Here is a 45,562-nt window from a genome sequence, read left to right as displayed (position 1 = left end):
TGATCGCACCGTCCATCTGAGCAGCACCCGTAACCATGTTTTTCACGTAATCCGCGTGACCTGGACAATCAACGTGAGCATAGTGACGGTTAGCAGTTGAATACTCAACGTGCGCGGTGTTAATTGTGATACCACGTTCTTTTTCTTCAGGAGCCGAGTCAATTGAATCAAATGAACGGGCTTCTGATAAACCTGCATCAGCTAATACCTTAGTAATAGCTGCGGTAAGGGTTGTTTTACCGTGGTCAACGTGACCGATTGTACCGATGTTTAAGTGCGGTTTACTGCGGTCAAACTTTTCTTTTGCCATGATTTATAATTATTTTGTAGGTTAATTTATACTTAAAAATGTTATTCTTTATTCTCTTTTACGCTATTGAGCCAACAATGGGATTTGAACCCATGACCTCTTCCTTACCAAGGAAGTGCTCTACCACTGAGCTACGTCGGCTTATTTTTGATTTCGGATTTGGGATGTTTGATTTCGGATTTACCTTAATCATCCATTCTTATCTTTAATCTCAAATTTTCAAATCCGAAATCGAAATTTCGAAATCCTTTGAGCGGAAGACGAGGTTCGAACTCGCGACCTATAGCTTGGAAGGCTATCGCTCTACCAACTGAGCTACTTCCGCTTGTTTAGTTTTCCATTTGCAGTTTTCAGTATGCTAACCCGATAATGCAAATCCGTAACCTTATTTAATCGAGTTAGCAGTCCTCAATCATCTGATAACTTTAATTGCTATCCGAAAACTGAAAACTGCCTACTCAATAAGTGGGGAGAGAAGGATTCGAACCTTCGTAGCCGAAGCAGCGGATTTACAGTCCGCCCCATTTGACCGCTCTGGTATCTCCCCATTAGTTGATTTCGGATTTGCAATGTTCAAAGTTGAAGCTAAACATTACACTTCCGAAAAAAACTGAGCCTCCTATCGGGATCGAACCAATGACCTACTGATTACAAGTCAGTCGCTCTACCAGCTGAGCTAAGGAGGCTTATATTTATTTAGCCTTTCAATTATTGAAACCTTTATGGCTCCTTTTATCGAGCGGCAAAACTAATAAGCTTTTTTATATTTTAAAGAACAATCTTCACAAAAATTTGCTGCGGTCAGCACCTCTCTGAAAGGGATTGCAAATCTACAAAAATTTCACCCTTTGCAAAATTTTTTATCAAAAAAAATCGACGGGCTGTAAACCCGTCGATTTTTACCAAAAAATGGCCTTTTTTATATTAAAATCCCTCTTCTACTTCCGTTAATATTACCTTTTTGGCGGCGGCATCGGCAATAGTTTTCTTCTGCTTATGCTTTTCAATCTGCTTGCGCAGGCTTTCAACTGCTAAATCCGTTGCCTCTTCAAAACTTTTGCATTTCTCTTTTGCGAAGATCTGGTTACCCGGCAACAATAGCTTGATCTCGGCAATTTTGTTTGCCTCATCTAACACATTCTCAAGCTTTAAGTAAACTTCGCCGCTAATAATATGGTCATAAAATGTATCCAGCTTATCAGCCTTTTTTTGAATAAAATCTAATAATTTTCTGTCTGCGGTAAAATGAATTGATTGCACTGTAATTTTCATGTTTCCTCCTTAATTACGCCTTTGGATGGGCTTGTTTGTAAATAGACTTTAATCGTTCAACTGAATTATGCGTATAAATTTGGGTCGCGCTAAGGTTAGCGTGGCCCAAAAGCTCTTTAATGGAGTTCAGGTCGGCTCCGTTGTTTAGTAAACTCGTTGCAAATGTGTGCCTTAGCACATGAGGGCTCTTTTTATTCTGGGTTGATATGTTGGCGAGGTATTTCTGCACTATCAAATAAATTAGTTTGGGGTATGCGTCGGCACCCTTAGTTGTAACGATTAACATTACGGAATTGTTATTAAAATTTTGATTTTTCTTTAATTCCAGGTATCGCCCAAGCAAAATCCGCAGCTCGGTATTGATGGGGATAATGCGTTCTTTATTACGCTTGCCAAGCACTTTTAGTGTGCCTTCATAATCATTAATATCGCTGTCTTTCAGGCCCAAAAGCTCGGCCAAGCGCATACCGGTACCAAACAGCATTTCAACCACCAGCTTGTTTCGCAAACCTTCAAAATCATCATCTGTAACAATATCGTTATCGAGCATTTGCGTAAGGCTTCCACTTTCAACCACAACCGGTAGTTGTTTTGGTATTTTTTGCGAGCGGATTTTCGACGCCGGGTTTTGTGCAATCACTCCTTCCTGCAGTAAAAACTTAAAATATTTGCGCAGCGTGGCCATCTTACGGTTTACAGAACGGGCTGTAAGTTTTTGGTTAATAAGCTCTACCATCCAGTTGCGGATGTCGTGGTAACTGATCTGGCCGGGATGGGTAATTATGGGTTCGGGAACAACTTTGGCATTACCTGGGTTGTTAAGGAAGAGCATGAACTGATCCAGATCTGACTGATAAGCAGATACCGTGTGAGGCGAGTACCGCTTTTCGAATTTAATATATTGGATAAAACGCTCTAAAAACATAAAAACTATTTGAACATCCAGAGAATGAATGTACAAATAGTTTTGTTAATATAGTGTCTGAAAATCTGAAAAAATTCTTTTGAGGGAATTAAACAGTTTCGATATTCATATTTTGCTTGTAGATGGCATGTTTAACAACATGACGACGGGTTACAGATTTTTTTTCAAAAGCCTGACGACTGCGTAGTTCTCTTAAAACACCTGTTTTTTCAAATTTCTTTTTGAAGCGTTTCAATGCTTTGTCTAATGATTCGCCGTCTTTTACGTTAATAATGATCATAATTTCCTAAATACCTCCTTTCAAGGGAGGGCAAAGTTAACTATTTGGTTTTGAATATCAAATAGGTAAGGGAAAATAGTTGATTGGGTAGATTAAGTAGGTAGTTTCCTGCATGCCTGGCGATTTGGGATTTTGGCCCGTCACATATAAAAAATGTATACGTTACCGCATCCTCATTAAACTATTTAATCTTTGATACGTGACACTAACTATCTGTTACCATCTTACTTCAACACTTCCCTGCTAATCACAATCTTCTGTATCTCACTTGTCCCCTCACCTATTGTACAAAGCTTGGCATCACGGTAGTATTTCTCAACCGGGAAATCCTTGGTATAGCCATAACCGCCGAAGATCTGTACCGCCTCGGTAGCTACCCGCACCGCGGTTTCTGATGCGAAGTACTTGGCCATGGCCGATTGCTTGGTTACCGGCAGGTGGCGGTTTTTAAGGTCGGCAGCCTGCATAACCAGCAGTTCCGATGCTTCAATCTCTGTGGCCATATCGGCCAGCTTAAAGGCAATGCCCTGAAAGCTGCTGATAGATTGACCAAACTGTTTACGCTCCTTAGAGTAAGCCACCGCAGCATCAAAGGCGCCTTTGGCTATACCTAATGATAACGCTGCTATAGAAATACGACCGCCATCCAGTACCTTCATAGCCTGTTTAAAGCCTTCGCCCTCAACACCCAGCAGGTTTTCTTTGGGCACGCGGCAATTATCAAAGATCAGTTCGGTGGTTTCTGAGGCGCGCATGCCCAACTTGTTTTCTTTTTTGCCATGGGTAAAACCGGGCGTACCCTTTTCAATAACCAGTGCCGATATGCCACGCGAGTCGCCCTTTTTACCGGTGCGCACCATTACCACAGCCACATTGCCCGATTTGCCGTGTGTTATCCAGTTTTTTGAACCGTTAACTATATAGTGGTCGCCATCCAGCACAGCGGTAGTGTTCATCCCCAATGCGTCAGAACCGGTGTTGGCTTCCGTAAGTCCCCATGCGCCCAGCCACTCGCAGGTAGCCAGTTTGGGCAGCCATTTCATTTTTTGCTCTTCGTTGCCAAAGGCCAGGATATGACCGGTGCACAGCGAATTATGAGCCGCCACAGATAAACCAATAGAGCCGCAAACCCTGGCTATTTCCACAATAACGGTTACATATTCAAAATAACCAAAGCCTGAGCCGCCATATTGTTCGGGCACAAATACGCCCATCATACCCAGCTCACCCAACTTCTTAAAAAGGTCAATAGGAAAAACCTGCGCCTCGTCCCATTCCATTACATGAGGTTTAATATTCCGTTCGGCAAAATCCCTGGCCATCTGGCCTACCAGGTGCTGGTTCTCGTTCATAGAAAAGTCGAATCCGCCTATTGTCGGACCGTCTGTAAGTAAAGTTTCCATACTAATTTATATAACTGGTTATACAAATTTAACGATTTAATTATCAGCTTGTTTGTACAAAAACGCACCCGAATAGAAGTACAAAATGGTATCTGGTATGAATTTTAGGTTTAGTTGAAACAGGCTTGTTTTTGAGTTTAAAAAAGAGTTGAAAATATTTTCAATTAATATTAAGGCTAAGTAAAAAACACCATGTAAACTGCCAAAAAAACGACAATCGACAGTAATAGTTACTATACTTTTTTTCAAGATACCGCTGTAAAAGCGAATCCCCTGGTATTTTCTTAATACGTTGCCAGCGCAACCAGCGTATCACTGAGAGGTGCTATCCGCTCCCGGCCCTTTAAAAAACCAAGCTCAACTACAAAAGAAAAACCGGCCACTATCCCTCCCATCTCTTCAATGAGCTCACAGGCGGCTGTTACTGTACCCCCTGTAGCCAGCAGGTCATCATGGATCAGGATATGCTGACCGGGTTCAAAAGCGTCTGTATGGCATTCAATTACGGCGGTACCATACTCGAGCTTATACGCCCGCTGCTTAATAGTAAATGGCAGCTTACCGGCCTTACGGATAGGAACAAACGGGATGCCCAGTTTGGTAGCCAAAGTCAGTCCAAACAAAAATCCCCGGCTTTCTATGCCTGCTATCACATCTATGCGGGTACCCCTCAGTTTTTCCACAAAGGCGTTGATAATATTATCGCACAAGATGGGGTCTTTCAAAATGGGGGTTATATCTTTAAAAATTATCCCCGGCTTAGGGAAGTCTGGAATATCGCGTATGGCTTTCTTTATTTGCTCGGTAATCATTTAAAAACTAAATAAGGTCCAATTTTACGCAAAATTCCGTCATCAAGTATGGCAATATTTTTCAAATCAGCTACCGCCTCATAATCACCGTGTTGATTGTGGTATTCCAATATGGCATTCATCTGCTTAAAACTAAGGTAAGGGAAGCGTCTTAACTGGTCAAAAGTGGCCGTATTAATGTTTAGTTTGATGATATGCCTGCCATCTACAGCAATGCCGTCCTTAATTTCGGCATACTTGGCTTCGTCAATACCAAATACCTCATTCAATTGTTCCTTACTGTAAAAGCCCCCCAAACGCTCCCGGTACCTGGTGATCCGCCTTGCAAACGATGGCCCTATCCCTCGGATCATGGTAAGCCTGGCCGAGTCGGCACTGTTTACTTCTATAACTTCGCCGGGCGCAGCCTTTTTGGTATAATGATAATTTGCAGTTAAACCATTGGCATTAAAACCGGCTGTTGTGGTTTTTAAAGATTTTACAGGCGAATAGTTACCTTTCACTGTATCTTTAGCTTTGCCCAATATCGCTGCAGCTTTATCAAAATCATTAAAGTTTATTGTGTTATCTTTGCGGTTTGCCTGGTAAACATATGGCGCGGCCAAAACCAATGCAATTAAAATAATTAATACTACCATTCCGTTCCATTCTTTTTTAGTTATGGATAAGTAGTTTTTAATATGCGCCTTCATTTATATGAATTATCGGGCGTTAAAGTAAATAAAATTTCAGGATATTTATTTGTTAACCAAATACATTGTTATTTAAAAAATGAAAGTAATAACCACCGAAGAGTTTGCCAAAGCCACTAAACTTGATAAGCTGAAAATGCCTGGCCTGGCCGCTTTGTTGATGGAGATCATGAAAATTAACCAGGTTAACGACCTGTTTGCCCAGGCCCAACCCAAACAAGGTATAGAATTTATTGATGCTATTTTAGAAGGCTGCGGTATTGATATTGAATTTGACGAACGCGACTTAAGGCATATACCAAAAACCGGCAGCTTTATTGCCATAGCCAATCACCCATATGGTGGTATAGAGGGGCTGGTACTACTAAAAATGCTGCTAACAGTACGGTCGGATGCCAAATTAATGGCCAACTTCCTGCTCAAGAAAATACCCAACCTCAGCGACTTTTTTATTGCCGTAAACCCGTTTGAAAATGTTGAACATTCTTCAAGCATCAGCGGCCTGAAAAACACGCTCGAACTGTTAAATAACGGTACGCCAATAGGCATTTTCCCAGCCGGCGAGGTTTCAACCTTTAAGGTTGAGCAGCAACAGGTAACCGACCGTTTGTGGCACCCTGTAGTGGGTAAAATAATAGCAAAGGCCAAGGTTCCCATTGTGCCTATATATTTCCATGGTAATAACGGCTTGCTTTTTAATTTACTAAGCCTCATACACCCTGCCCTGCGTACAGCTAAATTACCCTCAGAATTGTTTAATAAGCATGGGCATATCATTAAGCTGCGTATTGGTAAACCCATCAACGTGCTTGAAGTACCCGACTATAATAACGGTGCCAAGCTGCTCAATTTTTTACGCGCCCGCACCTATGCTTTAGGTACAGGCCTTGAGGAGGAAAAAAAGATCTTCAACCCGCGCAATCTGTTTAAGATAAAACGGCTGCCCACCGATATTGTACCCGAAATAGACTCGGCAATACTTGAAAAGGAAATTGCGCCGCTACGCGATAATTATAAGGTATGGACAGAAAAGAATTATGAAGTTTTTATTGTACCACCTTCAGTTATCCCAAACGTGATACGTGAGGTAGGCCGCCTGCGCGAAGTAACTTTCAGAGAAATTGGCGAAGGCACCAATAAAAGTATCGACCTTGACGAGTACGATATTTATTATAACCACCTTTTCATCTGGGATTTTGAGGCCAAAATGATAGTAGGCGCTTACCGCATAGGTTTGGGCGATGAGATATTTTATAGCGTGGGCAAAAAGGGGTTTTATATCACCGAACTTTTTAAACTTAAAACTCAGTTTACCCCAGTATTGCGCAAAAGTTTGGAACTTGGCCGGTCATGGATCCGGAAGGAATATCAAACCAAACCGTTACCCCTGTTCCTGTTGTGGAAGGGCATTTTGAAATTCCTGATAGATAACCCAAGATACAGGTACCTGATAGGCCCTGTGAGTATCAGTAACTCGTTCTCAAAGTTCTCCAAATCATTAATTGTTGATTACATTAACCGTAACCACTTTGATCACGAACTGGCGCAATATGTAAAACCGCGTAAAAAATTTAAGGTCGATTTTGCCAAGATAGATACCGACCTGCTAATGGCTGGCGAGGATACTTTTAAAGGATTGGATAACCTGATATCGGAAGTAGAAACACGCAATATGAAAGTACCTGTGCTGTTACGCCAATATATCGCCCTTAACGCCAAGATCATCAGCTTTAATATTGACCCTAAATTTGCCGACTGTCTTGATGGCTTCCTGGTGCTCGACCTGGAACAAGTGCCACAGGATATATTAGATAAGCTGGGTAAAAATTTGTAGGATAGTATCCTAAATATCGCATCTCCAAAACAAAAACACCCCATCGACCTGCCCGGTGGGGTGTTTTTGTTGATCATACAAACCAAAAAGTCCCTGCCGGATATAAACCTGCAGGGACTTTTTATATGAAGTGTTTGGTAGTATTAGAAAGCGTAACGTATACCAAACTGCATTTGCCAGCGTGACGAGAACAAGTCAACAGAATATGGCAATCCAGGATCTGTAAAAGTATATTTTGGATAGCTTGTTGACATTGCACCAAATGCAGGGGTAGTTTTTGGCGTTAAACCAATGCTTGATGTTGAATTGAAAGTATTGGCTGAGAAATAATACTGACCCCATTTTTTGTTCAGCAAATTAGTAAGGTTAACAATATCATAAGTGAAAGTGATCACTTGTTTATGTTTGCCGCTACCAAATTTAAAGTCTTGCGAAAAACGGAAATCTAAATCATTATTCCATGGCGTAAAGGCAGCATTACGTTGGGTAAAGTTACCACGACGTGACGATAAATAGCTGTTTTTATCAATAAATGCATCAAAAGCTGCTGCTTGCTGAACAGCAGTTTGTCCACCAATTACATCAGTAAAGAAATTAACTGTTTCACCATGTTTAGGGATGTATGCTAAGCTAACTTGTTGGCCGGTTCCGTCGATTGCACTTGGATAGAAACCATAAGTGTATGGATTACCAGATTGAGCGCTAAAAAAGAAGCTGAAATTGGCTGTAAAGTTTTTAGCTGCATCCCAATCATGCCTTAAATTGATGTTTGAAACAATGCGATGACGGATATCAAAGTTTGAGTTGGCCAAACCTGGGTTATTAGGATTTAAAGCCTGGTTTAACTGCCAGTTTGATTCCATTGAGTTACGGATACCATTGGTTACATCTTTTGAATGCCCGTAAGTATATGCAACATTACCGCTTAAGCCAAAAGGAAAGGTTTTACCAATTTGTGCGGTTAAACTGTAACGGTAGCCAAGGCTGGTGTTTGATAACTCATAAGCATTGGTATATGATGAGTTAACTTTTTGATTTACAAATATTGGCTGTTGGTGCTGGGTATCGTAAGCATAATAAGTTGCACTATCCTTAGTGTTTACCTGCTGGAACTTTAAATCGTGGATGGTTTTGGTATAAATACCTTCTAAAGTAAATTTCCATTGGTCATCAGTAGTATAATCAAAAGCTAAGCTGCTTCTCCAAACCTGTGGCATTTTAAATTTATTATCAATTAAATCTACCTGGGTTGGGCCCGTAGCGGCAGTGTTGAAGCCTTGTGCGTTAACGTAATCTAAACGGCCATTTGGAGAGGTTGAAACAGGATTTGTAAGTGGCTTTTGAGCTGATTTATTATCATAAGCACCATAAGTAGCGCCATTGTTGTAAAACGCATAACCAAACCATGCAAAAGGAACACGACCCGTAAAGAAGCCGCTACCACCACGTACAATTAAGCTTTGATCGCCATTTACATCATAATTGAACGATACACGAGGGTTAATCTCTACGTTGCTCAAATAATTTTGCTTGATATCGCGGGGTTTAGTGTAGGTAAAACTATTACCATAATTTAAATCAACCGGAGCATTTGTTGTTTTAGCGCTTAATGGCTGTTTATTAGGTATACCGGCATAGTCCAGGCGTAAAGCTGCAGTCAATTTAAAATTGTCGGTAATTTGTATCTCATCCTGACCGTATAAACTCATCAGGTTAACTTTAAATTTAGCTGATGGATTATCAAAAATATAATCGCGGTTATTATTAGTATAGTTAAAATTAGCACGAACACGTGATGGTGAATTTGCGATAAAGTTTTCTATATTACTATAAGCAACACGGCCATTCCATGAGTTTACAAAATTGTAAGTAATTTTATAAAACTCGTTGTGTGTACCAAAAGTAAATGTGTGCTTACCTTTTGTTAAAGTAAAGTTATCGGTAAACTCTGTGGTTTTTTGGTGCATATCAAATATAGCAGCCTCACGGTCGGTACCCATAAATATGGTAGTACCAGGTGTACGGCCGGTTATTTCAATTTGCGGTAACGAAGGATCTGAAGTAGGGTCACGGTAATCGTGAACATTTGAGTAACCTATTACTAAACTGTTACTCGCGCTGTTTGAAAACCTTGATTTTAACTCAGCAACAGTTGATGTTGAGTTATTATGAGATACATAATCAATACCCCCAAAACGGAAGTTTTGCTGATCACGCTCTAAGTTTGTAGCTGTTGAGGTGATGGTATTGTTACGGATAGTTAACTGGTTATTATCATTAATATTCCAGTCTAAACGGTTAAAGAATTTATTTGAGCGCGAGTAGATAGAACTATTTGAATATGTACCCGGACTTAAACCACCAGTAAATTGCTGGAAAGCAGTTGTAAGGTTTTTAGCGTCCTGTAGGCTAAGGATCTGGCTTGAACCACTTGCATCAGCACCACGGATAACTGGATCTTGCCGGCGGGCAATCTCTTCGTTAGTGAAGAAGAATAACTTGTTTTTAATAATAGGAAAACCTAAACGGATACCGGTTTGGTAATCATGGAATGTAGTAGGCAATTTTGAGCCATCGCCACCGGCAGCAGCAGAAGCATTATTTGGACCTACCAAAAAAGCACCACGGCCGTAACCATAAATCGCTCCCGAAAAATCATTTGTACCGCTGCGGGTTACAGCATTTATACTACCACCCAATACGTTACCAATTTTAATGTCATAAGGGGCAACCAATACCTGTATATCCTGTATAGCATCTAACGATACCGGGCTTGTACGTGTACTGCTACCAACCTGGCCCGATGCATTGCTCTGACCACCTAATGATGGGCTGAAACCAATCGCATCATTGTTGATGGCACCATCCAATGTTACGTTATTGTAACGGTAGTTGGTACCCTGAAATGAGTTGTTGTTGCTTTGAGGTGTTAACCTTGTTAAATCTTGTAAACTGCGATTAATTGAAGGCAGGTTTTTAATTTGATTTTGGTTGATTCGGGTACTTGCACCTGTTTTTGTGCCACCGGCTGTTCCTTTAATCTTAACTTCCGATAAGGTTGTGGTTTCATCGGCAAGCGCGAAGTTGTACGTGGTTGTACCTAAACTTAAGGTAATATCTGCTCTTTCATCTTTTTTAAATCCTACAAAAGAAGCAGTGATGGTATAAGGACCACCTGGGTTAACGTTGGCAATTGTGTAACGACCATCACCATTGGTTTGTGCGCCGTAACGGGTACCGGTACTTGTATTAAGTACAGTAATAGTTACACCAGGCAATGTAGCGCCTTTTTGGTCAGTAACTTTTCCACTAATTAAAGAGGTAGTAATCTGCGCATTTGCAACATTTGCAACCCCGATGATCAGCAGTGATAAAAGAATAAAGTAAAGCTTTTTCATTTGTGTTTATTTATTCCACAAAGGTTGGGCTACAATATTAAAGTAATGTTAACACAAGATTATATTTGATACCAATTGTTAACATTAAGTACAAAAGGTAATCAGTACTTAACAGAAAGTTTTTTAAGTATCAGATGGAGCAGATATATTGGGCCGATGAGTAAAAATTTAATATCATCAAAAAACGAAGGCTTTTTTCCTTCAATTTTATGCCCTATAAATTGCCCAATCCATGATATTAGGAAAATGATCAAACTAACCTGCCACAATGCCGGGCCACCAGTTTTATGCCATTGCTCTATCCCGATAATAGCATAACTAAAGCCAAACAGCACAAATAACATCAGGTACGATAATATAGGCGAAAGCTTAAGATAGTAGTAAATACTAAAGGCAATTAAAAACGATGCCCAGTTAAATACGCCATTATAGGCACCTAAAAATTTGAGGTATGGGAACGGAATAGACCAGATTAAGCCGAGCAGGCTAAATACAATAAGCGGAATACAAATAAAATGTATCCACTCATTCGTTGAATTTTGGTGACTCTCGGCATATTTTGCAAAATAAACATCAACCGGACGGTTGACATCAGCTTTTGTTTGCATGCCGCTTTTCCCGTTGCCTGATATTTTCTTTGGAGCCATTTCAATGTAAATATAAAAACCCTTTCGGTTATTAGCCGAAAGGGTTGTATTAATTTTTAATTAAGAAATTACTTGGCAAATGCTACCGACCTGGTTTCCCTGATCACGGTAACTTTTATCTGACCCGGATAGGTCATCTCGGTTTGGATACGGTTTGATATATCTGCAGCCAATACTTCTGACTGGGCATCACTTATCTTTTCGCTTTCAACCACAACGCGCAATTCGCGGCCGGCCTGTATAGCAAATGTTTTTTCGACACCCGGATATGACATAGCCAGTTCTTCCAATTCCTTCAAACGTTTGATGTAGCTTTCAACAACCTCGCGGCGGGCACCTGGGCGGGCGCCAGATATAGCATCACAAGCCTGGATAATTGGCGATAACATCGACGTCATTTCTATCTCATCATGGTGAGCACCGATGGCGTTACAAACTTCAGGATGTTCCTTATATTTCTCGGCCAATTGCATACCCAAAATAGCATGCGGCAGCTCGGGGTTATCATCAGGCACTTTACCAATATCATGCAGCAAGCCGGCACGTTTGGCCATTTTTACGTTAAGGCCCAATTCGGCAGCCATAGTGGCGCAAAAGTTGGCAACCTCGCGCGAGTGTTGTAACAGGTTTTGCCCGTAAGATGAGCGGTAACGCATACGGCCAACCATACGGATCAGCTCGGGATGCAACCCATGAATACCCAGGTCAATCACCGTACGTTCGCCTATCTCTACAATTTCTTCTTCAATTTGCTTTTTGGTTTTGGCAACAACCTCCTCAATCCGGGCAGGGTGAATACGGCCGTCTGTTACCAAACGGTGCATAGCAAGCCTTGCAATCTCGCGTCTTACAGGGTCGAAACCTGATAAGATGATTGCTTCCGGAGTATCATCCACAATAATTTCGATACCGGTTGCAGCTTCCAAAGCACGGATGTTACGACCTTCGCGGCCGATTATACGGCCTTTGATCTCATCGTTTTCAATATTGAAAATTGATACCGTGTTTTCGATAGCACTTTCGGTAGCGGTACGTTGGATAGTTTGGATAACTATCTTTTTAGCCTCTTTGGTAGCAGTAAGCTTAGCCTCATCAACAATATCCTTTATCTGGATCATGGCTTTGGAACGGGCTTCTTCGCGCAAAGTATCTATCAATTGATTTTTTGCATCATCGGCAGATAAACCCGCGATAGTTTCCAATTGCTGAACATGCGAGTTTTTTAAAATCTCAACTTCCTCTTGTTTTTTTACAACAATTTCGGTTTGTTTCTCCAGGTTTTTACGGGTATTATCCAGCTCATTCTCCTTACGGTTCATGTTCTCCAGGCGCTGGTTTAATGATTGCTCTTTTTGTTTAACACCGTTTTCGCGCTGGTTAATGTTGTTGTTTTTGTTGGTTACTTCCTGCTCATGTTCGGCTTTCATTTGTAAAAACTTCTCTTTTGCTTCAAGTAATTTGTTTTTCTTCAGGATCTCGGCATTGTTTTCAGCATCCTTTAATATTTTCTTCACTTTATTTTGTGCCGATGTTTCCTGGTCTTTAAAAAGCTTCATTAGCAGGAAGCGACCGATGACTATGCCCAGGCCTATGCCAAGCAACAGCCCGATGATTATGTATAATATGTCCATTTTAGGTTATTGGTATGTATGTATATAAAAAAACCGCAACTAACTTTTAAGTATCATGTATTGAAAAACTTCATTTCGGATATTGGAATCATGGGTTACGTTAGTACCTGTAGTAACGCATGCCTCTTTGATCCGCTCATATTGAAGCGTTAAGTTTTTAATAGTGAAACCCAAAATTTAACTGCGGTTAAATCTTAAATGTGCTCTGTATATGTAAAGAACGTTTATTACTTCGAAAAAAATTCGTTCAGCAAATGGTCTAACTGGTAAACCTTTTCAGCAACGTCGGTATCCTCAACGTTAACCTTTTTCTCGGCCTTTAATGATGAGGTTGCATAATGCAACACACACATCGAAAGCAGATCCTGCTTATCCCTCACTGCATAATTTTCCTGATATTCCTTTATCCGGTCGTTAATTAGCTTGGCCGCCCTGCGTATTATCTCTTCTTCTTCCATGTTTACCTTTAAGGGGTAAACTCTGTCAGCAATATTTATTTTTATTGAGATTTCTCCCATTGAGCCTTTCACTTTTTGTACTATTTTTTCAATAATACAATACACTTATCTATTTCCTGCACAAAGTCGTTAATTTTTTGCTTAATGTCAACACTTTTTTCATTTGTTTCCGAAAATGATTTTGCAAGTTTCAATACACGAAGCTTTTCTTCCAGGTCTTTCGTCTTATTTTTACTTGCATCAAGTGCAACAGTAAGCGCTTCACTTTCCAGTTTCAACAAGTCATTTTCCTCCTGCAAAGCAGCACAAAGCTCAATCAACCTTTCKGTTTTCTCAACTATCTTATTTAATTGTTCTGCTACTGAAGGCATTTTTAATTATTGAATTGTCGAATTAGTGAATTATTGAATTTATTTACTGATTTAATAAAAAAGCGAAAACTTATTCACCAATTCGATAATTCAGTAATTCAATAATTACTTGCGAATCTCCGCTCCTGCTTCTTTTCCTAAATTATAAATTAATTTCTGCATTATGGAATCAATGGCTTTATCGGTTAAGGTTTTTTCAATGTCCTGTATGATAAAACTCAACGCATATGATTTTTTTCCGGCAGGCAATTTATCGCCCTGGTAAACATCAAATACACTTACTTCTTTTAAAAGCTTGCGCTCGGTACGCTGTGCGATTTGCTTTAGCTGGCCAAATGATACAGTTTTATCAATAAGCATAGAAAGATCGCGCCTTACCGCCGGAAACCTGGAAACGTCCTGGTGAACTATCACATTTTTACGAACCGCTGCCAGTACCATGTCGAAATTAAAATCAGCATAAAATACTTCTTTGTCTACATCAGTTTTTTTCAAAGCAGTTGCAGCAACAGCGCCAAACTTAACCAGCTGCCTGCCATTTAGCATATACTGAAGCCCAAAAGCTAACTTGCTGCAGGTAGCATCTTCAACAACAAAGTCGGTAATGTTTAAACGTTGTAAAACACCATCAACAATAGCTTTCATGTTGTAAAACGAAACAGGCTTAAGCTTTTGATTCCATTGTTCGGCTGCAGCCGCACCGGTAATAAAAACAGAGAAACGCTGAACCTCGCTGTATTTATCATCCTTAACGCTGTATACCTTACCAAATTCATAAAACTTCAAATCGGCTGCACGACGGTTTTGATTGTAGGCAACAGCCTCCAGGCCCGAAAAGAGCAGGCTTTGGCGCATTACATCAAGGTCGCTGCTTAATGGGTTCAGGATCTTTACCGCAATATCCAGGTTATCTGAATAGGCCGACTTAGTTAATGAGTTTGATAAGATCTCATTAAAGCCATTAGCTGTCAGCAGATCCGAGATCTGGTTTTGCACGGTATCCTTCTCTGCCTTTTGTGAGTTGTTCAATGAAGCCCTGATCTGTGTAGGAATATGAATATTGTTGTAGCCATAAATCCGCAGGATCTCTTCAACAATATCCACCTCGCGGGTTACATCAACACGGTATGGGGGCACTTGTAATGACAGCGAATCCGCAGTTTCATTCACTATCTTAATGTCAAGCGCCTCAATAATCGCCTTAATCTCGCCATGCGTAATTTCCTGGCCAATCAGCCTGTCGATGTTTTTATAAGTAACCTCAAAAGCAAACGGTGCAACCGGCGCCGGGTAATGATCAGAAATTTCTGAAGATACTTTACCACCCGCAACCTGCTGTATTAGCAAAGCCGCACGTTTCAAAGCAAAAACCGTCATATCCGGGTCGGTACCGCGCTCAAACCTGAACGATGCATCGGTTTTTAACGCATGGCGTTTAGCAGTTTTACGTACAGATACAGAATTAAAGTAAGCGCTCTCCAGGAAAATATTTTTAGTAGATGATTTAACCCCTGATTGAGCGCCGCCAAAAACACCGGCAATGCACATTGGCTCTTCGGTATTGCCAATCATCAGGTCGTTCTCTGATAATTTACGGTCAACATCATCCAGCGTTTTAAAAATTGTTCCTTCAGTGTAGTTTTTAACCAGCACTTTGTTGCCTTTTATCTCATCGGCATCAAAAGCATGTAGCGGCTGACCAAGCTCATGCAGCACATAGTTGGTAGCATCCACAATATTATTGATAGAACGGATACCAATAACAGCCAGTCTTTCCTTTAACCATTTTGGTGAATCTTTAACTTCAACACCACTTATAGTTACCCCAGAATAACGCGGACTTGCCTGTCCGTTCTCAACCACAACCTCAATAGTTCTGCTGGTGTTATCAACTCTAAAGCTACTAACGTCGGGTTTTTTTATGCCGATCTTTAAAAACGCGGCAATATCTCGGGCGGTACCCAAATGCGAGGTGGCATCGGCACGGTTAGGGGTTAAGCCTATCTCGTACATATAATCATCATGCAGTTTGAAATAGTTTTTTGCTAATGTGCCAACTACAGCATCAGCGTCAAGTACCATGATCCCCGCATGATCTGTTCCCAGGCCTATCTCATCTTCGGCGCAGATCATCCCTTCAGACACCTCACCACGGATTTTTGATTTTTTTATAGCGAATGGCTCGCCTACAGTCGGGTATATAGTAGTGCCAACAGTGGCTACAACCACTTTTTGTCCAGCAGCCACATTAGCAGCGCCACAAACAATTTGCAGGTCTTCAGGGCCTCCTACGTCAACCTTGGTAACATGAAGGTGATCTGAATTGGCATGTGCAACACTCTCCTTTACAAAACCAATCACCAGGCCTTCCAGGCCACCTGGAATGGGTTGAACTTTTTCCAGGCTCTCAACTTCCAAACCGGTACCGGTAAGTATAATCGAAATCTCCTGCGGAGTTTTATCGGTATCAATAAATTCTTTAAGCCAGTTATACGATATCTTCATTATTCAGAAATGATAATCGGCAAAGATATAAAGATTTCGGATGTGGGATTTCGGATTTGGGATTTATTTGGCTGTTATAATTTGAGAATTCGGCAATTTGAAGATTTGAAAATTATTATCCCAACTCCTGATACAAATAATTAACTATTTAATCATTTTCAAATCTTCAAATTGCCGAATTCTCAAATTACATCAAATCCCCATCTCCAAAACTAAAATACCCATTATCGGTAATAATAAGGTGATCAAACACACCAATATCCAGCATTCTACCGGCTGTGGCTATCTTTTTGGTTAGCATCACATCCTCCTGGCTTGGCTTCAGGTTACCCGATGGGTGATTATGTACCAGGATAAGCCCGCTGGCCTGGTATTGCAGGGCTGCATGAAAAATAATTTTAGGATCGCATACGGTAGATGCCAAGCCACCTTTGCTAATGAGCTCTTTCCCTAATACTTTTTGTGAACGCCCCAGTAATATGATCCAAAATTCTTCGTGGTTCAAATCCATTAAATGGCGGCGCATAATGTTATAACCATCGCGGCTGGAGTTAATATAATCCGGGGCCTGGCTCTCACTGTCGTTACGGCGCCGGCCAATCTCCAATGCGGCTATAATAGAAATAGCCTTGGCCTCTCCTATTCCTTTAAATTTAGATAACTCGCTGATGGAGGCCTTGCCCAGCTTATTCAGATCGTTCTCGTAATGATGCAGAATGCGCTTGCTGAGCTCAACGGCGGTTTCATTACGGCTACCCGAGCCAATGAGGATGGCGATCAACTCGGCATCAGTTAATGCCCGCCTGCCTTGTCCGCTTAGTTTTTCGCGCGGACGGTCGGCCTCGGCCCATGATTTTATACCTATCTTATTTTCGTAGTTTTCCACGGCATTAAAGTATGAAAAAGCATGGAAACAAAAAAAGGATCGTACCAATGGCACAATCCCCTTTTTTATATCTTGAAAAGCTGAATTTAGCTTAAAGTATTTACAAATTTAGTAAGCTTCGATTTATTGTTTGAAGCTTTGTTTTTGTGAATAACATTCTTTTTAGCCAAACGATCAAGCATAGAAATCACTTTACCTAACAATGCGGCAGCATCAGCTTTAGTTGTAGTGTTTCTTAATTTTTTAATAGCGTTCCTGGTTGTTTTAGCCTGGTACCTGTTGCGCAGACGCTTCGCAGCGTTTGACCTGATTCTTTTTAAAGATGATTTATGATTTGCCATCGTATAGCTTTGTTATTCTTTTTCTACTTATTTTAAGGACTGCAAATATAGGGTGATAAATTTTAATATGCAAATGGTTTTTTATTTTTAAGTTATTTAAGTTTAATGGCCCGGATTCAATTAAAAATAAGGGGATTTATTTCAAAAATATCAAGGAACGTGTAAACAATATCAACAAAAATCCACTTTTATACCAATAAAGTTAACCCAGTTCAATTTGCCATGACCAACAACAGCACAACCAGGTTTAGCAACCGGGTAAACGACTATGTAAAGTACCGCCCACACTATCCCAAAACAATTGTAGAATTTTTGGAAGATAATTATGAACTGTCCACCGGCAAACTCATCGCCGATATTGGGGCTGGTACCGGCATCTCCACCTCCTTGTTCCTGGATGCCGGATACAAAGTTATCGCCGTTGAACCCAACCAGGAAATGCGCGAAAAGGCGATTGAACTATTGGACAACTATCCCGGCTTCAAGGCGATGAACGGCACCGCCGAAAACACCGGACTGGAGACCGGCAGCATCGACTTTATTATAGCCGGCCAGGCCTTCCACTGGTTTGATGCTGAAAAAACGAAAACTGAATTTAAAAGGATCATAAAACCCGGTGGCATTGTTGCCCTGATATGGAACGAAAGAAAAACGCAATCGGCCTTTGAAATAGAATATGACCGGTTGATAGTTAATCATGGCAGAGACTACGTTAAGGTGGATCATCGTAATATTGATGACGGACATATCGGCGCTTTCTTTAATCCCGAACCATTTCGGCTGGAGGTATTTCAAAACAAACAGGTGTTTGATTTTAACGGGTTAGCAGGCCGGTTACTTTCTTCTTCCTATATGCCGGCTAAAGATGAAGCGGGCTATGAACCTATGATGGCCGACCTTAAAGATCTTTTTGACAAGTACCAGCAGGATGATTTTATTACGATCAATTATGATACGAAGGTTTATGTAGGGAAATTGTAGTTCACTGTGTTTCAAAACTCAAAACTTAAACCCATATTTACCCTCATGAAGCGGGCTATCGTTTTAAGCTTATCGGGTATCGGTTTAATTATACTCTGCTCCTCCTGGGGCTTCTTCGCGCATTATCGCATTAACCGCATGGCCGTTTACACCCTACCTAAGGGCATGGTGGGCTTTTACAAGGCCAATATCAATTACATTGTTGAACACGCTGTAAGCGCCGATAAACGCCGCTATGTAGACTCCTCGGAGATACCCAGGCACTTTTTTGATGCCGACCATTATGGTAAAAAACCATGGACAGCCATGCCGCAGAAATGGAAGGATGCCGCAGCAAAATATACTGCTGATACATTGGATAAATATGGCACAGTTCCCTGGACCATACAATACCAATATTATAAGCTGGTGAGGGCATTTAAAGCGCATGATACAACGGCTATCCTTAACACATCGGCAAACCTGGGCCATTACATTGCCGATGCACATGTGCCGCTGCATCTTACACAAAATTACAACGGGCAGCTAACCGGCCAAACCGGGATACACGCCCTGTGGGAAAGCCGCATACCCGAGCTTTTTAGTGATAAGTATAATTTAAAAGCACGCAAAGCCCGCTATATCGAAAATCCATTGGCCGAGGCTTTCAGGATTTGCCGGGTATCATTTAAAAGTGTTGATTCGGTTTTGCGGTTTGAACGCGTATTAAGCAAAAGCTTCCCTGCCGGTAAAAAATACAGCATGGTACTGCATGGCAAAAGAGAAATAAAAGATTACTCGGAAACTTATAGCCTGGCCTATCAAAAAATGTTGAAGGGCATGATTGAACGGCAAATGAGGGCGTCCATACTTTCGGTTGGCAGCTTCTGGTACTCGGCATGGGTTGATGCGGGGCAGCCAGATCTGCCTTCTGTTACAGTCAACATCAAAAAGTTAAAATACGTAGATCCCGTAAATTAAAACCGTGTTATTACGATTGTAAAAAGGATTATATCAGCTGCACATTTTGTAACTTTAATTAGTCTTAAATAACCGTATCCACATGAAAAAGCTAATTCTGATTATACCATTGCTGGCAGGTTGCCTTCAATTGGTATCGGCCCAAACCTGCAGCCAGTTCATTAATACCCTTAATGGCAAAAAGCTCACCTACTCCAACCAAAATGCCGATGGCAAACCACTGGGGAAATTTATTTACAGCACCACTAAAAAAGATGAATCAACGGCAACAGTTCATACCGAAATGTTTGATAAGGCAAACAAGGCTATCGGCACGGGCGATTCAGAATTAATATGCACAGGGCAATCCATTAAAATGGATATGAAGGCATTTATACCGGCCTCATCCATGAAGCAGTTCAGCAATATGCAAATGACCGGCGATGCTAAATACCTTACCTACCCTGTTGATCTTAAAGCAGGTCAAAAACTGGATGATGGTACCGTAACTATTAACATTGGCAACAACGGGCAGCAAATGGGGAACATGCAACTCAATATTGTTAACCGTAATGTTGAGCAAACCGAAAATGTAAGCACTCCGGCCGGCAGTTTTGATTGCTTTAAAATAACCTACGATGTTAATTTTAAAATGACCATGATGGGCATCGGGATCCCTTTTAATATAAAAACGACAGAATGGTACTCGCCCAAACTTGGTCGTTTTGTAAAATCAGAAAGCTATAAGGGTGATAAAATGATAGGCCGGATGACACTTGAAGCTATCAATTAGCATCCGTACCCAATTATTGAACAACGCGTTCCTTAACACTCCTGTTAGCTATAGCCGCATAAATTGGTGGAATAATAGATATAAGGATGATGGCGACACCAACCAGTGAGAAATTTTTTTCAAAAAACGGAACCTTACCCAACCATAATCCGGCAAAAAGGAAAACAATGATCCAGGAAGCGCCACCTATAATATTGTATAAGCTATACTTTAAAAACGGCATCCTGCCCACGCCCGCCACAAACGGTGCAATGGTGCGGATAATAGGCATAAACCTGCTGAAGATAACCGCCTTTGCGCCGTGCTTGTCAAAAAACGCTTTGGTTTTTAAATAATACTCCAGTTTTAATATCTTATTGTGCTCTTTAAATACCCTGGCGCCTAAATAGTTGCCCAACAGATAGTTTACGGTATTGCCTGCAAAGGCTGCAATAATCAGTATAATAGTCAGCAAATAAATATCAAGGCCCGATTTTTCGCCTGCTATAAGAGCGCCTGCAGCAAACAGTAAAGAGTCGCCGGGTAAAAACGGTGTAACTACAAAACCTGTTTCAGCAAAAATGATAGCAAATAATATCAGGTATGTCCAACCCTGGTATGCGCTGGTTATTTGTACCAGGTGTTTATCAATATGCAGTATAAAATCGATGATGCTTTTTATTATTTCCACTTTTTTAAATTTTGCCCAAAAATAGGGATATAAAAAGAATTGCCACTATTGCGCAGCTTTTATCAATAAATTATTGGTTAAAACCGCCGCGCCAAAAGCAACAGAATCTGTACGTCCCACAATTCCCTGGGTATAAATAGTATAAGCGCGCCCGTCAAGAACAGTTACATTTTTTAAGGTATACTCAATTTTTGAAGGAGTGGTATGTACGTTTATGGTAAAATTATAATTGCCCGTAGGTATATCAATATATGGCGATAGAGTATTAAACGTGCGGTTGCTAAATGCCAGTGTATCGTTTGCCCGCAGATCAAGATTGGCTGATCCGGGCGAAGTATGTGCAAACCTTATCTTTCCCCTTCCTATAGGCGGCAAGGTGGCAGTATCCAGCGATAAAATTGAGCTCTTAATCGAGCTATCGGCCAGGTAACCGGTGATGAACAAGGTGTATTTTGAGTTGCCCCTTAAAGCAGTATCAATTTGAAAAGGAATATTTACCGGAGCTGCCGTAGCAGTACGCAGTTGTAATGGTGGTGTAAGTGTGCTCAGGAAAAAATAACCCGAATTACTGGGGTAAGTATAGGTAGTATTGTTTTCCCTTACTGTATTTTGGTATAAATATAAAGCGCCCACATCCGAAGATAAATTAATGATCTGCAGCTGCGTATTTAATCCGGAGCTGGTTTTTGATTTACCGCATGATGATATAAAAGGTATCAGCATTACCAGCATTGTAAACATAAACAATGAAACCAATAAACCGCTTTTATTCTGATTAGTCATTAACGTACTTTTATTTGTTAGTTATAAGGCCGGTACCCAGGCTTGTGGCGCTCTTTATACTGCCATAGCCAAAATAGGTATAAATACTCCCGCCGGTTAATATTACGGTATCGCGGCGAACGGCTATTGTTGGCGCCGATGACTGATAAACAGCCAGATAAACCGTGTCTGCATCAACCAATACGTAGTTTGTTGTTGTTTTATAACCAATGCCTGTAAATTTTGTCGCGTTTAGTGTTCCCTCAAACTTTAAATCAAGTGTACCTGCATCGGGCGAAGCATTTACAAACCGGAGCTTTGCTTTACCGCCGGTATCGGCGACCAATACATCGGTAGTTTTAAAAATGTCATTTTCGGTTGCTCCGGCCACGTATAAGGAGTATACCGAATCTGTGCTGAAATTGAGCGATTTACTAAACGACTGCACCGAATTATTATTGATCTTGACCGAGTAATTTTGTGTTCCGGCTAAAATATCAACATAGCCCAATGTTCCGCCCGGATAATAGGTAGTGGTGTTAATAATGCGTGTTCCGTTTAAATAAAAATTAATATTGTTGGTTGATGCGTTAATTAAATTAACACTGGTTGTTGATGTGGTTGCGGCTGCATCGTCACTTTTTTTACAGGATGCCCAACATGCCACAGCTGCAATAAAAAACAAAACCTTTATCCTGGTATCCATATTAATTATAAGCTATATAACTGCTTACCGTAATTTTTGTTATCCACGGCGAACAAAAAAGTCCGGTTTTTAAAGCCGGACTCGATTTTGGATTTATAATTTAAGTTTACACTTAAGCATAACTATTGAGCATAACCGGCATAACCAGCATCAGCACATCTTCATTTTCATCACCACCCTGTGGCAGCAGTAAGCCGGCACGGTTTGGAGTTGACATCTCCAAAGATACTTCTTCGCAACTTAAATTCTTCAACATTTCTATTAAAAAACGTGCATTGAAGCCAATTTCCATGTCATCGCCCTCATACTGGCAGCTTAAACGCTCATGGGCTTCGTTAGCAAAGTCAATATCTTCTGACGAGATGTTTAGTTCGCTACCGTTTATTTTAAGCCTTACCTGGTGGGTTGTTTTGTTGGCATAAATAGCCACACGATTTAACGATCCAAGAAAGGTAAGCCTGTCGATAGTTAATTTATTAGGATTATTTTGCGGAATAACGGCTTCATAATCAGGATAACGCTCGTCAATTAAGCGGCAAACCAGGTTAATATTGCTAAACTTAAAGAAAGCACTGGTTGAGTTATACTCAACAGATACATTCACATCATCATTTGGCAGCGATGACTTAAGCAGCGTTAACGCTTTTTTTGGCAAAATAAATGATGTTGTGCTTGCAGCTTTTGCATCTTTACGGCGGTAACGTACCAGTTTATGCGCATCGGTAGCTACAAATGTAAGGTATTGCGTACTCAACTGGCAGTAAACGCCGGTCATGGCCGGGCGCAGCTCATCATTACTTACCGCAAAAATGGTTTTGTTGATAGCCTCGGCTAAAACAGATGCAGGTAAATTTACCGATGATGCATTTTCAACAACAGGGATTTTCGGAAAATCTTCACCATTCTCACCGCTTAGCTTGTATTTACCGTCGCCGGCATTTATTTCGATGGCGAAGGTATTATCATCAACCGAGAAAGCTACAGGCTGCTCAGGCAACGATTTTAAGGTCTCTAACAAAATACGCGATGGTATAGCTATCCGGCCGTTCTCTTTTGCTTCAACAGTTAAGGAAGTGGTCATGCTGGTTTGCAGGTCGGTAGCAGAAATGGTTAAGTTTCCTTCCTTTATCTCGAACAAAAAGTTTTCCAATATTGGCAATACAGTACTGTTGCTTAACGCGCCGCTTACTGCCTGCAGTTGTTTGAGTAAAGTTGTGGTAGAAACAATAAATCTCATATGGGTCTAATTAATCTATCAAAAATATAAAATTTAACGGGCATACTTCCGCTTGCGGATATAATGTTGAAAAATAGCACATATTAACACTAAAGCAATCGGGCCAACAGTGTTTACCAGTTGCCAGTACAATTTTTCGTTACGAATACGTGCACGGTTCAACAACCGGATCTTGATCTCCTTGGTACGCAATGCAATCAGGCCCGAATCATCGGTCATATAATCGGCTATATTGAGCAGCAGGTTTTTGTTACCATAGGTTTGCTGCGTATAACGGTCATATCCCAACGGAAATGGCGAGCCATCACTCCCTACCTGGTTCTTTAAAATATCGCCATCACTTATTACTATCATTTTGGTGGGCACACTTTCTGGCTGTATACTCACCGGTTCTTTTAAGCTATCGGGCAAGGGGCGGTTGCGCCAGTCGGATATAAATTTACCCTCTAACAATACGGCAACCGTTTTTGGTGTACCCTGAAAATCCTTAGGATTTGGCTCCTGCTCCAAAGCTTGTAACGACAGGATATGTGGCGCGCTTATTTTTTTATTATAGGGAGATGAGGTTAGCAGGATAGTTTTTTTAAGGTTTTTGGTTTCAAGCAAATCGATAGTACTTACAAATTCGCTGTGGATGGCATCCAGGTTTTTCACTACCGGGTGTTTGGATACCGGCATAAATAATGGATTAAACAGCCATGGTAATAGCTGAATCTGGGCCTGCCCCCCAACATTACCGGTGCTTACGGGGATTGGTGAGCAGCTCATATCGGCAATAAGGTCATAATTAATGCGTATACCATAACGAAAAAGCTGATCATCAAGGTTCAATTGTTTTGCAAAGGCCAGTTGCTCGCCGCCATGCCCGCGCAGGCTGTCCAATTCGGCACTTACCTGGTCAATAGTCCACAATACCCGGCCTCCGCGCATAATGTATTGATCCAGCTTAAATTTTTCCAGTTCGGTAAATCTCTTATCGGGTTTAGGTATCACCAGCAGTTTTAATTTTAACAGAACCGAAAACGGAATTGTTGTAAGGTCAATTCTGCCCACTTTGTATCCATCCTCCAGGTCGGCCATGGCATAATGCAATTGCAAATCTGAAAGCTCATGATGCCCTTCGGTAAAACCAATAAGAGGTTTTCCACTGGCTACAGCTTTTTTTATGGCTGATGAAAAGGCATATTCCAAATTTTGAATTGAATTATTAATTGACTCGTCATCTGATAAACCAATACGACGTTGTAATAAATTTACAGCAACCTCATTTCCGTTGGAAGAAACCAAAGCCGATGAAACCAACACTTTCTGAATCACCCCATCGTCGGTTTTAAAACTCCAGCTTTGAGGGGTTAAACCTTTATCCGTTAAAGTTTGCAGCGCATTGTTTTGCTGTTCTTCACTCAAACCTTTCAGCGGATCAACAAATTCAAACTGCAGCTTGCCATGGCTATAGGCCTGCAGATCACTTAACATATCTTTAGTAGCGCCCTGCAGGCGTTTAAACCCGGCCGGGAAGCCGCTGCCCTGTAAATAAACAGTAACCTTAACCGGCTTTGGAAGGCTATCCATTATTTGCCTGCTTATTGGCGATATGGTAAAACGCTCCTCGGTAGTAAAATCAAAACGGGTAAAGGCATATTGAGATAATACACCCAATGAAACAAATATGGCTAACAGGCTTAGCATGATAGTTCCGCGTAATTTTTTTTGCCGCTGTTTTATCAGGATAAATAATGTTAACCAGGTAAATAAACCTGCCAATAGTATAAAGTAAACCAGGTCGCGGGTATCCAATACGCCACGGCTTACCGATTGATAGTGTTGCGTGATGCCCAGGCTTTGCAAGCCCAGTTCCTGCAAGGATAACAACTGGCTCAGCGAATCAAAGCCACTATAAAAAAAGAAACACAGGAAAACCGCTACAGTAAAAGCAATGATCTGATTTTTGGTGATGGACGAGGCAAACAAGCCGATAGCCGCAAATGCCGCCCCTAACAAAAACAAACCGATGTATGAACCTATAACCGCGCCCGTATCAACATTACCCTGGGGTGTGCCCAGCGTACTTACCGAAAAATAGTAAACTAATGTGGGCAGTAACGCAAAAAGCACAATGAGCAAGCAAGCCAGATATTTGCCGGTTACAATCTCCCAATCCTTCAACGGGCGGGTAAATAACAGCTCAAAGGTGCCTTCTTTACGTTCTTCGGCCAATGACCTCATGGTTATGGCCGGGATGAGGAACATGAAAAGGTAAGGCGCGGTACTGAAAAGGCTCTCGAGCCCGGCGTAACCATAATCTAATATGCTTGAATCGGGAAATACCCAAAGGAATAAGCCTAACACCAGTAAAAACACACCAATGGTAACGTAGGCTACCAGCGAGCTGAGGTATGATGTTATTTCTTTTTGTAGGATGCTAAGCACTGTTATATATTTATGCTGAAACGCCGAAATTACAACAATAATATACTAAAGCAAAGCTGTATGTTTTGAATTACAAAACTTAAATTGAGGTAATAAATAATGTCCCGGCAGACAATACCGGGGCCTTATGTAATAATATTTACTTTAGCGTTTTTTAATAAAACTCAATATCCCCAATTACTAAAGTCATCTAAAGCTATCAAACTAACAACAAAAAGAGTTGCCGCCGCTACAGAGCCCACTACCAATGCAATTGTAGCGCCGGGTTTCTTTTTTCGCTCGGCAAAATTTATACCATTTGAATCCCAGTTTAAAACCTTCCCCTGCTCATCGAAGGTAAATTTTACATATTTTTTATAGGGGGTAAACTGAGTAACATTCACCGTATTATGATCTAAGCTTCCATAAACGGTGTTATAAGTACCGTTGATTGCCACTTTTGTTTTTGACCTATAAATGGCCGAGGATGTATCACAATTGTAAAGCCATTCGGTTACGTGATTTACTTCTCTTTTTTCGTCGGGCTGCCCAAACTGTTTCATAACGGCATCTTTTGTATGGTAACTTACCATAACCTGTTCATGGGAATGGATCAGCTTACTACAGCTGCACAAGCATAGCAAACCACCTAAGCCTGCTATTGCAATTAATAATGGTTTCATGATATTTCCTTTTACGAGATTTAAAATATTAACAATGATTTGTTTAATATCCCTAATGATATCTTTAGTAAATCTACATACTTCAAACGCCCTATTAAAATGGAAAAACCGACAAGCTATATATCTTATAGCAATAATTAATTAGCTGTAACACAGAGTTTTGAAAACAGCTGCAATTATTACTACATTTATTGCTAATTATAACCTGCTACTCCATTTTTTACTAATAATTATGCGGTGGTGTATCAATAATTTCTAAAAAGAAATCCTGTAATAACCTGCATTATGGATAGTAACCATATACAACTGATTTTTTTTAATCACATTAAATCAAAACTCCCCTCCCATCTTTCGTTTGTGGATGAGATAGCAGAACTGCTGAACATTAGCAACGATAGTGCATACCGCCGTATAAGAGGCGAAAAACCGATAAGCTTAGATGAAATACAGGTGCTTTGCAATAAGTACAAGGTTTCTATCGACCAGCTATTCCAGGTACAAAACAATACGGTTATTTTCTCGGGCAATAAGGTTGATCCAATTTCATTTGGGTTTAATAATTACCTTAAGGACTTAGCAAATACGCTCACATTATTTAAAACAATCCAAAACCCCCACGTTTATTTTTTTAACAAAGACGTATCTATCTTTTATTTCATGCAATTTCCTGAGCTAAGCGCATTTAAGTTCTTTTTCTGGAAACGCACGCTTATGGGTTACCCCGAACTGGCTAAGCAGCAATTTATTGGCGAAGAGGGCGACGGGGAGGCACAAGAAACGGCAAAAGATATCATTAAACTATATACACAAATACCATCCACCGAAATATGGACCGAAGAAAGCATACATGTTACGATAAGGCAAATTGAATTTTACAGGCATACAAACATTTTTGCCAATAAGGATATCCTGCTGAAAGTATATGCCCAACTGGATGAATTACTGAACCACGTAGAGATGCAGGCCGAAAAAGGCCGAAAATTTATATACAAACAACCTGATATGCCTAACAGCGCACCATTTCATATTTACATCAATGAATGCCTTATTGGTGATAATTCCCTTTTTGTGCGGGGCGACGATAGGCAAATCGCCTTTCTGAATCATAACGGGTTAAATTTTATGGGTACACAGGATAAAAGTTTTTGTGATTATACATTTAAAAACCTCCAAAATATTATCAGTAAATCAACCCACATCAGTTTGGTAGGCGAAAAAGAAAGGAGTATGTTTTTTAATGTGCTTAGAAATAAAATTCATGAACGAACAAGGGATATTGTATAAAAGCAGAATGCGCAGGGCTTAAAAACCAACATATTGCAACGGCAATATGTTAAAACTTAATGTTATTATAATCCCAAACTAAACGCCACGCTTAGGGCAAACCTGCCATAACTCCCCTGGTAATAATCTAAGCTCGCGCGCTCGAAACGATTCTCGTAGCCTATACTTAAATCTAAGCCCGTTTTACCCGATGAGCCAAAGCGAAAAGAATAACCCAGGTTGGGCGAAACCAGTAATGCAACGGTTTTATTGGTATAGTACTTATGGGGTGAGTTTACATTTAATGACGCTCCAATATTACCCTCAAAATATAGCTTGTTGGCAACATAAACCCTTGCACCTATTTCTAAAGGGATAAAAGCTGCAGCCGAATAATTAACATGTGTACCACTGCCATTGCCGGGATTAATATAAGAAAAGTACCTTGTTTGGGGAATAAAAAAACTATAACCCGTTGTAAGTGTAAGGCTTACCGGCGAAGACTTAATGGGTGACTCATACTTTAATAAAAACCCGCTGGCATAAGTATAATTATCAGATGCCGGGCCCACTGTTGCACCATAAATTAAACCTGCGCTTAAGCGCGGATGAGTGCTGTAGTTTGTTTGTGCACGAACGCTAAGTATAGCGCCAATTAAAACTACAAAGGCTAAGGTAGTCTTCATATTGGGATAAGGCTTTTTAAATCATTACGTTAGCAAGTTTACAAATGCTACAACTTAATTAAAACAATATGCAGCTTGTAAGTCAGGGAAACCGCCTTTAAAATTAAAAGCCAGTAGGAGGCACCTACGGAGCCATGCTTTTGGGTTTTCTTGCGCTATAAACACGCGACTCCCATGGAGTCAATGACACACCCCAACCATTTCCAACTCCAGCGGAGTTATGTGTTTATAGTGAAAAGTGTCTTAACCTTGGCTCCGTAGGTGCCTCCTTTTTAAAAGCGATTTCCCTGCCTTGTAGGTATTTCATAAAAAAAAACGGTATGTAAATACCAGGGCTTATCAATACCTTTTTATATTGCTTACAAACCAAGACTAAATGCCACGTGACAGGCAACCTGGTTGTAATTACCATAAGCACCGTCAACGTAGGAATTACCCATACCATCATTATAAATGATACTTTTGCTGCTTTCCAAACGGGTTTCATAAGCCAGGCTAACATCCAGGCCAAATTTCCTGGAAGAGCCAAACCTGAAGCCGTACCCAATACCTGGCGAAAGCGCCAATGCCACTGTTTGGCCGGTATAATTACTGTGGATGGAGTTAAGGTTAAAGGAGGCACCGGCAGCACCTTCAAAAAACAGTTTACCGGCATATACACGGGCACCTAACATAACGGGAGCAAATGATGCCAATGACCTATAGCTACTGCCATAGCTGCTGCTATAGCTGCTGTACCCAAAAAAGGAACTATATTTTGATACATAAAACTGATAAGCCGCCGAAACGGTAATACTTACCGGGCTTGACGCTAAAGGATATTCAAGCTTTACATCTACACTGCCCGCTGTGGGGTAATCGCCGTAGTGTGACCCTATTGTGGCTCCGTTTCCAAAACCAGCGCTAAACCTGGGTGTACGTTCTGCACCGCCTCTAAAGGATTGGGCGTTGGCGCTAATAACAGCGCATGTTAAAACAAATAATGCAAGTAAAGTTTTTTTCATGATTATGATAATGAGTTTAAGTTTTAGGCGAAAGTAAAAAAATTAAATTTTACTTTAATCAATTGGTGAGGCTGATAAAAATACTTTCGAGTGTGCCATTATCGTTTTTACTCCGCAGGCCCTGCAGGGTATCATCGGCTACTATTTTTCCTTTATTAATGATGATCACCTTATCGCAAACCGCTTCAACTTCCTGCATAATATGGGTGGACAGGATGATGGTTTTTGTTTTACCCAAATCGGTAATTAACTGGCGGATGCCGATAAGTTGGTTAGGGTCAAGTCCCGAGGTTGGCTCATCCAGTATCAGCACATCCGGGTTATGAATAATAGCTTGTGCCAGCCCCACCCGCTGGCGGTAGCCTTTAGATAACTGACCAATTTTTTTATGCTGCTCGGGCCCAAGGCCGGTTTGTTCAATAACTTCGGCTATGCGCTTTTCGGGCTCCTGTATTTTGTGGATACCTGCAATAAACGCCAGCGACTCTTTTACATACATATCCAGGTAAAGCGGGTTACTTTCGGGCAGGTAACCAATATGTTTGCGTACATCAAGCGATTGGCTTACCACATCAAATCCACAAACGGATGCAGTACCCGATGTTTGGGGAATAAAGCCGGTAAGGATTTTCATGGTGGTTGATTTACCCGCTCCATTAGGCCCCAAAAAACCCAGTACACCTGGTCCGGCAGAAAAACTGATGCCATCAACCGCCTTTTGCTCGCCGTAAACTTTTGTTAATGTTTCTACCCGGATACTCATGGCGTAAAAATAGATTTTAGATGTGAGATATGAGATATGAGACGGAAGAATTTCGGATATCGGAATTTCGATTTGGGAATTACTTGTAATGTGAATGCTTTGCCTGAACCGGAATTGCTCGCACAATTTCCTCATTTTTCAATCACCTTTCAGCCGCCGTTCACTCACGTTTTCACTACTCACCTCTCACTTCTCACCGCTCACTACTCACCATTCACCATCCTCTATTTCTCAAAAACAACGGCATCAATATCGGCTCCTAATTTGGTTAATGTTTCGGTTAGCTCTTCAACCATTGGGTCGGGGCCACAAACGTAGAAGTGTTTTTTAAAATTCTTTACTTCCGCTTTTAAAAAATCAGCATCAATCCGGCGGTGATCATGCTCGCCGCCCTCTTGCTGCGTGGTTGTAAAATGGGCATTATCGCCAAGCATCAGTTTAAGTTCATCGGCAAGAATGATATCCTCATCCGTTTTGTTGGAGAAGAACAGCACGTTCCCTTCCAGTTTATCATCCTTATTTAACTGCCTTAAAATGGCTATAAAGGGGGTTATCCCCGCACCCCCGGCAATAAAGTACCCCTGTCCTTTGTATTCTATAGCGCCCCAGGCATCACGTAGTATTAATTCGTCGCCTATATTTAATTTGCTCAACTGGTTGGTAACGCCGTCGTCGCTATCAGGGTATATTTTGATGGTGAACTCCAGGTAAGGGTCATCAACAAGACAGGTAAAGGTGAAGGGATTTTTTTTGTCCTTCCAGCCATCCTGGTTAATAGACAGCTCCGTTGCCTGCCCGGGTGTAAAAGTAAACCCGGCAGGCTTTTGCAGCCGGAATTGTTTAACATTATGGGTTACGTATCGGGTTGAGATGATCTTTATAATGTGGTCCATTGGTTTTTTATCTGTTAGTATGGTTACTATTAGAATAAACCAGTTGCCAATAAGTTTTATCAATCACAAAATTTTGGATGTACTTTCCACGGTGGGATCAAAGTTTTAAATTAAAGCAGGTATTATTCAAACCGCTCTTTTTGGGCTGCTATTGCGTTTTTGATTTTATGACAATTCACAATTTATTGATTGTTAGACAGATACCATTTTTCACTGTTTCACCTGTTGCGAACGCAACACTTTTGGGTATATAAAAATGAATACACACAGTATCCCCCGTAAAAAATCTTTCATACACCCAAGGTTTCAAATCCATCGCTATGGGGAAAGTTTTAATTTAGTTTTGAAAGCGATTTTCCTGCTTTTTACCTTTCGTTTTCTGCTTTCTGCCTAAATTGTATCTTTGCAGCTATTATGAGCAAATCAACCGACGAACTTTTTAAAAATGTTATATCGCACGCCAAAGAATATGGCTTTGTTTTCCCTTCCAGCGAGATCTATGATGGTTTAAGCGCAGTTTACGATTACGGCCAGAATGGTGCCGAATTAAAAAACAACATTAAAACCTACTGGTGGAAAGCCATGGTGCAAATGCACGATAACATTGTTGGTATCGATAGTGCCATATTTATGCACCCCAAGATCTGGAAAGCCAGCGGCCACGTTGATGGTTTCAGCGACCCGATGATCGACAATAAAGATTCAAAAAAACGTTACCGTGCCGATCAGCTTTTGGAGGATAAGATAGACCGTTACGATAAAGATGGCAAGACTGATAAAGCGGAAGCTTTACAACACGATATGGATGAGGCCCTTAAAAATGAAGATCTGCCTCGTTTAAAAGACCTCATTATTGAGCATGAAATTGCCTGCCCGGTAAGCGGTACCCGCAACTGGACCGATGTACGCCAGTTTAACCTGATGTTCAGCACCCAGATGGGCGCCGTTGCTGATGATGCCGACCTGATCTACCTTCGCCCGGAGACCGCGCAGGGTATTTTTGTGAATTATTTGAACGTGCAAAAATCGGGCAGGATGAAAATCCCTTTCGGTATAGCGCAGATAGGTAAGGCTTTCCGTAACGAGGTTATCGCCCGCCAGTTCATCATCCGTATGCGCGAGTTTGAGCAAATGGAGATGCAATACTTTGTACGCCCCGGCACGCAAAAAGAGTGGTTTAACCAATGGAAAGAAGCCCGCTTAAAATGGCACCTTGCCCTTGGTACCGATGCTGCCAAATACCGCTACCACGAGCATGTAAAGCTGGCCCATTACGCCGATGCCGCTTATGATATTGAGTTTGAATTCCCATTCGGCTTTAAAGAGGTAGAGGGGATTCACAGCCGTACCGATTTTGATTTGAGCCAGCACCAGAAATTCTCTGGCAAAAAACTCCAGTACTTTGACCCCGAGGTTGACCCGGAAACAGGCAAGCCTTATGGTAACTATATCCCCTACGTAATTGAAACCTCGATAGGGTTAGACAGGATGTTCCTGCTAACCATGATCAACGCTTTTGAGGAAGAAGACCTGAGCACCGAAGAAAAACAGGATAGCCGTACCGTACTGCACCTGCACCCTTGCCTTGCCCCGGTTAAAGCCGCTATTTTCCCGCTCACCAAAAAAGATGGTTTACCGGAGAAAGCCCGCGAAATTATGGACAGGCTGAAGATAGATTTCAATATCCAATACGAAGAAAAAGATGCTATTGGTAAACGCTACCGCCGCCAGGATGCTATTGGCACGCCTTTCTGTATCACCGTAGATCACCAGACATTGGAAGACGACACCGTAACCATCCGCTACCGCGATACCATGGCCCAGGAACGCGTAGCATCTGCCGATCTTGACAAGATCATTGGCGACCAGGTTAGCTGGAGAAATTTGCTGAAGTAAAAAAACTATTACAATTTAACGGCCCGCCTATCAGCGGGCCGTTTTTGCTTGTTATGTTTTTGTTAACAAGCACATCATTGGTAAATGATTATGTAATTTTGACTACAATCATTATTACCATGAAACAAAAGCTACTCATCTGCTTAGCTATAATAGCATCTTCATTAACTACCTATGCTCAAACACCGGGTAAAATAGCCAAAACAGGCCAGGTATTGCTGCCTAATGGTTGGAAGCTTAGTCCGGCAGGTACATCACTACCACTTGGCGATCTGCCGTTGAACATCCAGCTTTCGGCATCGGGCAGGCTGCTGGCGGTTACCAATAACGGGCAAAGCACCCAATCGGTTCAACTCATCGATCCAAAGAATGAGAAATTACTCGACGAAAAGGTGGTAGCCAAATCATGGTACGGTCTTGCTTTTAGTCACGATGAAAAAAAGCTTTACGCATCAGGCGGTAATGATAACTGGATCTACGTTTTCAATATAAATGATAATAAGCTTGGCAAGCCGGATACCATTAAACTTGCTGCCGACAAATGGCCAAAAAGCAAAGTTTGCCCAACCGGTATAACCCTTAACAAAAGCAATACCCGTTTATACACAGTTACCAAAGAAGATAGTACCCTGTATATTATTGACCCAGCCGAAAGAAAAATAGTAAAGCAGGTTAAACTGCCATCCGAAGCCTATAGCTGCATCCTGTCGCCCGATGAAAAAACGCTGTACATTTCTTTATGGGGCGGCGATGAGCTGGGCTTTTACAATATTGCAACACAAACCCTGGGCACCATAAAAACCGAAAGCCACCCTAATGAGCTGCTTTTGAATAAAAAAGGCAATTACCTTTTTGTGGCCAATGCCAATGATAATTCGGTTTCGGTAGTGAACACGGCCAATCATAAAATAATTGAGACCATTGCAACAGCCTTATACCCAACCCATTTAACAGGCTCTACAACCAACGGACTGGCTTTATCTACCGATCAAAAAACGCTGTACATAGCCAATGCCGATAATAATTGCCTGGCCGTATTTGATGTATCAAAACCTGGCAGCAGCCGCAGCATGGGTTTTATCCCCGTGGGCTGGTACCCTACCAATGTAAAAATGCTGGGTAAAAAAATACTGGTGGCCAATGGCAAAGGTTTTACATCAATGCCCAACCCCAAAGGCCCCCAGCCCTTGCTTAAAACCGATAACAGCGGTTACAAGCAGGGGGCCATTAACAGCCGTGAGCAGTACATTGGCGGCTTGTTTAAAGGCACACTGTCGTTCATAAATACGCCCGGTATAACCCAGCTTAAAGCCTATACCAAACAGGTTTATGCCAATACGCCTTTCAGTAATAAAATTGCCAAAACAGCTCCCGGCGAGCAGGGCAACCCTATTCCGAGGCGTATGGGCGAAAAATCGCCTATTAAATATGTGTTCTATATCATCAAAGAAAACCGCACTTACGACCAGGTTTTAGGCGATATGCCGCAGGGTAACGGTGATACTTCGTTGTGTATCTTCGGTAAAAAAACAACCCCAAACCACCATGCCATAGCCAGCGAGTTTGTTTTGCTTGATAATTTTTATGTAGATGCCGAAGTAAGCGCCGATGGCCACAACTGGAGCACAGCAGCCTATGCCACCGACTTTGTGGAGAAAACCTGGCCAACCAGTTATGGCGGCCGTGGTGGTAATTATGATTTTGAGGGCACCCGCAAAGCAGCCTACCCGCGCGATGGCTTTATATGGGATTACTGCAAACGTGCCGGCATAAGTTACCGCACCTACGGTGAGTTTGTGAGCGATGGCAACCCCGGCAGGGCCAACCTAAAATCATTGGAAGGGCATTACTGCAAACAAGCACCGGGATTCGACCTGAGCGTAAAGGATGTTAAACGGGTAGCTATCTGGGCACATGATTTCGATTCCCTGCTAACTATAAATGCTGTACCAAGGTTTAACAGTGTACGCATCTCCAACGATCATACCAGCGGGCAAAAAAAGGGAGCCATATCGCCAACTGCCGCTGTGGGTGATAACGACCTGGCAATAGGCCAGTTTATTGAACATCTTGCAAAAAGCCCGATCTGGAAGGAATCGGTAGTGTTTATATTGGAAGATGACGCCCAAAACGGGCCCGACCATATTGATGCGCACCGCTCGCCGGTATTTGTTGCCGGGCCTTATGTAAAGCGCAACGCTGTTATCCATGGCATGTACTCTACATCGGGGGTATTGCGTACTATCGAGCTGATATTGGGTCTGCCGCCAATGAGCCAGTATGATGCCGCCGCTATGCCATTATATGATTGCTTTACCAACAAACCCGATTTTACGCCTTATATAGCTAAACAGGCACAGGTTGACCTGGAGCAGCGTAACATTGCGGTAAACGAAAGCAGCAAACGATCTGAATTATTCAACTTTGCCAAAGAGGATGCCACGCCGGATATCGACCTGAATGAGGTGGTCTGGAAGTTTGTTAAAGGCGAAAATTCCGTTATGCCGGCACCAAAACGCAGCGCTTTTGTAATTTTAGAGCAGAAAAAAGAACAGGACGACGATTGATTTGTTAAAGTTTTCTGAACCGGATTTCATCGGATTAAAGAATTTACCTGCTTCTTTGATTTAGGAAATATATGCTTTTGAGATTAAAATTCGTGAAATTCACATAAATCCATAAATTCGGGTTCAGACAAATTATTATTACCAATGACCACCATTGAAAACGAATACCTGATAGCAACAATTGACCCTAAGGGCGCCCAGCTAAGCTCATTAATTGACAAGGCAACCGGAACTGAACATATGTGGCAGGATACTGCTGCTGTTTGGCCATGGCACGCACCAAATTTATTCCCGGTGGTAGGCGGCTTAATTGATAACGAACTTGTGGTTGATGGACAAAAATATGCCATGGGCCGGCATGGTTTTGCACGGCAGTCGGAATTTGTTTTACTGAATGCTGATGATGTTTCGGCCAGCTTTTCGCTGCCTTACTGCGACAAAACACTGCATGTTTATCCTTACAAGTTTGATTACCAGGTATTATATACCCTCATTGATAACTCACTTAGGATAACCTACAAGGTGATCAACCTGGATAAAAAAACCATATACTTTTCGGTAGGCGCACATCCGGCCTTTAATATCCCCTTTAACAAGGGCGAAAAATATGAGGATTACTACATAGAGTTTGAAACCGACGAACACCTGGAAACAGAGCTTTTATCGGGCGATGGTTTTTTCACCGGCGAAAGTCAGCCGGTAGCTACGCCCGGCAATAAATTGTTTTTAACCCGTAGCCTTTTTGATGCCGATGCATTGGTTTTTAAAAAGTTATCATCAAGAATGGTGACTATTAAAAGTGATAAACACGCTCAAACTTTATCAGTGGAGTTCCCTCATTATAATTACCTGGGCATCTGGGCCAAACCCGGCGCCGACTTTGTATGTATTGAACCCTGGTTAGGTTGTGCCGATACAGCAGGTGCTCAAAAAGACATCAGCAAAAAAGAAGCGATACAAAAACTACACGCCGGACATGTATTTGAGGCGCCGTATTTTATAAGCTTGTAACAGCACCAGGTAACGGACACCTGCGGACGGACGGACACTCAATGACGACCATGTCATTTGCACGAAGCAATCGCACGCTTGAAAGGCGGATATGCAAAGTTCGCGATTGTTTCGTGCCTTATAATGACGTGTTTATAGGTCACTGACTGTCAGCGTATATTTTTAATACAATCTATGTCATTGCGAGGAACGAAGCAATCGCATGCTATACAGGGTGAACCTGCACAGTTCGCGATTGCCGCGCTGCGCTCGCAATGACATGGGTGTGAGCCCCTAAACCCAACACGTCATCCTCAAGCCGTTTTTTGTACCGATAGCTTCTTTACTTCATCCTTTGCTTTAGCAAACCAAGCGCGGTTGGCTTTACGTTCCATTGCGCTTAGTTGTGGTACTTCGTTCAGGATATCGGTAAATACCTGGTAAGCATCCTGATCTCTGTCTTGTCTTACCAAAAACAAACCGTATTGATAACGGGGTTCAAAGTAAGCGTAGCGGCCTTTCATAGCCTTAAATTCGTTTTCGGCTAATTCAGCCTGACCTGTATTTTCTAACGCCATGGCATACCGTATGTGGGCTTTTGAGCGGGCAAACTGGGGCAGCTTGTACAGTTTTTTGGCTATGGGGATAATCTCTCCATACAGTTCCTGCTCAAAATAGGCAATAATAAGCTGGGCCATTACATGCTCGTTCTCAGCAAAGGCGCCGGTGAGGCTGGCCTGGTATAGTTCAACAGCTTTATCGGTATAACCGGCATCAAGGTAGGCATCGGCCAGTTTTACTTTGTTGGCAAAGGTATCGGTAAAGCGAAGTTCGTCTTCCAGTTTTTTGAGTTTAGCGCCGGGATTAAGCACAGCGCCTACATCAATTTTAGGCACCCGCATGGCCGAGCGGTTAGTTAATATTTCCGAATAGATATAAACCAGGCAGCCTATACCAGGTAGTATAATAAGCATCCAAAGCCACTTTTGCTGCGTACCCCTGCGCAGGCAATGAATAATGCAAAAAGCCTCTAAAATAAGGATGATGTAATAATAGCTGCCACCGCCGCCAAAAAGCATGTTCATATTGTAAAAAGAGATTAGGATATTATATTCAAAAATAAAAAAAGTACCGTTTAGCACGGTACTTTTTTTTGTAAATATTAGAGCTGTTTAAATTTAATCCAATAATGTTTTTATGCGTCCGTGAAAACACATATCCAAAGATTTGTCATCCTGAACGGAGTGAAGGATCTATTCGCAGACTGCACAAGGCGAAGAAGCATGGCGAATAATAGATCCTTCACTCCGTTCAGGATGACAAAAAGGTTTTTTTGTATCTATTTATCTATTTTTAAACAGCCCCTTAATCTTTTACAAATTCATTTAATATAGGATGATCAAGCGCGGCAATTTTGGTGTGGCTGCTTTTCAACTCATCAAAAACAACTACCTCGTTCAATCCTTTTTTAAGCCAGCCGGCAGGGATATATAACGTTTGCTGCGGACCAATGTTCCAGTATTTACCCAAATTACGGCCGTTTAAAAACACAAAGCCTTTACCATAACCGTGCATATCAAGATAGGTATCGCCGGTTTTGGTAAGAGTAAATGTTCCTTTATATAAGGCTGGTTTAGGTGCATTAGTATCTTTGTTGGCAGCGTATTTAAAACCGCCGGTATTTGTAAAAGGAAACTTATACATTTTCCAACCTAAAAGTTCCTTATCATTCAAAGTAACTTTTTCCGTTATACCCTGGCGGTTATCGGTTAAATACGCCCCGTAATTGATGCGTCCATTATTTTCAACCAGGATATCTAAAACATCCCCTTTTTTGGCATTATCTAACTGTAACGAATCCTGGCGAAGGTGCCTGTCTAAAATGCTGATGCGTTTGCCATTTAAATAAACCGTTGCATAATCCCGCATCTCCCTAATTTTTAACAAACCACTGGCTGCATTTTGCAGTGTGGTTCTGTAAAGAACAAAGCCATATCCCTGGTCAAGATCTTCAAAACAAAGTGGTTTGCCAGATACAACCGGTTTACCCAAATTAGCAAACAAAGGAGCAGCAACCGCCAGACTGATATTAGGAATAGCAATAGTTTTATTAGTTGCAGGTACCGGCGGCAAGGTTGTACCGGCGGGCAAATGCTTTTGTATCACCTCACGAAACTTGTAAAACTTTGCTGTAGGATTGCCCGATTCATCCAGCGGCGCATCATAATCATAGCTGGATGTTTGCGGCGAGTACGGATCGCTTTTACTCATATTGGCCCCGTTCATGAAATCCCTGGTTGTACCGCCATGAAACATATACATGTTAATAGAGATCCCTGCCGACAAAACCACATCAAGCTTTTTGGCATCTTCATCTGCCTTTGTAGTAGCGTGCCTGCCACCCCAGCTATCAAACCAGCCGGGGTACCACTCGGCAATATAATAGGGGCCTTTACCATCATGGTATTTATTGATAAGGGCTTTTACTTCTTTAGGATTATCCGAACCATTTACCGCGGGCAAATAGCCCGGCAAATACCCGGCAGGCATTTGCGAAGCACCATCGCATGTAAATAACTCGCCGTCAAAACCTGCCTCACGGAAAATCTTGCGGTTAATATCAAGGTACTCCTTATCGTTACTGTATGAGCCGTATTCGTTCTCTATCTGTACCATCAAAATATTACCGCCATGGGTAACCAGGTACGGGCTAAGCTGCTTACCCACCTGCATCACATAGTTTTTGTAGGCCTGTAAAAATTTAGGATCCTTACCGCGCACCTTCAAATCTTTATCCTTTAACAACCACCAGGGGTAGCCGCCAAATTCCCACTCGGCGCAAGCATACGGACTTGGGCGCATTACTACCCAAAGACCTTCTTCTTTAGCAATTTTAACAAACTCGGCAATATCATTATTACCCGTAAAGTCATAGGTACCCTGTACCGGCTCATGCGCATTCCAGAAAACATAGGTACCAATGGTGTTAAGGCCCATGGCTTTTGCCATTTTCATGCGGGAGCGCCAGTATTCGCGGGGTACGCGGTAGCAATGCATCTCGCCCGAGATTAATTGCAGGGGTTTACCATCAAGCATAAAGGCAGAATCGCCTAATGCAAAGGTATGTTTAGCGGTTTGGGCGTTTAATGATGTAAAAGTCGCCAAAAGTAAAAGGCAGGTAATGATTTTTTTCATTTGTAGTAAATTGTTGTATGAGTAAAAAGCCACCCGGAACTGCAGTTGCGGATGGCTTTGAATATTAAAATAACCCTAACTGACCTTTATCGTCAATGTCGATATCATCAGGATTGGTGATCTCGAAGTCTATCCTTTTGGGTGGCTTTGGAGTTTCTGTCGGTTCCGCTGATTCAGATTCCGGTGATTTCACTGATTCTGTCTTTGGCGGTTCTTCTTTTGGAGATTCTACCGATTTGGGGGATGATCCCACTGATGGGGCTTCTGATTTCACTGATACAGTTTCCGCTTCAGGTTCAGATTCATCAGCCTCCGCTGTAATTTCATCTGATTCTTCTACTTCGCTTTCCTGTTCTTCCTCAACGGGTTCTTCAACAGTTTCGTCTGTAGCTATCAGCTCAACATATTTTATTGGCAATTGCGACAGGCGGTTACCCATGGCCTTCATACCTTTCACATCTATCAGGTCGGCAAGGTTTACTTCAATAGTTTCCGGGGTTTGTTCTTTGCCTTTCAGCTGCACTATTTTAACCGTTTGGTTTGCTTTAGCTATATGAACAAGCTTTGATCCCGGTTCATCGCTGATGATGCTTACCTGTTTACCAACGGCAATGCTCTCGAAAGTAAAACGCTTAACCATATAGTTCTTCGATTTACCATCGAGGTGGATAACCGAAAAAACTTTTTTAGGATCGTACTTCTCAATCAGGATCATTTTATCATCAAAATGATTATTCAGATCGAAATTGGTAAGCTCATATATTCCGTTGCTCAACACGTTCAAAATGCGGTCGTCCCCATCAAATTCGCCCAGGTATTTGCCCCTGCCGTCGGCATTCAAACGTTTTAAAGTTTCGTCGTACCATATTTTTCTTCCGGCCAGGGTAGATACACCTTTGCTCTTAAGCAGAATCTTTTTAACAGGGTATTTGGTAATGATATTCCCCATCGAGCCACGGCCTTTGATGGCTATCATGGCAAAGTCCTCATCAAACTGTAGTTTTTTAAGTTTGGAATGCGGTTTAAGCTGCACATTAACCACTTCGGCCTCGCCATTAGGGTTAGCGGTAAAGTATAATACTCTGGTACCTTTTGTGCCTTTGGTCAGGTCGTACTCCTTATCGCGGGTTACGCCTACTACCGAGAAGCGCTTGATATAACTGATGCCGCTTTCGCCATCCTTGTAGATCATGTTGTATACGGTACGTTCGTCGTTCTTTTTAAACACGGCTACATGGATGATCTCCTTACCCACAAAAACCTTATCCTGTACCTTGGTTATCAGGCAGCGCCCATCGGCACGAAAAACGATGATCTCGTCGATATCCGAGCAATCGCCCACAAACTCATCCTTCTTAAGTCCGCTGCCAATAAAGCCGTCTATTTTATTTACGTAGAGTTTCACGTTGGCTAATGCCACCTGTGCCGCCTCTACCTTATCAAAGGTGCGCAGTTCGGTTTTACGGTGCCTGTCCTTGCCATACTTTTCCCTCAGTTTTTCAAACCAGGCTATGGTATAATCGGTAAGGTGTTTAAGGTGATGCTTTACCTGTTTTATTTCGTTTTCAAGCGCCTTCATCTGCTCATCCGCTTTTTTAACATCAAAGCGGGTGATGCTGCTCATAGGCTTATCTATCAGTTTTTTATAATCCTCGGGCACTATAGTCCTGTAAAACTGCGGAAAGAAAGGCTCAAACAAGCGGTTCAGCACTTCCAGCACCGTTTCAAAATTACCGGAGCTTTCATAGTCGGGGTGTTTGTACATCCCTTCCTGGATAAATATTTTAAGCAGTGAACTGAAGAAGATCTTCTCCATCAGTTCCTTCAGCCTGATCTCCAGCTCCTGTTTAAGCAGCTCTTTGGTGAAAAACGTACTTTCGGTAAGCATGTCATTCACGCTCATAAAGCGCGGCTTGTCAGACTGGATTACGCAAGTATTCGGTGATATAGAAACTTCGCAATCGGTAAAGGCATAAAGCGCATCGATGGTTACATCTGGTGAGATACCCGGCGCCAGGTGAATAATGATCTCCACATTTTGCGCGGTATTATCTTCAATCTTTTTAATCTTGATCTTACCCTTATCGTTGGCCGATATTACACTATCAATTAAACTTCCTGTTGTGGTGCTGAAAGGGATTTCGGTAATGGCCAGCGTTTTTTTATCACGTTCCACAATTTTGGCCCGTACCCTTATCTTACCCCCACGCTGTCCCTCGTTATAAGCCGAAGCATCGGCCATACCTCCCGTAGGGAAATCGGGTAATAAGTTGGGCCGTTCGCCTTTTAATACAGCTATCGATGCATCTATCAGCTCAATAAAATTATGCGGTAATATTTTGGTGGCCAAACCTACCGCAATACCTTCGGCTCCCTGGGCCAGCAGTAAAGGGAATTTTACAGGCAGCGTAATAGGCTCTTTGTTACGACCATCATAGCTGGCCTGCCAAACGGTGGTGTCGGCATTAAAAACAACATCAAGCGCAAATTTGGATAAACGCGCTTCGATATAACGCGGAGCGGCTGCCGAGTCGCCGGTTACGGGGTCGCCCCAGTTTCCCTGGCAATCAATCAGCAGGTTCTTCTGTCCTATCTGCACCATGGCGTCACCAATAGACGCGTCACCATGCGGGTGATATTTCATGGTGTTACCAATTACGTTGGCTGCCTTATTAAAACGCCCGTCGTCCATCTCCTTTAGGGAATGCAGGATACGGCGCTGTACCGGCTTTAAACCATCATTAATGTGTGGTACGGCACGATCAAGAATTACGTAAGAGGCATAATCAAGAAACCAGTTTTCGTATAAACCGTCGAGTGAGGTAACGTTATGTAATACTTCGTTGTCATCGGCTGGCATCTCATTTTGATTCAGATCTTCACTCATTATGTGCTAAAAACTTTTGGATGGGTAAAGATAAAAATTAATGTGCAGATTGTTTTCTGAACCGGAATTTTTCGAATTCATCGAATTGACAGAATTTCAAAATTCTAAGAATTCTACAAATTCGAAAAATTCCGGTTCTGACAAAATCATCTGCACATCTAATCCCTACCCCAATCTCACAAAATGATTTAAACGCAGCTGCAGATATTGCGCCTTAATAAGCAGGTTTTTGGTAGGCACAAAGCGTTCAATATCATTGGCGCTACTCATCAGGCCGTCTTTGTATACCTGGCTAAAATCAAAATAACTTAAATTAAGCTTCCAGTTATCCCTTAAAAAATTTATCACCTGCTTGTCTTTCTTTAACAGCAATTCATAATTAATAACCAGGTAATCATCTGCCGATAGCCTCTTGAGGGTTCTCAGGATCTCCTCGTTATAATTTAACCAAACCTTTAAAAAAGTTTCGGCATGTTCGGCATAAAACTTTTCTTCCCGGCGCTTACGCCTCAAACGGGTCCATGCCAACCTCGAAAAATAATTACGGGCCAGGTATCTTTTATCAATATAGGCAAATTCCCTTTTTAACAGCGAATTTATTACCGACTGGTAATCGCGTATAATTACAAGATATTTAGCCTCGGGCAATAATGCAGAGTAGGTATCCAGGAACAAACAGGTGCGCGGGTCCTTCCATCCCCATTGTTCATATAAATGTTGTTTTATGTTGATAATACTTTGTAATTTACCCAACTGGTATGGCGACATCTCTATTTTTTTTGCATCCACCAGGCCCGATATCTCCAAACTGTTATTATTCAGGATCTCTTCGTGAAGTTTTAAAAATTCAACATCTTCAAAATGCCCCTCAGTATTTCCGGCATTGCCGGCGGCAAGGCGCTCACCTATTTCCAATCCGCAGCGACTAAGCCAGTTTGTTATTAGTGATGTTCCTGAGCGGTGCATACCCGCAATAATTAACGTTTGATGTTGCATGAGTGTTAGTTTAATTGTGATTTAACCGGGTGGCATTTAACAAGCAACGGATTTTTGGCCTGATAAAAAGTGCTGATATTCTATAAAGGCGAAGAGCCTGTCTGTGCATTTGGCAATATCATAAGTATAAGTATTGATATACAGGTCGGGGGCTGGCGGCACCTCGAAGGGATCATTTACCCCTGTTAGGTTACACAACCGCTGGGGATGGCCCTGGGGCAGTTGCGCTCTGTGGTATAACCCTTTGGTATCGCGAAGCATTAAAACGCTCATCGGGCAATCTACATGCACTACTTTAACATCATTATAAGTATTAACCAAACCCTGGCGCATAGCTTCATAAGGCGTTATAGCGCTAATGATGGTAACAATACCCAGCGCGCTGAATTTATTTGCTATAAAACCCAGCCGCCTGATGTTTTCAAAACGATCTTCTTTTGAATATTTAAGATCAGGAAAAAATTCCCCTCTATACTCGTCGGCATCAATTACCGCTGTTAAAATTTCGGCACGGCCAAGCCATTCTTTAACTTTTATAGCAAGGGTTGTTTTACCGGCACCGGATAATCCACAAAGCAGTATAATCATAAAAACTAACTTTAGAGCTGGCAAATGTTAAGCCAGCTGGCATATTAAACTTTTAATTAATTACCAGCTTAACGGCGAGTTTTCGGCTTAAATTGTAGTTAACAAACCGTGTATCGACAGAGAATAGTTTTGTATCGACGAACGTGTTAAAACCGTAGACGACGATTTTGAGCAGGCACTCATTTGTGTGAAGAAAAATAAATTTAATTTTATACTACTAAATACATAGACATAATAGAATTAATTATATATTTGCAGCAGATAGTTTATAAATGGGGTTCATTAATAGCTATAACGCAGGGCGCTGACCTGGCAGCAAGCGGATGGTTCGATTCCATCCCCTGCATCTATTCTCTTCTCATATTTATGTTTTATAATTGGTTAAATTAGAGTTCCTGCCCATCAGGAGCTCTTTTTTTATTTAAACTTAACCTGTTGGAAACATCAAATTAACTTATTAAAATAATTTAAAAAGTTCTTTTATTTAAAAATTAGTTTTATTATGTTTGTAGAGTAATGCACAACATGTTATTAAATGGAATTTTTTTTAGCCTTATGTCGGTGAGGTTAAAACAGTTTTGTTAATTGGTTTGATAGAATCCTCGCTTCGGCGGGGGTTTTTTGTATTGTAGCTTTTTAATTCAACATATATATAACAAAGGTTCTTTAAAAAATTATGGCCCGATTAAATTTATTGGAAGAGACCCGGTACGAGAAACTGCCGGTAAGTGTTTATAGCAACCAGCAGGAAGCTTCAATTGCAGTAGCTGGCCGGATAGCAAAGCTGATCCGCGACAAACAAAGCAAAGGCGAAAAAGCCGTGCTTGGTTTGGCTACCGGTGTTACCCCCATCGGGGTTTATGCCGAACTGGTGCGCCTGCACAAGGAA

Annotated in this window: 38 protein-coding genes, 4 tRNA genes and 1 pseudogene; 9 read left to right on the top strand and 34 right to left on the bottom strand. The window is 41.7% G+C overall.

Going from position 1 to position 45,562, the window contains the following annotated elements; all coding sequences use genetic code 11:
• The 11 genes from AC1DQW_RS23045 to AC1DQW_RS22995 form a co-directional block, all read right to left on the bottom strand.
• A partial coding sequence (locus tag AC1DQW_RS23045; protein ID WP_477456200.1) for a GTP-binding protein occupies positions 1 to 310 on the bottom strand: 310 nt, incomplete at its 3' end.
• A gap of 69 nt (positions 311 to 379) precedes the next feature.
• Positions 380 to 451, bottom strand: a tRNA-Thr gene (locus AC1DQW_RS23040).
• Positions 452 to 562: 111 nt separating this feature from the next.
• A tRNA-Gly gene (locus AC1DQW_RS23035) sits at positions 563 to 635 on the bottom strand.
• A gap of 141 nt (positions 636 to 776) precedes the next feature.
• A tRNA-Tyr gene (locus tag AC1DQW_RS23030) sits at positions 777 to 857 on the bottom strand.
• A 66-nt stretch (positions 858 to 923) separates the two neighbouring features.
• Positions 924 to 996 (bottom strand) — tRNA-Thr (locus AC1DQW_RS23025).
• A 238-nt stretch (positions 997 to 1,234) separates the two neighbouring features.
• A complete protein-coding gene (hpf, locus tag AC1DQW_RS23020) occupies positions 1,235 to 1,582 on the bottom strand; it encodes a ribosome hibernation-promoting factor, HPF/YfiA family (RefSeq protein ID WP_477408645.1) in 348 nt (115 codons plus the stop codon).
• 13 nt (positions 1,583 to 1,595) lie between these two features.
• Complete coding sequence (locus AC1DQW_RS23015; RefSeq protein ID WP_477456201.1) at positions 1,596 to 2,507, bottom strand: tyrosine-type recombinase/integrase; 912 nt, start codon at positions 2,505 to 2,507, stop codon at positions 1,596 to 1,598.
• 88 nt (positions 2,508 to 2,595) lie between these two features.
• Complete coding sequence (rpsU, locus tag AC1DQW_RS23010; protein ID WP_259088615.1) at positions 2,596 to 2,787, bottom strand: 30S ribosomal protein S21; 192 nt, start codon at positions 2,785 to 2,787, stop codon at positions 2,596 to 2,598.
• A gap of 224 nt (positions 2,788 to 3,011) precedes the next feature.
• Entirely contained in the window at positions 3,012 to 4,190 is a 1,179-nt protein-coding gene (locus AC1DQW_RS23005) for an acyl-CoA dehydrogenase (RefSeq protein WP_477456199.1), read from the bottom strand.
• Between the two features lie 284 nt (positions 4,191 to 4,474).
• On the bottom strand, positions 4,475 to 5,002 hold the full coding sequence (locus AC1DQW_RS23000; protein WP_477456198.1) for an adenine phosphoribosyltransferase: 528 nt from the start codon (positions 5,000 to 5,002) through the stop codon (positions 4,475 to 4,477).
• On the bottom strand, positions 4,999 to 5,694 hold the full coding sequence (locus tag AC1DQW_RS22995; RefSeq protein WP_477456197.1) for a ComEA family DNA-binding protein: 696 nt from the start codon (positions 5,692 to 5,694) through the stop codon (positions 4,999 to 5,001). The genes AC1DQW_RS23000 and AC1DQW_RS22995 overlap by 4 nt, the downstream gene beginning before the upstream one ends.
• A gap of 79 nt (positions 5,695 to 5,773) precedes the next feature.
• On the opposite strand from AC1DQW_RS22995, the gene AC1DQW_RS22990 reads away from it, so the two are divergent.
• Entirely contained in the window at positions 5,774 to 7,528 is a 1,755-nt protein-coding gene (locus AC1DQW_RS22990) for a lysophospholipid acyltransferase family protein (RefSeq protein WP_477456196.1), read from the top strand.
• Positions 7,529 to 7,671: 143 nt separating this feature from the next.
• Here AC1DQW_RS22990 and AC1DQW_RS22985 read toward each other — a convergent pair whose 3' ends face one another.
• The 8 genes from AC1DQW_RS22985 to rpsT all read right to left on the bottom strand — a co-directional run bounded on the left by AC1DQW_RS22985 (position 7,672) and on the right by rpsT (position 17,765).
• Positions 7,672 to 10,926, bottom strand: a complete 3,255-nt coding sequence (locus AC1DQW_RS22985; protein ID WP_477456195.1) for a TonB-dependent receptor — start codon at positions 10,924 to 10,926, stop codon at positions 7,672 to 7,674.
• A gap of 101 nt (positions 10,927 to 11,027) precedes the next feature.
• Complete coding sequence (locus AC1DQW_RS22980; protein ID WP_477456194.1) at positions 11,028 to 11,573, bottom strand: Mpo1 family 2-hydroxy fatty acid dioxygenase; 546 nt, start codon at positions 11,571 to 11,573, stop codon at positions 11,028 to 11,030.
• Positions 11,574 to 11,641: 68 nt separating this feature from the next.
• The gene (gene rny, locus AC1DQW_RS22975) at positions 11,642 to 13,204 is read right to left on the bottom strand and encodes a ribonuclease Y (protein WP_477404473.1); all 1,563 of its coding nucleotides are present in this window, start codon (positions 13,202 to 13,204) and stop codon (positions 11,642 to 11,644) included.
• 227 nt (positions 13,205 to 13,431) lie between these two features.
• A complete protein-coding gene (locus AC1DQW_RS22970) occupies positions 13,432 to 13,722 on the bottom strand; it encodes a cell division protein ZapA (protein ID WP_184550619.1) in 291 nt (96 codons plus the stop codon).
• Positions 13,723 to 13,742: 20 nt separating this feature from the next.
• Positions 13,743 to 14,033, bottom strand: a complete 291-nt coding sequence (locus AC1DQW_RS22965; RefSeq protein ID WP_295717229.1) for a hypothetical protein — start codon at positions 14,031 to 14,033, stop codon at positions 13,743 to 13,745.
• Between the two features lie 105 nt (positions 14,034 to 14,138).
• Positions 14,139 to 16,538: a phenylalanine--tRNA ligase subunit beta gene (gene pheT / locus AC1DQW_RS22960; RefSeq protein ID WP_477456193.1), complete on the bottom strand. Its 2,400-nt coding sequence runs from the start codon at positions 16,536 to 16,538 to the stop codon at positions 14,139 to 14,141.
• A gap of 187 nt (positions 16,539 to 16,725) precedes the next feature.
• On the bottom strand, positions 16,726 to 17,424 hold the full coding sequence (gene radC, locus AC1DQW_RS22955; RefSeq protein ID WP_477404477.1) for a RadC family protein: 699 nt from the start codon (positions 17,422 to 17,424) through the stop codon (positions 16,726 to 16,728).
• An 86-nt stretch (positions 17,425 to 17,510) separates the two neighbouring features.
• Positions 17,511 to 17,765: a 30S ribosomal protein S20 gene (rpsT, locus tag AC1DQW_RS22950; RefSeq protein WP_477404479.1), complete on the bottom strand. Its 255-nt coding sequence runs from the start codon at positions 17,763 to 17,765 to the stop codon at positions 17,511 to 17,513.
• Between the two features lie 222 nt (positions 17,766 to 17,987).
• Here rpsT and AC1DQW_RS22945 point away from each other — a divergent pair, with 222 nt between their 5' ends.
• The 3 genes from AC1DQW_RS22945 to AC1DQW_RS22935 all read left to right on the top strand — a co-directional run bounded on the left by AC1DQW_RS22945 (position 17,988) and on the right by AC1DQW_RS22935 (position 20,478).
• Positions 17,988 to 18,746: a class I SAM-dependent methyltransferase gene (locus AC1DQW_RS22945; protein WP_477456192.1), complete on the top strand. Its 759-nt coding sequence runs from the start codon at positions 17,988 to 17,990 to the stop codon at positions 18,744 to 18,746.
• A gap of 45 nt (positions 18,747 to 18,791) precedes the next feature.
• Positions 18,792 to 19,706, top strand: a complete 915-nt coding sequence (locus AC1DQW_RS22940; protein ID WP_477456191.1) for a zinc dependent phospholipase C family protein — start codon at positions 18,792 to 18,794, stop codon at positions 19,704 to 19,706.
• An 82-nt stretch (positions 19,707 to 19,788) separates the two neighbouring features.
• A complete protein-coding gene (locus tag AC1DQW_RS22935) occupies positions 19,789 to 20,478 on the top strand; it encodes a TapB family protein (RefSeq protein WP_477456190.1) in 690 nt (229 codons plus the stop codon).
• A gap of 13 nt (positions 20,479 to 20,491) precedes the next feature.
• On the opposite strand, the gene AC1DQW_RS22930 is transcribed toward AC1DQW_RS22935, so the two are convergent.
• The 6 genes from AC1DQW_RS22930 to AC1DQW_RS22905 form a co-directional block, all read right to left on the bottom strand.
• Positions 20,492 to 21,148, bottom strand: coding sequence for a VTT domain-containing protein (locus tag AC1DQW_RS22930; protein ID WP_477413323.1), 657 nt, complete (start codon positions 21,146 to 21,148; stop codon positions 20,492 to 20,494).
• 45 nt (positions 21,149 to 21,193) lie between these two features.
• Positions 21,194 to 21,931, bottom strand: a complete 738-nt coding sequence (locus AC1DQW_RS22925) for a DUF4397 domain-containing protein (RefSeq protein ID WP_477456189.1) — start codon at positions 21,929 to 21,931, stop codon at positions 21,194 to 21,196.
• A gap of 10 nt (positions 21,932 to 21,941) precedes the next feature.
• Positions 21,942 to 22,616, bottom strand: a complete 675-nt coding sequence (locus tag AC1DQW_RS22920; protein ID WP_477456188.1) for a DUF4397 domain-containing protein — start codon at positions 22,614 to 22,616, stop codon at positions 21,942 to 21,944.
• Positions 22,617 to 22,728: 112 nt separating this feature from the next.
• Positions 22,729 to 23,853 carry a DNA polymerase III subunit beta gene (gene dnaN, locus AC1DQW_RS22915; protein WP_477413329.1) on the bottom strand — a complete coding sequence of 375 codons (1,125 nt, stop codon included), beginning with the start codon at positions 23,851 to 23,853 and terminating at the stop codon, positions 22,729 to 22,731.
• A gap of 33 nt (positions 23,854 to 23,886) precedes the next feature.
• Positions 23,887 to 26,283: a gliding motility-associated ABC transporter substrate-binding protein GldG gene (gene gldG, locus AC1DQW_RS22910; protein ID WP_477456187.1), complete on the bottom strand. Its 2,397-nt coding sequence runs from the start codon at positions 26,281 to 26,283 to the stop codon at positions 23,887 to 23,889.
• A 164-nt stretch (positions 26,284 to 26,447) separates the two neighbouring features.
• Positions 26,448 to 26,945, bottom strand: a complete 498-nt coding sequence (locus AC1DQW_RS22905; protein WP_477456186.1) for a hypothetical protein — start codon at positions 26,943 to 26,945, stop codon at positions 26,448 to 26,450.
• 285 nt (positions 26,946 to 27,230) lie between these two features.
• Here AC1DQW_RS22905 and AC1DQW_RS22900 point away from each other — a divergent pair, with 285 nt between their 5' ends.
• A complete protein-coding gene (locus tag AC1DQW_RS22900) occupies positions 27,231 to 28,229 on the top strand; it encodes a helix-turn-helix domain-containing protein (protein ID WP_477456185.1) in 999 nt (332 codons plus the stop codon).
• Between the two features lie 65 nt (positions 28,230 to 28,294).
• Here AC1DQW_RS22900 and AC1DQW_RS22895 read toward each other — a convergent pair whose 3' ends face one another.
• The 4 genes from AC1DQW_RS22895 to AC1DQW_RS22880 all read right to left on the bottom strand — a co-directional run bounded on the left by AC1DQW_RS22895 (position 28,295) and on the right by AC1DQW_RS22880 (position 31,554).
• Positions 28,295 to 28,894, bottom strand: a complete 600-nt coding sequence (locus AC1DQW_RS22895; RefSeq protein ID WP_477456184.1) for a hypothetical protein — start codon at positions 28,892 to 28,894, stop codon at positions 28,295 to 28,297.
• A gap of 359 nt (positions 28,895 to 29,253) precedes the next feature.
• The gene (locus AC1DQW_RS22890) at positions 29,254 to 29,898 is read right to left on the bottom strand and encodes a hypothetical protein (protein WP_477456183.1); all 645 of its coding nucleotides are present in this window, start codon (positions 29,896 to 29,898) and stop codon (positions 29,254 to 29,256) included.
• 58 nt (positions 29,899 to 29,956) lie between these two features.
• Positions 29,957 to 30,661, bottom strand: coding sequence for an ATP-binding cassette domain-containing protein (locus AC1DQW_RS22885; protein WP_477456182.1), 705 nt, complete (start codon positions 30,659 to 30,661; stop codon positions 29,957 to 29,959).
• A gap of 224 nt (positions 30,662 to 30,885) precedes the next feature.
• Complete coding sequence (locus AC1DQW_RS22880; protein WP_477456181.1) at positions 30,886 to 31,554, bottom strand: flavodoxin reductase; 669 nt, start codon at positions 31,552 to 31,554, stop codon at positions 30,886 to 30,888.
• A 414-nt stretch (positions 31,555 to 31,968) separates the two neighbouring features.
• On the opposite strand from AC1DQW_RS22880, the gene AC1DQW_RS22875 reads away from it, so the two are divergent.
• The 3 genes from AC1DQW_RS22875 (at position 31,969) to AC1DQW_RS22865 (ending at position 37,028) form a co-directional block, all read left to right on the top strand.
• Positions 31,969 to 33,450 (top strand): glycine--tRNA ligase, encoded by a 1,482-nt coding sequence (locus tag AC1DQW_RS22875; protein ID WP_477456180.1) that lies wholly within the window; start codon positions 31,969 to 31,971, stop codon positions 33,448 to 33,450.
• A 119-nt stretch (positions 33,451 to 33,569) separates the two neighbouring features.
• Entirely contained in the window at positions 33,570 to 36,017 is a 2,448-nt protein-coding gene (locus tag AC1DQW_RS22870; RefSeq protein ID WP_477456179.1) for a bifunctional YncE family protein/alkaline phosphatase family protein, read from the top strand.
• A 144-nt stretch (positions 36,018 to 36,161) separates the two neighbouring features.
• Complete coding sequence (locus AC1DQW_RS22865) at positions 36,162 to 37,028, top strand: aldose 1-epimerase family protein (protein WP_477456178.1); 867 nt, start codon at positions 36,162 to 36,164, stop codon at positions 37,026 to 37,028.
• Positions 37,029 to 37,321: 293 nt separating this feature from the next.
• Here AC1DQW_RS22865 and AC1DQW_RS22860 read toward each other — a convergent pair whose 3' ends face one another.
• The 5 genes from AC1DQW_RS22860 to AC1DQW_RS22840 form a co-directional block, all read right to left on the bottom strand.
• Positions 37,322 to 38,092 (bottom strand): PLDc N-terminal domain-containing protein, encoded by a 771-nt coding sequence (locus tag AC1DQW_RS22860; RefSeq protein WP_477456177.1) that lies wholly within the window; start codon positions 38,090 to 38,092, stop codon positions 37,322 to 37,324.
• A gap of 280 nt (positions 38,093 to 38,372) precedes the next feature.
• The gene (locus AC1DQW_RS22855) at positions 38,373 to 40,202 is read right to left on the bottom strand and encodes a beta-galactosidase (protein ID WP_477456176.1); all 1,830 of its coding nucleotides are present in this window, start codon (positions 40,200 to 40,202) and stop codon (positions 38,373 to 38,375) included.
• Positions 40,203 to 40,266: 64 nt separating this feature from the next.
• A complete protein-coding gene (locus tag AC1DQW_RS22850; RefSeq protein WP_477456175.1) occupies positions 40,267 to 43,089 on the bottom strand; it encodes a DNA gyrase/topoisomerase IV subunit A in 2,823 nt (940 codons plus the stop codon).
• Positions 43,090 to 43,254: 165 nt separating this feature from the next.
• Positions 43,255 to 44,085, bottom strand: a complete 831-nt coding sequence (locus AC1DQW_RS22845) for a sulfotransferase (protein ID WP_477456174.1) — start codon at positions 44,083 to 44,085, stop codon at positions 43,255 to 43,257.
• Positions 44,086 to 44,121: 36 nt separating this feature from the next.
• Positions 44,122 to 44,673: an adenylyl-sulfate kinase gene (locus AC1DQW_RS22840; protein WP_477456173.1), complete on the bottom strand. Its 552-nt coding sequence runs from the start codon at positions 44,671 to 44,673 to the stop codon at positions 44,122 to 44,124.
• Positions 44,674 to 45,349: 676 nt separating this feature from the next.
• Between AC1DQW_RS22840 and AC1DQW_RS22835 the strand changes: the two are divergent.
• A pseudogene (locus tag AC1DQW_RS22835) lies at positions 45,350 to 45,562 on the top strand (glucosamine-6-phosphate deaminase); the annotation flags it as partial.

The organism is Mucilaginibacter sp. P5_A4, from assembly GCF_056400605.1.
Note: the sequence above shows the minus strand (reverse complement) of the source record. Positions and strands in the feature narration are given on the sequence as shown.

Excerpts from the sequence above, each read along its gene's own strand:
- AC1DQW_RS22840 (WP_477456173.1), bottom strand. The coding sequence starts at position 44,673 with ATGATTATACTGCTTTGTGGATTATCCGGTGCCGGTAAAACAACCCTT.
- AC1DQW_RS22925 (WP_477456189.1), bottom strand. The coding sequence starts at position 21,931 with ATGACTAATCAGAATAAAAGCGGTTTATTGGTTTCATTGTTTATGTTT.
- AC1DQW_RS22920 (WP_477456188.1), bottom strand. The coding sequence starts at position 22,616 with ATGGATACCAGGATAAAGGTTTTGTTTTTTATTGCAGCTGTGGCATGT.
- AC1DQW_RS22980 (WP_477456194.1), bottom strand. The coding sequence starts at position 11,573 with ATGGCTCCAAAGAAAATATCAGGCAACGGGAAAAGCGGCATGCAAACA.
- AC1DQW_RS22850 (WP_477456175.1), bottom strand. The coding sequence starts at position 43,089 with ATGAGTGAAGATCTGAATCAAAATGAGATGCCAGCCGATGACAACGAA.
- AC1DQW_RS23005 (WP_477456199.1), bottom strand. The coding sequence starts at position 4,190 with ATGGAAACTTTACTTACAGACGGTCCGACAATAGGCGGATTCGACTTT.
- AC1DQW_RS22845 (WP_477456174.1), bottom strand. The coding sequence starts at position 44,085 with ATGCAACATCAAACGTTAATTATTGCGGGTATGCACCGCTCAGGAACA.
- AC1DQW_RS22970 (WP_184550619.1), bottom strand. The coding sequence starts at position 13,722 with ATGGGAGAAATCTCAATAAAAATAAATATTGCTGACAGAGTTTACCCC.
- rny (WP_477404473.1), bottom strand. The coding sequence starts at position 13,204 with ATGGACATATTATACATAATCATCGGGCTGTTGCTTGGCATAGGCCTG.
- dnaN (WP_477413329.1), bottom strand. The coding sequence starts at position 23,853 with ATGAGATTTATTGTTTCTACCACAACTTTACTCAAACAACTGCAGGCA.
- AC1DQW_RS23015 (WP_477456201.1), bottom strand. The coding sequence starts at position 2,507 with ATGTTTTTAGAGCGTTTTATCCAATATATTAAATTCGAAAAGCGGTAC.
- AC1DQW_RS22895 (WP_477456184.1), bottom strand. The coding sequence starts at position 28,894 with ATGAAGACTACCTTAGCCTTTGTAGTTTTAATTGGCGCTATACTTAGC.
- rpsU (WP_259088615.1), bottom strand. The coding sequence starts at position 2,787 with ATGATCATTATTAACGTAAAAGACGGCGAATCATTAGACAAAGCATTG.
- AC1DQW_RS22875 (WP_477456180.1), top strand. The coding sequence starts at position 31,969 with ATGAGCAAATCAACCGACGAACTTTTTAAAAATGTTATATCGCACGCC.
- AC1DQW_RS23000 (WP_477456198.1), bottom strand. The coding sequence starts at position 5,002 with ATGATTACCGAGCAAATAAAGAAAGCCATACGCGATATTCCAGACTTC.
- AC1DQW_RS22870 (WP_477456179.1), top strand. The coding sequence starts at position 33,570 with ATGAAACAAAAGCTACTCATCTGCTTAGCTATAATAGCATCTTCATTA.
- hpf (WP_477408645.1), bottom strand. The coding sequence starts at position 1,582 with ATGAAAATTACAGTGCAATCAATTCATTTTACCGCAGACAGAAAATTA.
- AC1DQW_RS22860 (WP_477456177.1), bottom strand. The coding sequence starts at position 38,092 with ATGAACATGCTTTTTGGCGGCGGTGGCAGCTATTATTACATCATCCTT.
- AC1DQW_RS22900 (WP_477456185.1), top strand. The coding sequence starts at position 27,231 with ATGGATAGTAACCATATACAACTGATTTTTTTTAATCACATTAAATCA.
- AC1DQW_RS22880 (WP_477456181.1), bottom strand. The coding sequence starts at position 31,554 with ATGGACCACATTATAAAGATCATCTCAACCCGATACGTAACCCATAAT.
- AC1DQW_RS22865 (WP_477456178.1), top strand. The coding sequence starts at position 36,162 with ATGACCACCATTGAAAACGAATACCTGATAGCAACAATTGACCCTAAG.
- AC1DQW_RS22855 (WP_477456176.1), bottom strand. The coding sequence starts at position 40,202 with ATGAAAAAAATCATTACCTGCCTTTTACTTTTGGCGACTTTTACATCA.
- AC1DQW_RS22995 (WP_477456197.1), bottom strand. The coding sequence starts at position 5,694 with ATGAAGGCGCATATTAAAAACTACTTATCCATAACTAAAAAAGAATGG.
- AC1DQW_RS22935 (WP_477456190.1), top strand. The coding sequence starts at position 19,789 with ATGAAAAAGCTAATTCTGATTATACCATTGCTGGCAGGTTGCCTTCAA.
- AC1DQW_RS22940 (WP_477456191.1), top strand. The coding sequence starts at position 18,792 with ATGAAGCGGGCTATCGTTTTAAGCTTATCGGGTATCGGTTTAATTATA.
- rpsT (WP_477404479.1), bottom strand. The coding sequence starts at position 17,765 with ATGGCAAATCATAAATCATCTTTAAAAAGAATCAGGTCAAACGCTGCG.
- AC1DQW_RS22905 (WP_477456186.1), bottom strand. The coding sequence starts at position 26,945 with ATGAAACCATTATTAATTGCAATAGCAGGCTTAGGTGGTTTGCTATGC.
- pheT (WP_477456193.1), bottom strand. The coding sequence starts at position 16,538 with ATGAAGATATCGTATAACTGGCTTAAAGAATTTATTGATACCGATAAA.
- AC1DQW_RS22885 (WP_477456182.1), bottom strand. The coding sequence starts at position 30,661 with ATGAGTATCCGGGTAGAAACATTAACAAAAGTTTACGGCGAGCAAAAG.
- AC1DQW_RS22945 (WP_477456192.1), top strand. The coding sequence starts at position 17,988 with ATGACCAACAACAGCACAACCAGGTTTAGCAACCGGGTAAACGACTAT.
- AC1DQW_RS22985 (WP_477456195.1), bottom strand. The coding sequence starts at position 10,926 with ATGAAAAAGCTTTACTTTATTCTTTTATCACTGCTGATCATCGGGGTT.
- AC1DQW_RS22990 (WP_477456196.1), top strand. The coding sequence starts at position 5,774 with ATGAAAGTAATAACCACCGAAGAGTTTGCCAAAGCCACTAAACTTGAT.
- AC1DQW_RS22890 (WP_477456183.1), bottom strand. The coding sequence starts at position 29,898 with ATGAAAAAAACTTTACTTGCATTATTTGTTTTAACATGCGCTGTTATT.